Here is a 44416-nt window from a genome sequence, read left to right on the forward strand (position 1 = left end):
CGCCCCCGTTATTCAGGGTGCGCGTGTTAAGCGTCAGTTCACCGGGACCGGTCTGGTTAATTTTTCCCCGTTCGTTAGAGATGTCAGGCGTCGTGAAGTGGATTTCCCGCGCCACTAACTGGCCGCCTTCGTTGTTAAACTGGCCCGGCGTTTTCGCCGTCAAACGGTCGGCGTTGATGATGGCGTGAGCGGTACTGATGCCCAATTGACTGGCGGTGAGTTGAATCTGGCTAGCGGCGGTCTGGCTGTCGCTCAGGTCAATCTGTTGGCTGTGGATAGCCAGCGTATCGGCGGCCAGATTTTTCCCCTTCGCCTGAACGTGCTGCGCGGTCAGAGTTAATGAGCCGGGTAACGTGGTACGGCCTTTATCATCCAGCCCGGCGGCCCACACACTGCCGTGACCACTGTGTATCGTGCCTGCTCTGGCGGTGATATTGCCCCGTGCCTCAACCCGGCCACTATTGTTTAGTTGTTCGCCTGATTGCAAGGTCACTGTCGATTGCGACAGGAGTTTGCCCTGATTGTCTATCCCGGCGGTCCCGGTTAATTGCAGCGCATCCCGGCTGCTGATGGTGCCCCGATTTTCAATCCTGCCCTCGGCGGTGATATGCACCTCGCCTGCCGGAACACCGAGGTTACCGGCGTTACGCACCCCCACACCCGCTTCGGTGCCTATCAACCTAATTTTATCGGCATAAATGCCACCGAGGGCAGCCACATCCAGCGCAAACAGCGGGTGCGTCTCATCCTCCCCGGCAGATTTCTTCTCACTCTGCTGATGTGCGGCATCCACGGTATTGCGTCCGGTGGTCACGTTCAGGTTTTGCGCGTGTAATTTGGCGTTAATCGCCACGGAGCGGGCGATAATATCGGTGTAACTTTGCTGTGTGCTGTCCATGCCGTGCCCGTCAATCCGCACTTCCCCCTGATTGACATCAAACCCTTTCAACCGGCCCTGTTCCATCAGGGCCTGTCCGGTGGTCAGGGTGGTGCGGTGGGCGTTAATAAAGCCGCAGCCGTTGCAGGTGATCCCGGACGGGTTGGCAATCACCACTTCAGCCTTGCGTCCGGCGACTTCAATCCAGCCGTTGAGGTGACTGGGGTTGCGGCTATTGACCTCATTGAGGATAATTTTCGCTTCCCCTTTCGCCAGCCAGGGGTTACCGGCCACTTTGCCGCCGAGCTGGGTGTCGGTGGTTTTGTGACTGTTATTGAGGATAACCCCGTGTTTATCCACATCAAACTGGCGATAGGTATTGTGGGAAACCCCGGCGGCACTGGGGGTCTGGATATTGACCTGCGGCGTGCCATTGGCACTGGACATCACCGTCGGTTGCTGATGACCGGGCGCGTGTCCATCGGCCACAATCGCTGCCTGAGCAGTGAAAACAATCCCCCCCAGGGCGAACAATAAACCCAATCGTAATGCCGTTAAACGGCAAAGACGTTGGACGGATGAGCGACCCCGGCGACGTGCCGTATGACCTGGCCCGGGGCTCGCAATCTCGGCTACCACCATCAGCATGTTGCGGGCGTGATTAAAAATAATGCGATACAGATGTTTATTCATAGTGTTGCTCCACTCCCTCGACGGATGTTGGCGATGCGTCGGTTGAATTAATACTGCCAGTACAGATTGAATCCAGCGGTGACCGGTGAGGTTTGAAAGCCTGCCGGTTTGGATAGCGGGATACCAACAAACAGGTCATAGCTCAGGCTTTTCAGGCTGCCTCGCCAGCCCAGAACACTCCCGGCCAGGTGTTTGCCCAACAACGCTTCACTGCCCAGTCCGCCCACTTCGCCATAGTCGATCCCCAGATACAGTGATTGCCCGTGCAGTGGGGTATGCCAGTCCAGTTCGTTCCGGCTGTACCAGCCCCGGTCAGCGGATAAGGTCAGTTCCCCATCGAAGCCACGCACGGTCCAGCGACCCCCCAACGAGAATCGATCTTGTGGCGTCAGCGGACTGGCACTTATCTGGCGCAAATACTGGGTTTGATAAGAAAAAGGTTGGGAAAACAGCGTCAGCGGCCCGGACAGCGTGGCCGAAAACTGGGTGATTTTTGGCAGCGCGGTGCCTTCGTTTAGTCCCTCTTCCGGCGCAGGTTGGGCACCAAACCAGCGCCGACCTCGCTGATAAGTGACGTTGGTATCTAACGTCGCGCTGCCGAGGTAGTGATGATGGGATAGCCCCAGTCTCCAGCCCGCAGTTTCCCGTCGCTGAACATCGATTTCGGTGTCATCGATAAAGTTTTTGGTGGTGCGACGATAAATTTCGCCGTTGAGCGTGGTTTTCTGCCCGGCATTATGGTGCAGGACCCGGCTGAGCTGGACCGCCAGATTTTGGCTTTTGCCTCGATATTGAATCGCCTGATTCAGCCCGGCTATCGTCTGGGTATAATCGTAATGACTGGCCGTCACACTCGTCAGCCAGTAGCCGAAGGGCAGGGAGTAATAGAGCGTGTTATTTTGGCTGCCTTTCCCGGCGGACGCATGAATATCGTGTCCACCGGAGAGGTAGAACAGGTCGCTTAACGCCAGCGGATTATCCAGAAAAAAGGTGAATCCGCCTTGATAACGCCCGGTGCTTTTGGAACCGGTATCATCCAGATAAGTCGCTAATCGCCAGTGCCGTGACTGACGCCAGTCCAGCACAATATCGCTCTCACCCGGCTGTTCAGCCGGGACAATATTCATATCGGCTTTAACGGTGGGAACACGTTGCAGATTTTCCAGTCCCTGCTCAATAGCCCGTAAATCCAGCAGGTTGCCTTCACGGGCAGGGAACGGGGTTATTCGCTGGATGTATTTGCCGCTGTCCGGGGTATAACGGATATGCCGGATTTTGCCCGGTATCATCACCAGGGTTAAGGTCTTGGAACGAAGATCTTGACGGGGTGCCAGCACCCGGCTGGTGACATAGCCATGATCGATTAACTGATTTTGTAACCGGGTCATCAGTCGGTTAATGCCCTGATCACCGAGGCAATGATGTTCGCCCTGTTGGGCTATCCGCCTGAACGGTAACCAATGGGGGAAATTTTCGGTCCCTGTCAATACGACGCGGGCGACAGGAAAACAGAGAGTTTCCGAAGGAAATCCCGCAGGCACGGCCTTTTCAGGCACGGACAGACGAATATCTGGCTGCGGTGGAGCCAATTGGGCTTCCAGCGCGTCCTGACGTGCCTGTTGATGGATCAGTTGTTGATCTGCCATGTCTGCGGCCTGACTGCCTGGCATCACGCTACAAAGAACCGCAAACACTAAAATACTGCTTTTCATTGTCTTTCTATCCCACAATTTCGAAGCGGTATTAACCCTGAATTTTACTTAGCGATCAATGTTTACGGTTGATAATCAACCAGGCAACTAAAATAGGGGGATTGGTTAAGATAGCAGCAAAAACAAGAAGTTATATTTTTAGATAAAAAATAGACTAATGTTATTATGTTGTTACAAATCATACAAAAAATAGATTAATATTAATCATTTAATAACTTAATGTAATAATTTGAAATTAATTTTATTTTTTTGCTTTATTTTGTGATCTATATCACATATTTAAGTTTGGTTGTGGAAAATGCAATCACCAATAGGATGATAATTTTGGTTATGGTACGGTAGCTTGGGTTGTTTTTTCATCAATATTTTGGATAAGGATAAATTGGACGGGCTAAATTATTGCGGGTTGAAAGGGGGCTCATGCAGCTTATTGAGGAGCAGACGAAGTTATTGGGGAAGTGGCTACCACGAACTTTTTTATTATTGAGCGATAATGACTTCACATATTCATTTTAAGGAAATAACGTATTTATTTGATAAAATGCGTTCATTAAACTAATAAAGCAATAAAATAAAGTATTTGAAAATACATCATTAATGACTTGGGATGGAAACCGTATAGATCATTTTATTTCATTAAAGTATAAATTAAGCAGTGATTACACTTAATAATCAATCTGTAAATATGCTAACGAAGTTCTGAACATGATAAACAGTTACAAGATAATTTATAATTTCACCAATGAGAATGATTTTATTTCCATTACCATCCCCAAGAAAACAATTAATACTAAATAACATAATAACTTGTGATTATTTTCAATGTATATTAAATCAATAATAAATAATTAATACGTTGAAAATTATCGATTATATATAGTGTTAAATATTTAACTTCTTCAACATATAATATAATCGTTAGTCGCGAAAAATAATAAAAAATCACCGTGAAGCCGAATTTAATTTGCAACGCATTGATATGGTTAAAAATTAATGAAAAAATTAAAGATCTTGATAATTTTGCTGATAACACTAAATAAATTTATAATTTCATTACCATCGCCATAATAATCAGATTGCGAATAGATAATACCTACAGCTCAATTATAATTAAATTCATCATTCCGCGCCGTAATTAAATATATATTTACATCCTATTTAAGAGTAATGATCGTAATTTTTCAATAACACCATTATATATAATCATTCAGTGATTTTTTATCTTATTTGTGATTATAGCCACCCAGATAATTTAAATACAAAAACGAATTCACATATAATGTTTTAAAATACATTTTCATATAAATTGACAGCACAATTTCAACATTGTTCAATAAAGTTTAGATATCAAATAATTGCAATTGCCATTAAGGAAAATACTATATTAATAGTAGACTAAAGTTTTTATTTACAATGTTTTTTAATAATTGGCGAACTCTACTAATAAGCTATCGTCTTGATTGTCAAGTTTTTATAGTATAATTTTCATCATATGATTGCTGCGTATTTAGTACTCTTTCGTCATCATTTTACGAAGCAAGGCCTACTCAGCTTCACCGCCCAGTCCAGATACAGTGCGCTGTTTTGTTTATCGGTATCAATAAATATCAAATCAAACGATATCTATAGTTCCGTGGTGAACCATACCCCGGGGTGTTGTGCGGTGGGTTTCGTTGTAATGTTAGTCGCAAGTATTTTAGGGCAGTTTGGTGAAGTGTAGATATCTATAGCCTTTGGGCAGGGGAACAGTCAGAATATTGGGTTTACAATAACATTAAACACACCCTAACAGTGACTGGTTGAAAATAATATGATTTCTAATGTTACAGCGGCGTTGGCTGATGTTACCCGTCGTTATGTTGATTTGTGGCAAAAGGAAACCGGAGCCTCACCTGCCAGCAGGGAGCTTTATGGTGTGCCATCACCTTGTATTACCCATACTGGTAATGACATGGTTTACTGGCTTCCGCAGCCTTTTCTTTCAGAAGATAAACTGAATAGAGTTGAAGTAGCACTGGATATCCAATTACAGCCAGCAATTCATGATTTTTATACATCGCAATTGGCCGGTGATATGACGGTAATGTTTGAAGGCCAGCAGTTTAGTTTGATTCAGGTCTGGAGTAAGGATGACTTTATCCGTTTGCAGGAGAACCTGATAGGGCATTTGGTGACGCAAAAGCGGCTGAAACTATCGCCAACGGCATTTATCGCTACTATGGATTCGGATATGAGTATTATTTCTCTATGTAATTTGACCGGTGAAGTGATTTTGGAGCAGTTTGGCAGTAACAAACGCACTCGTCTATTTACCGACTTAGTTGAGTTTCTTGGTGCAATCGAGCCTGTCTTCATTCGTTAGTCCCGGATTTTTAACTCTGAATTTGTGAGATATCTCTTACACTTTATGTAAGAGATGTCATTGTTTACTTTGGTGAGTTTAACATCAGTTTATTATTTTTATTTTATTTCAATAGCCTATAAATAATTACAGATTTAATTTCCTTTACTGACTTACTGGTTCCATTTGTATGGCTTGTTTCATACAGCGAATTAATTCATGCTGTCCCTCGCAGGAAAGGAATCATTGCGCATAACTTCTCAAGGACAAATAGGGTGATGATGGTCAGGATGACTGACACAATGCATAACAGGATTGTATGCAATATAAATAAAAATGATGGGTAAGGGATAACCAATTAAGGATAATTTGTCAGGGAATGAGCAGGGAGCAAACTATTAGCCGGACTACTATAAAAGCACAACTTAAAGGGAGCGCTGGTTCGCTCCCTTCTCTTTATTTCTTTTTATTTGATTGATGGAAAAAGCAAATTTTCAGCTTTGGGGTTATCAATGATATTCTTATAAACTTGGTAGCTTTGAATAAATATTTATCAGGCTGAAAATATGAGTACTGAAAAACAAATTCTGCAAAAATTACAACTAATTGAACAAGCTATGAGGGAAATTGACTTATGGCAAAGTCATCCTCCTAAAGCGGAAGCTTTCGAAAGTGTTGAACCGTTTTCAATTGATACGATGCTGGCTGAAGAGTGGTTGCAGTGGGTATTAATGCCGGGAATGTATGCGTTGCTGGAACAGGGCGCAAAGTTGCCTGTGGCATTCGCTATTGCTCCTTATTTTGAAGAATTTTATAAAGCAGAGGCTACCGGGCGTTGTCAGCAACTGCTTGAGCATCTTCGTGCATTGGATCGCTTATTTATTCAGGATAACTTCTGATATGTTGGAAGTGTTATATCAGGATGAGTATATTGTGGCGGTTAATAAACCGGCTGGTTGGTTAGTTCATCGTAGCTGGTTGGCGCGCCACGAAACACTCTTTGTTATGCAGACATTGCGTGATCAGATTGGTCAGCATGTTTTCCCTGTACATCGTCTGGACAGGCCGACATCAGGTGTATTGTTAATGGCGCTTTCCAGTGATGTTGCTCGTCAGCTTTCTCAGCAATTTGAATATCATCAGTTGCAAAAAACTTATCATGCGGTTGTGCGTGGCTATGTGCTGGAACCCGATATTATCGATTATGCTCTGGTTGAAGAGTTGGATAAAATTGCCGATAAATTTGCAGACAGTGATAAAGAGGCGCAACCCAGTGTGACTTATTACCGACCATTGGCGAAAGTAGAATGTTCGGTAGAGATTGGCCGTTATCCTACATCACGCTTTAGTCTGCTGGAACTGACGCCGAAAACAGGCCGGAAACATCAATTGAGACGGCATATGGCACATATTCGTCATCCAATTGTTGGTGATACGACACATGGTGATTTACGGCAGAATAGAGGGATTATCACCCATTATCAAACCAGCCGGTTGATGCTTCATGCTAGTCTGCTTCAATTGGATCACCCTGTTACCGGTGAGAAATTATCTCTTACGGCAAAATGGGATGCGTCGTGGCAACATTTGATGCAACAATTTGGTTGGCAAGGCATTATCCCTAATTTGGAATATGACAATAGTTAGTACGGAGAAAGAATACCTGTTTGCCTTGTCTCTTGATTTAGTTAATTAAGAGACAAAGGAAAAATAAATAAAATATTATAAATAGAAATTTTCAATATATAATATTATTGATTTTTACTGGTTAGTGTTATTGTTTTTTTTGGAATTAATCATTGAGCGAAAAATAGTTGAGGTGACTATTGAAAAGATTAATAATATTGTAAATCCAGCGACTATTTCTTCAATTCCGGCACCTAAGTAAATAGTATAAAAAAGAATAATCATAGTAATAAATACATAAACGCCTGATTGCATACCCAAGGTATAAAGAGAGTCTTTAGAATATAAACCCAGATAAGAGAAAAAAACAGGTTGCATCAGTGTATTCGCTAAAAATACCAGGATCGTAAATAACAAATAGAATATACCAGAGCCCATGATAATGCCAAGTAAACAGCATCCAAGAGCAAATAATTGAATGATATTACCGACTATGATTTTTTTTCTGCAAGGTACTGGTTTCATCACTTTAATGATCGCAATTGCACAAGGGAGCCATATAATCAACAAGATAGTATACATATGAACCATGTTAATATGTTCGAAATATTTTGTCCTGACTGCCGGCATAATCATTAGGGATAGAAAAAAGCAAATATTTATTATAACCAGACTAAGAAAAGCAAAGAAAACACCTAATTTATTTGTTATTGTCACAGAGTGATTAATATCGTTTTTTTGTTTTATTAATGTGTTATTTTTATAGCCAGTTAAATAGATAATCAAAGCAATAGAATAAATAAAAGCAGAGAAAAAATCTGCTGATGTACGAGAATTTAAATCAAGGAGAGAGAAAATAACAGGGATCAAAAAGGGTAAACTTAATAATGCGAGGCTTAAAATAGAGAAACCTGTATTCGTTTTCTTTTTATTTTCTTCGACTACCAGAATATTTCTTCCCATTATCACAATAAATCCACTTATTCCTCCCCACAATATTCTATGTAGAGTATCCAGCCAAACGGGAATGAATATTTCTTTTCCTGAAAATAGTATGCAATTTAGTGTTGCTAATAATAAGAATAATCCAAAGAGATTTTTTCTGGAAGCGGGAATATTCGATTTTTGAATGAAAAAGGATATTGTCATACATCCAAGGGAGAGCCCTAATAAATAGGAAAAAACCGGAAGGTAAGCATTTAATACCATGCTTCCATTTTTGAGCATAATATCTACCCAGATCATTAGGCCAGATGAACCGGCTATGTTTGCGGTGCTTAATAACACACTCAGCACGATAGCCCTATTATTAAACATGATGACCATTCTCCTTATGTATATTTACTTCTGCCATTCTACTAATTTCATTCGATTATTGTTTTCATTGAAATAGAGTATAAGTAATCTTTAATACTAATGAAAATATTATTAGCTGGAATTTTTCCAAAAAGTAACGTTAATATTAAATGATTATTGGCTAAATGACTTAGTTTAATACCACTTTATTCTGCTACTTCATGGCCATTTTTAGCGGAAATTTAAGTTATCCTTTTGAATTATATTTAATTTTTCAGGAGTTGTTAAAGATGCAATGTTGGTGATTACCTATTACCGCTTTATTGTAGAATAGCCACAGTCATTGATCAGTGCATCTGTCCGTAATTAGCCTGACAGATATATCATTAGTCATTAGTGCTGATGAGATTATTGTTTACATGACAGAGGGAGCTCAACAGTGGCAACATTTGATCGGTGCGACGACTTAGCTGGCAAAGTAATTATCCCTGATTTGGAAAGGGTTGAGTTTTCTGTGGTTGCCAGCGAGGATAATGAATAATTCCTTTAAAAAGAGATAATAGGCGATGGCGAAGATTGGTATTTTTGTTGGTACTGTTTACGGTAATGCCTTGGCAGTGGCAGAAGAAGCACAGCTAATTCTTGAACAACAAGGCCATGAGATAGAGGTATTTGAAGAGGGTGAGTTGGAACAGTGGCAATCCTATCTGAATCAGGTAATTTTAGTTATCACTTCAACGACTGGACAAGGGGATTTGCCTGATAATATTCAGCCGCTTTATTGTGCTTTGCGGGATGAATTAGGTTATCAGCCGGAATTACGCTATGGCGTTATCGCTTTGGGTGATGGCAGCTACGAGAATTTTTGTGGTGGTGGTCGTACTTTTGATGAGCTGTTGCACGAGCAGGGAGCAATAAGAATCGGCGAGGTTCTTCTGGTGGATGCGATGGAAGAAGCTGAACCGGAAGTTTTTGCTCAGTCTTGGATCAAGCAGTGGGGCGAATTAGTTGAATAATCTTAATACACCGTTTATACCGGATAGGATATAAGCGGTGTAGTCATGTATGAACGGTTTTATTTACGGGTTAATTTTTCCAGATCGGCTTCAATCTCGGCAATTTTATTGGCAACAACGTGTTCAAGATGGCGCAGGTCATCAAGGATTTTATGTTTCAAATCGACTTCTGCCTGATCACGTTTGCAAATTTGATCCAACTCTTCAATCACATAACGTAGGTTAGTATTGATTTCGTTGATCTCTTTGTATCCTTGTTCTGTATTGTCTGAAGCAACCGTTTTGCGTTGACGTGGGTATTTGAATTTCACGCTTTTGGCAAAGAATTCTCCTCTATCTTTGCGAAAATAGATTTTCAGGATGTCGTTGTTAGCTTCCTGACGCAGACTGTAGCGGTCAATCTCTTCGGGATATGTGATCCCCAGACTCTTTAAGTTATCGTACATGGCACCACCTTAAGGGTATTTTTCCCAGTAGGGTATTAATGCGTCATTTTGAATTTGGATCGTGCTTAAACCCCTTATGTACTCTGTGTACGTTCGGGGTTGTGCACATTGCCTACGTTCAAACTACCTATATTAATAACACTGACTGAGGTCGGTAATGATGATAAAAAGCAAAAAAATAGCGGACTGATTATCCGCTATTTTAAAGCTTAATCTATCGCTCTTAATAGTTCATTAATGCCTACTTTTGCCCGTGTTTTAGCATCCACTTTTTTCACAATGACAGCACAATACAAGCTGTAGCTGCCATCTTTCGATGGAAGGTTGCCAGAGACAACAACAGAGCCGGCAGGGACTCGGCCATAATGGATTTCGCCTGTTTCACGATCGTAGATTTTGGTGCTTTGACCGATATAGACGCCCATTGAAATCACAGAGCCTTCTTCGACAATGACACCTTCTACGATTTCAGAACGGGCACCGATAAAGCAGTTATCTTCAATAATGGTCGGGTTGGCCTGCAAGGGTTCCAGCACGCCACCGATACCAACGCCGCCGGATAAATGGACGTTTTTACCAATTTGGGCACAGGAGCCGACAGTTGCCCAGGTATCTACCATTGTCCCTTCATCAATATAGGCACCGATGTTGACATACGAAGGCATCAGTACACAGTTACGGGCGATAAAGGCTCCCTGGCGCGCTGCCGCAGGAGGAACCACGCGAAAACCCTCTTTTTCAAATCTCGCTTGATCGTAATCAGCGAATTTCATCGGGACTTTATCGAAATAACGGCTTTCGGCACCATCCATGACCTGATTTTCATTAATACGGAAAGAGAGCAGTACCGCCATTTTTAGCCATTGATGAGTGACCCACTGACCGTCAATTTTCTCTGCAACCCGCAGTTTTCCACTGTCCAGTAGATGGATGACCTGAGTAACGGCATCACGTGTTTCACTGTTGACTGTTGCTGGAGTAATAGTTGCGCGATTCTCAAAAGCACTTTCGATAATGGATTTTAATTGCTGCATTACATCTGTTTCCTTGGTTATTAGCCGGATCATGGGGGCTTGTATTCAGTTACATTTTATCCTTTGGATTTAGGGTTTCTGTCAACCTTTCTGACAATTCTTCTCTGACTTTTTTATCTAATGCTTTATGGTCCTTATCCGCCAGCACAAAAAAATCTTCGACACGTTCGCCGATCGTAGTGATGTGCGCACCATGCAGTGAAACCCCCATTTCGGTAAAAATATTGCCGACTCTGGCCAGTAATCCTGGTTGATCCAGCGCGAATAGCTCCATATAGGTTCGCCGTTCATTGTGGGTAGGCAGGAAGATCACTTTTGTTGGTACATTGAAATGACGCAGTTTGGTTGGCAATCTTCTTGCTTTGGGGGTTTTGGTATAAGGATCCAGAACGACTCGCAAAAGTGCGTTATGTATTATTTCGTGACGATCCGGCGCTAAAGCATGACCATTGGGTTCCAGTACCACAAAAGTGTCCATCGTCATATCATCACGATTGGTAAATATCTGAGCGTTATGAACGCTCAGATTGCGTCTGTCCAGTTCGCCGACTACTGCTGCAAAGAGGGAAGGGCGGTCCGGGCTCCAGATAAAAATCTCGGTACCGCCACGAGTTGGCTTGGTACTGATCAGTATCAGCGGCTCTTGAGAATCATGAGCCACCAGATGACGAGCGTGCCATGCCAGTTGCCTTGATGTATGGCGAAGGAAATAATCGGCATGACAACGGCTCCAAAGCTGATGCAGTCTCTGCTCGTTAATATTGTCCTGGCGCAGAAGTGCAAGAGCCTGAAAGCGGTTATGACGGATGCGCTCCCGCAAATCCGGTGTATTTCCCTGACGTAATTGGCTCTCTGTAGAAAAATAGAGTTCCCGTAATAAGCTCTGTTTCCAACTATTCCACAGGTTGGCATTGGTTGCGCAGATATCCGCGACTGTCAGGCAGATGAGATAATGTAACCGGGTTTCATTGAGTATTTCATGGGCAAATTGTTTAATGACTTCCGGATCCTGGATATCTCGTCGTTGAGCCGTGACTGACATTAAGAGATGATAACGAACCAGCCAAGTCACCAAGTCAGCTTCTCGTGAGTTAAGCCCATGTTGCAGTGAAAATGCCAGCGCATCTTCAGCGCCAAGTTCAGAATGATCACCATTACGCCCTTTGGCGATATCGTGAAACAGCGCAGCAAGGCGCAGGATCTCAAGCTGAGGTAAACGTGGGTATAGTTCAACGCAGAGTGGGTGGGCTGCCCGGTTGTTCTCATCAGCAAAACTTTCCAGTTTTCTCAGTACACGGATTGTATGTTCATCAACGGTGTAGGCGTGAAACAGATCAAATTGCATCTGGCCGACAATATTGCCCCAAAGTGGTGTATAAGCGCCAAGAACACTGTGACGGTGCATGGGGACAAATGCGCTTTCAATTGCCCTTGGGTGACGCAGGATATCCATAAAGATTTGGCGGGCTTCGGGTAATTCACACAATGGCTGATTTAAATTGCGGCGGGCATAACGGAGCTGGCGTAACGTAGTAGAATAGATGCCCTGAACTTCGGCATGTTCAGCCAGGCGATAAAACATCCGCATAATCGCTGTAGGATCTTTGATAAACAGCGTCTCATCGACCAGATCAATTAATTGTCCACGTAGCTGGAATTCACTATCCAGTGGGCGGGATTTTTCACTGGTTTCCAGCGCCAGAATAGCTTCATCAAACAGTTGCAGCAGCATATTGTTGAGTTCGCTGACGCGGCGTGTCATCCGGTAGAAATCTTTCATCATCCGCTCTATCGGCTGATTACGTTCTCCTTGATAGCCCAGTAACTGAGCAATGCTGAATTGGCGATCAAACAATAGGCGATTATCATAACGATTAACGACCAGATGAAGGGCAAAGCGGATACGCCAGAGGAAGCTTTGGCACTCATTCAATTCATTACGTTCTTCCGCTGTCAGGAAGCCAAAATCGACCATTTCATCTATTGAGGTTGCTCCAAAATGGCGGCGGGCAACCCACAGCAAGGTATGGATATCCCGTAACCCTCCGGGACTGCTTTTGATATCAGGTTCCAGATTGTAACTGGTGCTGTGATAGCGCTGGTGGCGTTCATGCTGTTCGACAATTTTGGCATTAAAGAATTCAGTGGAAGGCCAGAAACCATCACTGAAGGTATGTCGCTGTAATCGAAGAAAAAGTGATAGATCGCCGCAGATTAACCGTGATTCGATTAAATTTGTCGCAATAGTCAGGTCTGACAGCCCTTCCAACAAACATTCTTCGAATGTACGAACACTATGGCCTACTTCCAGCCGGATATCCCACAGCAGGGTGATAAATCGTCCAATATTCTGAGCTTGATGTTGTGTGAGAGGTTGCTCACTGAGTATCAATACGTCAATATCAGAGAGCGGGTGCAGTTCCCGTCGGCCATATCCGCCGACTGCAATCAATGAAAGTGATGAAATTTTATCAAACCCATAAACATTCCATAACTGTTTCAGTAACTGATCTATGTGATCACTGCGGGCAGAAATCAAGGCTTCTGCGGAAATTCCTGCTTTAAATGCATGTTCTAGCCAAAGTTGAAATTCTTCGAGGTGTCTTTTCAGCATCGGGTAGTGAAGATCATCACAGGAAAAATCCGCTGGAGAAAGTGGTGGGACAGGCGCCTGAATGGTGGCGATATCTGCTGGCATAAGTATGAACCCATGAGAAAGGCGAATCATAATGGCCAGATTACTGAGAAAATATCGTGTTGAACAGGAGATATTGCCGGAGAAAGAGATTGGAAGCCCTGTAGGGTTTCAGTAAGGCTTCACAATTTAGCGTCTAACTTATTCATTAACCAGGACGGCGGAAAGTACGGGTTCCTCTTCTTTACGCAACGTCATGATTTCACAGCCGTTATCAGTGACAACAATCGTGTGTTCATACTGAGCAGACAAACTGCGGTCTTTGGTTTTGACTGTCCAGCCATCTTTCATGGTACGGATGCGGTAATCGCCAATGTTAACCATAGGTTCAATCGTGAAAGCCATTCCTTTTTGCAGTACAACACCGCCATCATCTGCATCATAGTGCAATACTTGAGGTTCCTCGTGGAAAACTGCGCCGATGCCGTGACCACAATATTCACGGACCACAGAAAAATCGTTGGCTTCAACAAACTGTTGAATGGCTTTACCAAGAGTGCGCAGGCGAATACCTGGTTTTACCATTTTCAATGCCAGATAGAGGCTTTCTTGAGTGATACGGCACAGACGTTCACTCTGAATAGTTGGCTTGCCGACAATAAACATTTTGGAAGTATCGCCGTGAAAGCCCTCTTTTATGACAGTCACATCAATATTAACGATATCGCCATTTTTCAGTGCCTTATCATCGTTTGGGATGCCGTGACAAACGACTTCATTAACAGAAATACAGACAGATTTTGGGAAACCGTGATAACCAAGACAAGCTGAAACAGCCTGTTGTTTATTGGTAATGTGATCGTGACAGATACGGTCCAATTCACCTGTTGTTACACCCGGTTTGACGTAAGGTTCAATCATTTCCAGTACTTCCGCCGCCAGGCGGCCAGCGACGCGCATTTTTTCAATATCTTCAGAGGTTTTAATTGAGATTGCCATGAAACTTGTCCATTCAAAGCCAGCAAATCTGCTGGTTGTATGATTATCAATAGGGAAAAAATTATTGAACCAATGGTATCAGCCTACAGAATATCTGCCAATAACCGTTGGTAGCCATATTTCCCCCGTTATTTGTATTTTTTAGGAATATCCATTACAACTGTGTTTTTCTTTCCATATTGTGCTGTCAGAAAATGACAACTAAAGTTGGTGTCTTAAGCTGGTTTATGATATAAAGCGCGCCGGCGTTCTGTGTGTTTGTTTCTAAGGCAAAACACCAGAGGCGTTAAATATACTCACTGTGTAAATAACACACACGGGTCGGCACATACACCGGGGTGCTCTCATGCAGAACATGCAGCTAAAGAGTCGGTGTTATGGGGCTCGTGGAGGCATAACCCCAACTTAATATTTTACAGAGGTTTACAATGGCAACTGTTTCCATGCGCGATATGCTGCAAGCGGGCGTTCACTTCGGTCACCAGACTCGTTACTGGAACCCAAAAATGAAACCCTTCATCTTTGGTGCTCGTAACAAAGTGCATATCATCAACCTGGAAAAAACTGTTCCAATGTTCAACGACGCGTTAGCTGAACTGAACAAAATTGCTTCACGCAAAGGCAAAATCCTGTTTGTTGGTACTAAGCGTGCTGCAAGCGAAGCGATTAAAGAATCAGCTCTGAGCTGTGATCAATTCTTCGTTAATCACCGTTGGTTAGGCGGTATGCTGACAAACTGGAAAACTGTTCGCCAGTCCATCAAGCGTTTGAAAGATTTAGAAGCACAGTCTCAGGACGGTACTTTTGACAAACTGACCAAGAAAGAAGCGTTAATTCGTTCTCGTGAACTTGGTAAGTTAGAAAACAGCCTGGGCGGTATCAAAGATATGGGCGGCTTACCTGACGCTCTGTTTGTTATCGATGCTGAACATGAACACATTGCTATCAAAGAAGCGAACAATCTGGGTATCCCAGTATTCGCTGTTGTTGATACTAACTCTGATCCAGATGGTGTTGATTTCATCATCCCTGGTAACGATGACGCAATCCGTGCAGTAAAACTGTATTTGGGTGCTGTTGCTACCGCTGTTCGTGAAGGTCGTTCTCAAGATCTGGCTGTTCAGGCAGAAGAAAGCTTTGTAGAAGCTGAATAATAAGGCAAGCTCATTGGTTGAGCCCTTATTAACCAGGTATTGAAATATATTGGTTAGGGGGCCTGTTATGGCCCCCTTTTACGTATCTGATATAAGAACTATCCATGCGGAATATTATCTTCCTGCGGGATACATCGAGGAATAAAACAAATGTCTGGAATTACCGCTGCTTTGGTAAAAGAACTGCGTGAGCGTACTGGCGCAGGTATGATGGAATGTAAAAAAGCGCTGGTTGAAGCTAATGGTGACATCGAGTTAGCCATTGATAACATGCGTAAATCAGGTCAGGCAAAAGCGGCTAAGAAAGCTGGCCGTGTTGCAGCTGAAGGTATCATCCTGGCGGAAGTGGCTGCTGACGGCAAATTCGGTGCTTTGGTTGAGTTGAACTGTGAAACTGACTTTGTTGCTAAAGATGCAGGTTTCATCGCTTTCGGTAAAGAAGTTATGGCCGCAGTATTGGCTGATAAAGTCTCTGACATTGAAATTCTGAAAGCTAAGTTCGAAGAACAGCGTACGACACTGGTTGCTAAAATCGGTGAAAACATCAACATTCGTCGCGTTTCTGTATTAGAAAGCGAACAACTGGGTACTTACCTGCATGGCGCGCGTATCGGCGTTCTGGTTGCGGCTGAAGGCGCTAGTGAAGAGCTAATTAAGCATGTGGCTATGCACATTGCTGCAAGCAAGCCAGAATATGTTAACCCAAGTGATGTTCCTGCTGAGGTTGTTGAGCGTGAGCACCAAATCCAGCTGGATATCGCAATGCAGTCTGGTAAACCACGCGAAATCGCAGAGAAAATGGTTTCTGGCCGTATGAACAAATTCACCGGCGAGATCTCTCTGACTGGTCAGCATTTCGTGATGGACCCAAGCAAAACAGTTGGCGATCTGCTGAAAGAGAACAGTGCTAAAGTGATTAACTTCATCCGCTATGAAGTTGGTGAAGGTATTGAGAAAGTTGAGGCTGACTTCGCAGCAGAAGTTGCTGCAATGAGTAAACAGTCTTAATTTCTATAAACAGAGCCGCCAAATGGCGGTTCTGTTTTATCTAATCTAAACCGTCTATTCCAGTAGGCGTTGAGTTTTGGCATCTGGTCAGAGTGGCCCAGATGTATGTAAATCCCCAATATACTTTTCTGCTTTAGGACAGAACATCATGGCAACTAATGCAAAACCCGTATATCAGCGTATCCTGCTTAAACTCAGCGGCGAAGCCCTGCAAGGTGCAGAAGGTTTTGGTATCGATGCCAGCGTCTTAGACCGCATGGCTCAAGAGGTCAAAGAACTGGTTGAGTTAGGCGTACAGGTTGGTGTCGTCATTGGCGGAGGCAACTTGTTTCGTGGCGCTGGTTTGGCCGAAGCAGGAATGAACCGTGTAGTAGGCGATCACATGGGCATGTTGGCAACAGTGATGAATGGTCTGGCAATGCGAGATGCATTACACCGCGCCTATGTGAACGCCCGTCTAATGTCTGCCATTCCTTTAAATGGCGTTTGCGATAACTATAGTTGGGCAGAAGCGATTAGTTTGTTACGTCATGGTCGGGTTGTTATTTTCTCTGCGGGTACTGGTAATCCGTTCTTTACTACAGATTCGGCGGCATGTTTGCGTGGTATTGAGATTGAAGCAGATGTTGTGCTAAAAGCAACAAAAGTAGATGGTGTTTACTCTGCTGATCCGGCTAAAGATGCGGAAGCGGTATTGTTTGATAAGCTGTCTTATCAGCAGGTATTAGAACGTGAATTAAAAGTCATGGATTTGGCGGCATTTACTCTGGCTCGTGATCATAGCTTACCAATTCGTGTATTTAATATGAATAAACCGGGTGCGTTGCGTCGTGTGGTAATGGGTGAAAATGAAGGTACTTTGATTTCCCACGAATAATGTTCAGAGACACCAGAGATGTTTGGCGGTATGATTAGCCGCCTGATACGCCAAATTTAATAAACATGGTCATAATGACTTATGGCTTGAAAAACAACCAGTTCCCAAGGGTTTGTAACGTGATTAATGAAATCAAAAAAGACGCACAAGACCGTATGGAAAAAAGCGTCGAAGCACTTAAAAACCAAATCAGTAAGGTTCGCACTGGCCGTGCTTCACCAAGTCTGTTGGACGGTATCACTGTTGAGTATTATGGTGCGCCTACACCTCTGCGTCAGATTGCTAACGTCATCGCTGAGGATGCACGTACGCTGGCTATCACGGTATTTGATCGTACTATGACTCCGGCGATTGAAAAGGCAATCATGGCTTCTGATTTAGGTCTGAACCCCTCTTCTGCGGGTACAACAATCCGTGTTCCTTTGCCCCCATTGACAGAAGAACGCCGTAAAGATCTGATTAAAGTGGTGCGTAGCGAAGCTGAACAAGGGCGTGTTTCTGTGCGTAATATTCGTCGTGATGCTAACGATAAAATCAAAGCCTTACTGAAAGATAAAGAGATCAGTGAAGATGATGAGCGTCGTGCACAGGATGATATTCAGAAATTGACTGATAATTTCATCAAAAAAGTTGATGAAGCTTTAGCTAAGAAAGAAGAAGAACTGATGGAGTTCTAATCTCTTTCGTGAAATATATCAAGCGTCGCTATCGTGCGGCGCTATTTTTTATCCGGCATTTCTCTGAGGTCATGGGCATTCATCGCCAGGCAAATCAGACAAGTATCAATACACATCAAACAGAGCAATTCAGAGCATCAGTATGAAAAGGTTGACCATCCTTGGTTCCACAGGTTCCATAGGCAAAAGTACACTTACTGTAGTTCGCAATCATCCTGATAAATTTGAAGTAACGGCACTTACCGCCGGGAAGAATGTCCAGGTTATGGTTGAGCAATGTCTGGAATTTCAGCCTCAATATGCTGCGATGGCGGATGAAGTTTCCGCAAAAGAGCTTAAACCGTTGCTTATTGAACAAGGTTGTCAGACCGAAGTACTTTTCGGCGAACAGGCTGCGTGTGATCTGGCTGCTTTGAATGATGTTGATCAGGTAATGTCTGCGATTGTCGGTGTTGCGGGTTTACTGCCAACACTGGCCGCTATCCGAGCGGGTAAACAGATTTTACTTGCGAATAAAGAATCCCTGATCACTAGCGGTCGGTTTTTTATGGATGCTGTAGTGAAGCATAATGCTCAATTGTTACCCATTGACAGTGAGCATAACGCGATTTTTCAGAGTTTACCCGAGGTAATACAACAAAATCTTGGGGGCGGGGATCTAAAGCAACACGGGGTTGCTAATATCATTCTGACAGGATCAGGTGGGCCTTTTCGCCATACTCCTTTGGAACAGTTGGCTTTTGTGACACCGGACCAGGCTTGCGCTCACCCGAATTGGTCGATGGGGCGCAAGATTTCTGTAGATTCTGCGACAATGATGAATAAAGGTCTGGAATATATTGAGGCATGTTGTTTGTTCAATGCGTCTGCTGCGGAAATGGAAGTGGTGATCCATCCTCAATCGGTTGTTCACTCGATGGTCCGTTATCAGGATGGTAGTGTTATTGCTCAACTAGGAACACCGGACATGTGTACGCCGATTGCCTATGCAATGGCCTACCCAAATCGTATTGCTTCCGGTGTTGAACCCCTTGATTTTTGTTCTTTAGGCACACTGACTTTTTCGAAGCCAGATTATGAACGGTATCCCTGTTTGAAGCTGGCTATTGAAGCTTGTCACGAAGGACAGGCTGCAACTACAGCGCTAAATGCAGCGAATGAAGAAATCGTTAAAGTTTTTTTACAAAATGGAATCTCTTTCACAGATATTGCTATTATAAACCGGCAGGTTGTAGAAAAATTAAATTTACCGGAACCTCAGAGCATTGAAGAAGTCTTACAGATTGATAAGCTCGCAAGAGATTTAGCGATAAAGACTATCAGTTCATTTATCAGATAGTATTGCTGATTGGCAAACGGGTATTTGTTCGCATTTTTACCTGATGGTATAGTTTTCGTATAACTGTAGGTTGGTATAATTAACAGTTTAGATTTTGGAGGGTTTTCTCTCAGATAATTAGGCCCCTACCCAAGTCGTGATACAAGACACGGCTTTTTTCTGTTTGGATGCCTGAGTTTGTAAGAGAATGACTCCGACCAGTAAAGGATTAATTGAGTGATATTATCCAGCGATCATCATCAGAACGATTTATCGTCATTATTACCTAAACACGTTGCCATTATTATGGATGGTAACGGTCGTTGGGCAAAGAAACGTGGAAAATTAAGAGTCTTTGGTCATCGTGCGGGTATTAAGGCGGTACGGAGTGCGGTGAGTTTCTCGGCTAAACACAAAATTGAGTCGTTGACTTTGTACGCTTTTAGTAGTGAAAACTGGAACCGGCCGGAGCAGGAAGTCAGCTCTTTAATGGAGTTGTTTATTTTTGCACTAGATAGCGAAATCAAAAGCTTACATAAACATAATATTAGATTATCTGTTATTGGTGATATCAGCCGGTTCAGTGAGCGTTTACAAGAGCGTATCCGTCGTTCGGTTAAGTTGACTGCTAATAATACTGGCCTGCAACTTAATATTGCTGCAAATTATGGTGGTCGTTGGGATATCGTTCAAAGTGTTCAGAAAATTGCTCAACAGATTAAGGATAATTCCCTTGAACCACAGGATATTACTGAGGAATTAGTCGATAATTACATTAATCTGAGCCAGCAGCCTCAGGTTGATTTGGTCATCAGAACCGGCGGTGAACATCGTATTAGTAATTTTCTGTTATGGCAGATAGCTTATGCAGAATTCTATTTTACCGATATACTCTGGCCTGATTTTAATGAAACCGTTTTTGAAGGTGCAATTAATGCCTTTGCCAAAAGAGAACGCCGGTTTGGCGGAACAATACCAGACGATGCCGATGTGGGATCATAGGAGGAACTCTTGCTGAAGTACCGCCTTATAACGGCTGTGATATTAATCCCTCTTGTGATTGCCGCTCTGTTTTTGCTGCCACCAGCCGCTTTTGGGCTGGTTATTATCGCTGTCTCAGTCCTTGCTGCATGGGAATGGGGGCAATTCGCCAGCTTATTTAGCCAAAAGAAACGGGTTATTCTGGCTGTTTTATTTGCTATCGGTTTATTGGCTTTACAATATACCCTGCCAGATTTCACTGATTTGATTGAACAACAGCAAATCACTTTTATCCTATGGATGGGGATGATTTGGTGGATCATTGCGACTCTTCTGGTGATTACCTATCCTTCTTCTGCTTTAATCTGGAAGAAATCCATACTATTGCGCCTCTTGTTTGGTGCCCTGACATTAGTGCCGTTTTACTGTGGAATGATGGTTTTACGGACTCAGGGATATGATGATAATTCATATCATGGTGCATGGTGGTTATTGTATGTCATGTTACTGGTATGGGGCGCTGACTCAGGTGCTTATCTATTCGGACGTACTTTAGGTAAACACAAAATGGCACCAAAAGTTTCTCCAGGAAAAACGCTGGAAGGATTAATTGGCGGTTTAATGACTGCGGCTATTATTTCATGGGTATTTGGTCAATACGCTCCAGTACCCGTAATGCCTGAAAAACTCATGTTGTGTTCTGCCATTGTTGTTATCGCTTCTGTATTTGGTGATTTGACTGAGAGTATGTTCAAACGTGAATCTGGTATTAAAGACAGTAGTCAGCTAATTCCGGGGCATGGTGGTGTGATGGATCGTATCGATAGCCTGACTGCGGCGATCCCTGTCTTTGCCGGCCTGATATTGCTGGTATTTTGATTTCTCTGTTTGACGGCGTTTAAAGGAATATGATGGGAATTCTCTGGAATCTGGCGGCTTTTATTATTGCGCTGGGTATATTGATCACTGTGCATGAGTTCGGTCATTTTTGGGTGGCCAGAAAGTGTGGTATTCATGTTGAACGTTTCTCCATTGGTTTTGGTAAAGCGCTATGGCGGCGTACGGATCGTCAGGGAACTGAATATGTCATAGCCCTTATTCCATTAGGGGGCTATGTGAAAATGCTTGATGAGCGTGTTTCACCTGTTGCTCCTGAACACCGCCATATGGCATTCAATAATAAAACGATTGGTCAGCGTGCTGCGGTTGTCAGTGCGGGGCCAATTGCTAACTTTTTACTGGCGGTTGTGGTTTATTGGTTGGTGTTTATTATTGGTGTGCCAGCAATACGCCCTGTCGTTGCAGATATCAAACCAGATTCTATTGCGGCACAAGCAAATATTTCATCAGGAATGGAACTAAAATCTGTAGATGGTACCGAAACGCCTGACTGGAATTCAGTTCGTTTTGCTCTGATAGGTAAGATAGGTGATGAGAACATGACTGTTCAGGTCATACCTCCAGGTTCATCGCATCCGGTAGAGAAAATTCTGGATTTGCGGCAATGGCGCTTTGATCCTGATAAACAGGATCCCGTGTTGTCATTAGGGATTATGCCTGTCAGACCTCGTTTGGATTCTCTGCTGGAGAATGTGACTCCTGGTACCGCAGCGGAAAAGGCCGGTTTACAAAAGGGGGATAGGATAGTTAAAGTCAATGGTCAGGAAATAGACGCATGGCATACTTTTACATCCTTTGTCAGTAATAATCCGAATGTCCTGCTGGAACTTTCAGTGGATAGGGCTGGTCATATTATTTCTCTTTCTATGACACCGGAAGTAAAACAGCAAGCAAGGGGTAAGGAAGTTGGCTTTGCCGGTGTGGAACTGCGGGTTATTCCATTAGCAGACGAATATAAAATGGTTCAGCAATACGGGCCTTTCTCTGCCATTTATCAGGCAGGAGACAAGACCTGGCAGCTGATGCGGCTAACTGTCAATATGATGGGTAAGCTAATCGTTGGTGATGTGAAAGTTAACAACTTGAGTGGGCCTATCTCTATTGCCAAAGGGGCTGGGGTGTCGGCTGATTCAGGCTTGGTGTATTATTTGATGTTTTTGGCGCTAATAAGTGTCAATCTTGGGATCATTAACTTGGTTCCATTACCTGTGTTAGATGGTGGACACTTGCTCTTCCTGATTATCGAAAAGATAAAAGGTGGGCCAGTTTCCGAGCGTGTACAAGACTTCAGCTATCGCATCGGTGCTATGGTACTGGTGTTATTAATGGGGCTTGCACTTTTCAATGATTTCTCCCGCTTCTAAAGCGGAAGACTGGTTAGGAAGACGCATTACAACGATGGCGATGAAAAAGTTACTCATAGCGTCGCTGCTGTTTGGCAGCGCCACTGCGTACGGTGCAGACGGGTTCGTAGTTCGGGATATTCACTTTGAAGGTCTTCAACGCGTTGCCGTAGGTGCAGCATTACTGAACATGCCAGTTCGCGTAGGTGATACGGTCAGCGATGAAGATATCGGTCGTACCATTCATGCACTATTTGCTACTGGTAACTTTGAAGACGTTCGTGTCCTGCGTGATGGCAATACACTTATTGTTCAGGTAAAAGAACGGCCGACTATTGCCAGCATTACTTTCTCTGGAAATAAATCGGTGAAAGATGACATGCTGAAACAGAACCTTGAGGCATCTCGTGTTCGGGTCGGTGAAGCTCTTGACCGCACTACGCTGTCTAATACTGAAAAAGGGCTGGAGGATTTCTACTACAGTGTGGGTAAATACAACGCCAGCGTAAAAGCGGTTGTTACGCCACTTCCACGCAATCGTGTCGATTTAAAACTGGTTTTCGCTGAAGGTGTTTCGGCAAAAATTCAGCAGATTAACATCGTAGGTAACAAATCATTTTCTTCTGATGAGTTATTGAATCGTTTCCAACTCAGAGATGATGTGCCGTGGTGGAATCTGACTGCTGATCAGAAATATCAGAAACAAAAACTGGCGGGTGACCTTGAAGTGTTGCGCAGTTTTTATCTTGATCGTGGTTATGCCCGTTTTAATATTGATTCGACTCAGGTCAGTTTGACGCCGGATAAAAAAGGTATTTATGTCACGTTGAATATTACTGAGGGGGATCAATATAAAATATCTGGTATTGATCTGAACGGTAATATGGTGGGTTATCAGTCAGAAATCACTAAACTGGCTACCATTGAGCCTGGTTCCCTGTATAACGGAACTCAGGTGACTAAAATGGAAAGTGAAATCAAAAATTTGCTTGGCCGTTATGGTTATGCTTACCCACGGGTGATGACTCAACCTGAAATCAATGATCAGGACAAAACAGTAAAACTGCATGTCAACATTGATGCAGGTAACCGTTTCTATGTTCGTAAAATCCGTTTCTCTGGTAATGACACCAGTAAAGACTCCGTTTTGCGTCGTGAAATGCGCCAGATGGAAGGCGCATGGCTGGGGAGTGATCTGGTTGAATTGGGTAAAGAACGCCTTAACCGCTTGGGTTATTTCGAAACTGTCGATGTTGAAACTCAGCGTATACCCGGCAGCTCTGATCAGGTAGATATTGTTTATAGAGTTAAAGAACGTAATACCGGTTCTCTTAACTTTGGCGTTGGTTTCGGTACTGAAAGTGGCGTTAGTTTCCAGATTGGTGCTCAGCAGGATAACTGGTTGGGAACAGGTAACTCTGTTGGGGTTAATGCCAGTAAGAATGATTACTCAACCTATGCAGAAGTCTCTTTCACTGATCCTTATTTTACGGTTAATGGGGTGAGTCTTGGTGGTCGGGTATTCTACAACGATTTCAGAGCTGATGATGCTGATTTGTCTGGTTATACCAACCAAAGCTATGGTACAGAGGGTTTCCTTGGTTTCCCGATTAATGAAAATAACTCCTTGCGTTTTGGGTTGGGTTATATTCATAACTCTCTGTCCGAGATGCTCCCCCAGGCAGCAATGTGGCGCTATCTGAGGTCTATGGGTGAGAATCCAAGTCTTGAAAGTAAAGCGGATTTCAAAGCAGATGACTTTTCTCTGACTGCGGGCTGGACATACAATAATCTTGACCGTGGTTTCTTCCCAACATCGGGTGTGAAATCGACTCTGAATGGTAAAGTGACCATCCCTGGTTCGGATAACGAATTCTATAAAGTGACTTTTGATACGTCTGCGTACTATCCAATTAATGATGCGCGTACTTGGGTGATTTTGGGGCGCGGTCGTTTAGGCTATGGTGATGGGATAGGTGGTAAAGAGTTACCATTCTATGAGAACTTCTATGCCGGTGGTGCCAGTACCGTTCGTGGTTTCCGTTCCAACAATATCGGTCCTAAGGCTATTTACCTAAATAAGGACGGGAGTCCTAAGGAAAATAGCCCATCCCGTGATGCTGTGGGGGGGAACGCAATGGCAGTTGCCAGCCTTGAGTTGATCACACCAACGCCATTCCTTGATGGTAAATACTCGAATTCTGTCCGAACTTCATTCTTTATTGATTCAGGCACGGTTTGGGATACTGACTGGAATAATTCTGTTGTAATGAAAGACAAAGGTATACCTGATTACAGTAAACCAGGTAATATCCGCGTTTCGGCGGGTATTGCATTGCAATGGATATCGCCTTTGGGGCCGCTGGTATTCTCTTATGCTAAACCGATCAAAGACTACGAAGGTGATAGATCAGAACAATTCCAATTTAATATTGGCAAAACCTGGTGATAATGCGTTTTTATCTTATTATTGATAAGACAGATTATTGATAAAGCAAGCTTTGAAATCATTGGTTTCAGGGCATTAACGAAGTTTTCCAACATGTTACAGATAGCGTGGTTTAAGGAGTTTATAGTGAAGAAATTGTTGTGTGCAGCAAGCCTCGGTATTGCATTAGCTTTCTCTGCTGGTGCTCAGGCAGCAGACAAAATTGCCGTTGTAAATGTCGGTGAGATTTTCCAGCAGTTGCCTGCCCGTGAAGCTGTTGCGAAACAGTTGGAAAATGAGTTCAAAAGCCGCGCATCTGAACTGCAAAGAATGGAAGCTGATTTGCAGACCAAAATTCAGAAATTACAGCGTGATGGCTCTACTATGAAATCCAGCGAGCGCGCTAATCTGGAAAAAGACGTTATGGCTAAACGTGAAGAGTTCGGCAAAAAAGCCCAGGCTTTTGAGCAAGATAATCGTCGTCGCCAAATGGAAGAACGTAACAAAATTCTGAGCCGTATTCAGGATGCAATCAAAGTAGTTGCAGGTAAAGAAGGTTATGACGTTGTGGTTGATGCGAATGCTGTTGCTTATTCAGTCTCTGGCAAAGACATTACTGCAAGTGTATTGAAACAGGTTAAATAATAGATGTCTTCAATTCGATTGGCTGATTTAGCTCAACAGTTGAATGCGCAATTACATGGTGATGGCGATGTAGTCATCACCAGTATTGCACCAATGCATTCGGCCAATAACGAACAGATCACTTTTTTGTCTGACGGCCGTTACCGTGAACGTTTAGGTGAATGTCAGGCTGCCGCTGTTGTTCTCCGCGAGTCAGATCTTCCTTATTGTAATGTTCCGGCATTGGTTGTTGACAATCCTTATCTGGCTTATGCCTATATGGCTCAGATTATGGACACAACACCGGTTCCGGCACAGGATATTCACCCTTCTGCGGTGATTGCACCTCAGGCAACACTGGGTAAAAATGTTTCCGTTGGCGCTAATGCTGTTATCGAGTCCGGCGTTGCTCTTGGTGACAATGTTGTGATCGGTGCTGGTTGCTTTATTGGCAAAAACACACATATTGGTGCGGGAAGTCGCTTTTGGGCAAATGTTTCTGTTTATCATAATGTTGAAATCGGTGAGCAGTGTTTGATTCAGTCAGGGGCTGTTATCGGATCTGATGGCTTTGGCTATGCGAATGATCGCGGTAATTGGGTTAAAATTCCGCAATTAGGTTCAGTCATTATTGGTGACCGGGTTGAGATTGGTGCCTGTACAACTATCGATCGGGGTGCTCTGGACAATACCATTATCGGTAATGGCGTCATTATCGATAACCAGTGTCAGATTGCTCATAATGTTATCATTGGTGATAACACAGCAGTTGCTGGTGGTGTGATCATGGCCGGTAGTCTGAAAATTGGTCGTTATTGTATGATTGGTGGTGCCAGTGTCATTAATGGACATATGGAAATCTGTGATAAGGTAACAGTCACGGGGATGAGTATGGTGATGCGCCCAATCACCGAACCTGGTGTATACTCCTCTGGCATTCCGTCACAACCAAATAAAGTTTGGCGTAAGACAGCAGCTTTAGTCATGAATATCAATGAAATGAATAAACGTCTTAAGTCACTGGAGAGTAAGCTGGAAGGCAAAAACGAGTAATTGCACTATATTTTTGGTTGTGTCTTATTTTTTCGGCCTGCCTGGGGACTCTGGATTTGGGGTTTAAGCGGGCCGTGTCGTTAATACAATTAGTCCTTTTTAGACAGGAAGAGTATTTAGATGAGTGATAATCATACTCTGCACATTGAAGAAATTTTAGATCTGCTTCCGCATCGTTATCCGTTTTTATTGGTGGATCGCGTTCTTGATTTTGAGGAAGGTAAATTCCTACGTGCAGTTAAAAATGTATCTTTTAACGAACCCTTCTTTCAGGGGCATTTTCCAGGCAAACCTATCTTCCCTGGTGTTCTGATCCTTGAAGCTATGGCTCAGGCCACTGGAATTCTGGCATTTAAGAGTATGGGTAAACTGGAGCCAAATGAACTCTATTATTTTGCCGCTATCGATGGTGCCCGTTTTAAACGTCCGGTAGTGCCTGGGGACCAAATGATTTTAGAAGTTGAATTTATTAAAGAGCGTCGAGGGGTTGCTCGTTGTAGAGGCGTAGCAAAAGTCGATGGAGAAGTGGTTTGCGAAGCAGAAATGATGTGCGCTCGCCGTCGTGAGGTCTAGTTTATGATTGATGAAACCGCTTATATACATCCTAGCGCTATTGTAGAAGATGGCGCGGTTATTGGTGCTAATGTTCGTATTGGCCCATTTTGTTGCATTGGTTCTCAGGTTGAAATTGGCGAAGGTACAGAGCTGAAATCTCATGTTGTTGTCAATGGAATAACTAAAATTGGCCGTGATAATCAGATTTTTCAGTTTGCCTCGATTGGGGAAATGAATCAGGACCTGAAATATCATGGTGAACCAACCAGAGTTGAAATTGGTGATCGTAACCGTATCCGCGAAAGTGTGACCATTCATCGTGGAACTGAGCAAGGTGGTGGTTTAACGAAAATCGGCAATGATAATTTGTTGATGATTAATGCTCATATCGCTCATGACTGTATTATCGGTGATCGTTGTGTCATTGCTAATAATGGTACTTTGGGGGGGCATGTTACTCTGGGGGATTATGTCATCATCGGTGGTATGAGCGCGATTCATCAGTTTTGTCAGATTGGCTCTCATGCTATGGTCGGTGGTTGTTCTGGTGTGGTACAGGATATCCCTCCATATATTATTGCGCAGGGTAATCATGCAACACCTTTTGGCATTAATGTTGAAGGTTTGAAACGTCGTGGCTTTGATAAGGATTCATTACATTTAATCAGAAATGCATACAAACTATTGTATCGTAATGGAAAAACTTTAGAAGAAGCACAGCAGGAAATCGCTAAGTTGGCTGAAGACAATCAGCATGTAAAAATCTTTAGCGATTTTCTGGCAAATTCTACCCGTGGCATTATCCGTTAAGTAGATGAAGGATATTCCTTTGGCTACCATTTCTTCTATTGATAGTCTGCGCCCACTGACGATTGGATTAGTCGCCGGAGAAACCTCCGGTGATATCCTTGGCGCAGGTTTAATTCGTGCATTAAAAGCCAAAATACCCAATGCCCGTTTTGTTGGTGTTGCGGGTCCTCTTATGCAGGCTGAAGGTTGTGAAGCTTGGTATGAGATGGAAGAGCTGGCTGTAATGGGGGTTGTCGAAGTTCTTGAGCGTCTTCCTCGTTTGCTGAAAATTCGTAAGGATCTGACAACCCGTTTCACAGAACTGAAACCTGATGTGTTTGTGGGCATTGATGCACCGGATTTCAATATCACATTGGAAGGCCGGTTAAAACAGCAGGGCATCCGTACTATTCATTATGTCAGTCCGTCGGTATGGGCCTGGCGTCAAAAACGTGTTTTCAAAATTGGTAAAGCCACAGATATGGTTCTGGCCTTCTTACCTTTTGAAAAAGCGTTTTACGATAAGTTTAATGTCTCTTGCCGGTTTATTGGGCATACAATGGCGGACGCCATGCCGTTACAGCCGGATAAAGCAATAGCTCGTGAGTTATTAGGTATCCCGCAAGAGGCCGTTTGCCTGGCTTTGTTACCCGGGAGTCGCCATGCTGAAGTTGAGATGCTGGGTGCTGATTTTCTTAAAACTGCTCAGTTATTGCGGCAACAGATGCCGGATTTACATGTGTTGGTGCCATTAGTGAATGCTAAACGGCGTGAACAATTTGAACGAATCAAACAGGAAACGACGCCAGATCTGAATGTCCACCTTCTGGATGGTAAAGCGCGTGAAATTATGATCGCAAGTGATGCCGCACTTTTGGCATCTGGCACGGCTGCTCTGGAATGTATGCTGGCAAAATGCCCGATGGTAGTGGGTTACCGCATGAAACCCTTTACTTTCTGGTTGGCAAAACGTCTTGTCAAAACACCTTATGTTTCATTGCCGAACTTGCTCTCCGGTCAAGAACTGGTGAAAGAATTATTGCAGGAAAAGTGCCAGCCGCAGAAACTTGCAGATGAATTGTTGTCATTACTGCAAGGTAGTGAAAAAGTTGAAGCATTGAAACAGACATTTTTACATCTGCACGAAAGCATCCGCTGTAATGCTGATGAACAAGCTGCACAGGCTGTACTGGAATTGGCAGGAAAATGATGGAATTTATATATCCTCAGGCAAATCTGATTGCCGGAGTTGATGAAGTTGGCCGAGGCCCATTAGTAGGCGCAGTGGTAACCGCAGCGGTTATTTTAGATCCATCGAGGCCGATCGCCGGGCTGGCTGATTCTAAAAAACTCAGTGAGAAACGCCGTGAAGCATTGTATCTGGAGATTACTGAAAAAGCGTTGTGTTGGAGCCTGGGGCGTGCGGAACCAGAAGAAATTGATCAACTGAATATCTTGCACGCAACTATGCTTGCAATGCAAAGGGCTGTGGCTGGCTTGTCTATTTCACCTGAATATGTGCTGATTGATGGTAATCGTTGCCCTAAATTGTCAATGCCTGCACAGGCGGTGATAAAAGGCGATGGGCTGGTTGCTGAAATCAGTGCGGCTTCTATCGTGGCGAAAGTCACTAGAGATCGGGAAATGGCTGAACTTGACCAATTATTTCCTGAATATGGATTTGCTAAACATAAAGGCTACCCAACGGCATTTCATTTAGAAAAGCTGGCTCTGTTGGGAACGACAAAATATCACCGTAAAAGTTTTGCGCCGGTTAAAAGAGCAATTGACCTTAAGTAAACTTGTTGACTGAATACAGCTATTCTTCAAATCAATATCATCTGGACAAACACATGGCCGAACCCCGTTTTGTACACTTACGTGTCCACAGCGACTATTCAATGATTGATGGCTTAGCCAAAACCAGCCCTTTAGTGAAAAAGGTTGCTCAATTAGGTATGCCAGCTTTTGCGATCACTGATTTTACTAACCTGTGTGGGCTGGTGAGATTTTACGGCAGTGCTCATGGGGCGGGAATAAAACCGATTATTGGTGCTGATTTCTATATGGAAAGCGAGTTGCTCGGTGATGAGTACGCTAACCTGACCATTCTTGCACGCAATAATACTGGCTATCATAACCTGACGTTACTGATATCAGAGGCTTATCAGAAGGGGTATGGTGCTGTTGGCCCGACAATTAAGCAGGAATGGCTGATAAACCATAAAGAAGGGTTGATCCTGCTCTCCGGTGGGCGTATGGGAGATGTTGGCAAATTCCTGTTACGTGGTAATCAGGTCATGGTGGACCAATGCCTTGAGTTTTATCAGGAGCATTTCCCCGATGGTTATTATCTCGAGTTAATTCGTACTGGCCGAGCAGATGAAGAAAGTTATCTTCATGCAGCGGTTACCCTGGCGACAGAAAAGAACTTGCCGGTTGTTGCGACTAATGATGTGTGTTTCATCGACAGTGAAGATTTCGATGCTCATGAGATCCGCGTGGCGATTCATGATGGTTATACATTAGCTGATCCAAAACGCCCGAAAAATTACAGTCCTCAGCAATATCTGCGTAGTGAACAGGAGATGTGTGAACTATTCGCTGATATTCCCGAAGCGCTGGAAAACAGTGTAGAAATTGCTAAACGTTGTAATGTCACTATCCGCCTTGGTGAGTATTTCCTGCCGCAATTCCCGACGGGAGAAATGAGTACCGAAGATTATCTGGTCGATAAATCTAAACAAGGGCTAGAAGAGCGTTTGGTATTTCTTTACCCAGATCCTGAAGTACGGGCAGAAAAGCGTCCTGAATATGATGAGCGACTTGATGTTGAACTTCGGGTTATCAACCAGATGGGATTTCCCGGCTACTTCCTGATCGTGATGGAATTTATTCAGTGGTCGAAAGACAATGGTGTTCCTGTTGGTCCAGGGCGTGGATCTGGTGCCGGTTCTTTGGTGGCTTATGCTCTGAAAATAACTGATCTCGATCCTTTGGCGTTCGACCTGCTGTTTGAACGGTTCCTTAACCCTGAACGTGTTTCCATGCCCGATTTTGACGTCGATTTCTGTATGGAAAAACGTGATCTGGTGATTGATCATGTGGCTGATATATATGGTCGTGATGCCGTATCTCAGATCATCACATTCGGTACGATGGCAGCGAAAGCTGTCATCCGGGATGTTGGCCGCGTGCTGGGGCATCCATACGGGTTTGTTGACAGAATTTCCAAATTAATACCGCTTGATCCCGGAATGACACTGGAAAAGGCATTTATCGCAGAGCCGCAACTTCCTGAAATCTATGAGGCGGATGAAGAAGTTAAAGCGCTGATAGACATGGCGCGTAAACTGGAAGGGGTTACCCGTAACGCAGGGAAACACGCTGGGGGGGTCGTTATTGCCCCAACTAAGATCACGGATTTCGCGCCTCTCTACTGTGACCCGGAAGGTTTGAACCCGGTTACTCAGTTTGATAAAAACGATGTGGAATATGCTGGGTTGGTGAAATTCGACTTCCTCGGACTGAGGACGTTGACTATCATCAATTGGGCGTTGGAAATGATCAACGCACGCAGAGCGAAGAAAGATCTGGACCCTATTGATATCGCAGCGATTCCGCTGAGCGACTCCAAGAGCTTCGATGTGCTGCAACGCGCTGAAACAACAGCGGTATTCCAGCTCGAATCCCGTGGTATGAAGGATCTTATCAAACGCCTGCGTCCCGACTGTTTCGAAGATATGATTGCGCTTGTGGCACTATTTCGCCCAGGCCCTTTGCAATCAGGCATGGTGGACAACTTCATTGACCGCAAGCATGGTCGGGAAGAGATCTCATATCCAGATGTACAATGGCAGCACGAATCTTTACAGCCTGTTTTGGAGCCAACCTACGGCATCATCCTTTATCAGGAACAAGTAATGCAGATTGCTCAGGTGCTGGCGGGATATACTCTCGGTGGTGCAGATATGCTCCGACGGGCAATGGGCAAGAAAAAGCTGGAAGAGATGGCGGAGCAGCGTTCCGTATTTGAGGATGGGGCCAAAAAACTCGGCATTGATGGCGAGCTATCAATGAAAATCTTTGACCTGGTAGAGAAATTTGCGGGTTATGGATTTAACAAATCTCACTCTGCCGCGTATGCATTGGTCTCTTATCAGACTTTATGGTTGAAAGTACATTATCCGGCTGAATTTATGGCTGCGGTAATGACTGCTGATATGGATAATACAGAAAAAGTCGTTGGGTTGATTGATGAATGTTGGCGCATGGGGCTGAAAATCTTACCACCTGATATTAATAGCGGCCTGTACCATTTCCATGTTAATGATGACGGGGAGATCGTATATGGTATTGGAGCAATTAAAGGGGTAGGTGAGGGGCCGATTGAAGCGATCATCGAAGCTCGTCAGAAAGGCGGTTATTTTAGAGAACTGTTTGATTTATGTGCCCGTGTTGACACTAAGAAATTAAATCGTCGAGTGATGGAAAAGCTGATCATGTCAGGGGCTTTTGACCGTCTGGGGCCGCACCGTGCGGCACTGATGTCCTCTCTGGAAGATGCCCTGAAAGCAGCAGATCAACATGCTAAAGCAGAAGCCATTGGTCAGACTGATATGTTTGGTGTATTAGCTGACGCGCCGGAAGAAGTTGAGCGTTCTTATGCCAATATTTCTCAATGGCCGGAACAAGTTGTTCTTGATGGTGAACGGGAAACTTTGGGGCTCTATTTAACTGGGCATCCTATCACTCGGTATTTAAAAGAAATTGAGCGCTATACTAATGGATTACGGTTAAAAGATGTGAATCCAACACCGCGTGGTCAAGTAACGACTGTAGTAGGTTTAGTGCTGGCGTCCAAAGTGATTATAACCAAACGGGGTAACCGGATTGGTATTTGTACATTGGACGACCGTTCAGGACGTCTAGAAGTCATGCTATTTTCCGATGCCCTGGAGAAATACCGGCATTTGTTGGAACAGGACCGGATATTGATAGCTACCGGGCAGGTCAGCTTTGATGACTTCAACGGTGGTCTTAAAATGACAGCCCGTGAATTAATGGATATTAGTGAAGCGCGTGAAAAATATGTGCGTGGGCTTGCTATCTCGCTGTTAGACAGGCAAATTGATGATCAATTGTTGAACCGTCTTCGTGGTGCCTTGGAACCACATCGTTCTGGAACGATACCGGTTCATCTTTATTACCAGAGGGAAGACGCCCGCGCCCGTTTAAGGTTTGGCGCGACGTGGAGGGTAACGCCAACGGATAACCTTCTGACAGATTTGCGAACTCTGCTGGGTAATGAGCAGGTAGAATTAGAATTTGACTAAAATAGGAATGTTATGAGTCTGAATTTTCTTGAATTTGAACAGCCGATTGCCGAGCTGGAAGCGAAAATTGATTCGCTAACCGCAGTTAGCCGTCAAGATGAAAAATTAGATATAAATCTGGATGAAGAAGTACAACGTTTGCGGGAAAAAAGTCTGGAATTGACGCGCAAAATCTTCTCAGATTTAGGTGCTTGGCAAATTGCTCAACTTGCCCGTCATCCACGCCGTCCTTATACATTGGACTATATTCAGCATATTTTTACTGATTTTGAAGAGCTGGCGGGTGATCGCGCTTACGCTAATGACAAAGCAATGGTTGGTGGTCTGGCTCGTATTGATGGGCGTCCAGTGATGATTATTGGTCATCAAAAAGGCCGTGAAACCAAAGAAAAAATCCGCCGTAATTTCGGTATGCCAGCGCCGGAAGGCTATCGTAAGGCTCTGCGTCTGATGGAAATGGCGGAGCGTTTTAAACTGCCAATTATCACTTTCATTGATACTCCTGGCGCATATCCTGGCGTTGGTGCAGAAGAGCGTGGTCAATCTGAGGCTATTGCCCGCAATTTGCGTGAAATGTCCCGTTTGTCTGTGCCTGTTATTTGTACCGTGATTGGTGAAGGTGGTTCCGGTGGTGCGCTGGCAATTGGTGTTGGTGATAAAGTGAATATGCTGCAATACAGTACTTATTCTGTTATCTCTCCGGAAGGCTGTGCCTCAATTTTATGGAAAAGTGCGGAAAAAGCGCCTTTGGCGGCAGAAGCAATGGGGATCACCGCACCTCGTTTGAAAGAGCTGGAATTAATCGACACTGTGATCTCAGAGCCATTAGGTGGTGCGCATCGTAATTATGAAGCAATATCAGCATCACTAAAAGCTCAGTTATTGGCTGATCTGGCAGCTCTTGATCATTTTTCACCTGAGGAATTGGTGAGCCGTCGTTATCAGCGTCTGATGCAATATGGTTATTGTTGAGATCTGAACGAACTGTTTGAATAAGGGATGGGGAGTGGCTGGAATTGATAAATTTAAGCCACTCCCGTCCTTTACTGTTTCTGTTTTTTTTGCCATTTCATATTCTTAATAAAAGTAGCGGAGAATATTATCTGAGGGGCAGTGGTTCTTGGCCTAATAATGCAGATGATAATAAATTCATATTGTTACAAATTAAGGAGTTCTTAAGTCTGTAATGACAAAAATTGATGAACGATTATTTTTCACTTTAGCTAAACAGCTTGGTGAACATAAGAAAATTCTGGTTGGATTCAGTGGTGGACTGGATTCTTCAGTTTTGCTGCATTTGTTGGTCAATTGGCGTAATCAGCGCAATCAGAGAGTTCAACTGAGAGCAATGCATATTCACCACGGTTTAAATCCAAAAGCAGATCAGTGGGTTGAACATTGCCAACAGATTTGTGATGACTGGCAAGTGGAATTTTGTTTTGAAAGAGTAACGATAGATGCCCGTGAAAAGGGCATTGAAGCTGCTGCCCGTGATGCCCGATATCAGATGTTCAGGCATGAATTACAAAAAGACGAAATTCTGGTAACCGCTCAACATCTTGATGATCAGGCGGAAACTTTTTTACTGGCATTAAAGCGTGGTAGCGGTCCGGCTGGCCTTGCTGCTATGCCTCCAGTCGCCGTATTTGCGGATACATTATTGTTTCGCCCACTGCTTGGTCATAGCCGGTGTGAATTGGAGATATATGCTAGCGAACATCGTCTGAATTGGATTGAAGACGACAGCAATCAGGATGATCGTTATGACAGGAATTTTCTGCGCTTACATGTTATGCCGTTACTGAATCAACGCTGGCCACATTTCCCACAATCTGTTGCTCGTAGTGCAAGTTTATGTGGTGAGCAGGAGCAGCTTCTGGATGAGTTGTTGAATGAATCTCTGAAAGGGCTAATAACTCAGGATGGCGCTTTAGGTATTTCACCTTTGGAAGTGTGTTCAGAGGCTAAACGAAATGCATTGTTACGCCGTTGGTTTGGTTACCATGACATGAAAATGCCCTCACGGGAGCAGCTTCACAGGCTTTGGTATGAGGTGGCTCTTGCTCGCACTGATGCTGAACCCCAGCTACAATTTGGTCAGTATAATGTACGGCGTTATAAGCAAAAACTTTGGTTGGTTCCTCAATTGCAATCTTTGAGAGACACTATTCTTGAGTGGGATATTTGCAATACGTTGGTATTACCGGATAGCCTGGGAGAACTGAATATTTCTGATTGCGGTATTCAAGTAAGGGCACCCGCTGATAATGAGCGGGTGACTATCCGCTTTGGTGTTCAGGGAATGATGAGTATTGTGGGTCGACAACACTCCCGGCACAGTAAAAAATTGTGGCAGGAGCTTGGGGTTGCACCGTGGCTTAGAGAGCGAATTCCATTGCTTTATTACAACGAACAACTTATAGCTGCATTAGGTATTTTTATCACCAAAGAAAGCGAAGCGGCAAAAGGGCAGAGGACATTAACAATTGATTGGAATAAAACGTTGTTAAAATAAAGAGTTAAGCCGCCAGAGGCGGCCGTTTTTTGTCAGGATTCGGAATGTTCAACAATAACAGTACCAATTTCAGGGTGACTGAAACTGGCGATATGATCCAACCTTAGTTCTTGAGGGTTATTTGCTGTTTCGATTATCAGGTATTCAACTTTCTTTCTCAAAATCAAATCACAGGCTTTCCCTTCAATAACGTCACCACCTCGTAATTTTATGTGTAGATAGAGCTGATGTTGGCAAGCCAACTCAAGGTTGTCATAGTCGTCACAGTTAATTGGTTGATATTCAGTATTTATAGACATATTTGCTCACCACTATGGTTAGTGGCGGTTATTGCCGCCTGTGGTTGTTAAAAATTGTAATTCAAAAGCACTATTAATGACTATAGCACAGGAAATCAATCGTGATTAATGAATAACTTTGGTTATTCATTCTGAACAATAAGTAAATAAAAGTCTTATTTCACAGCAAGTTCCTGACAAAAGTATTAAAATCGGCTCAGATTATTTTACTATTATTGGGTAACATCCTTAAAAAGGACGGTATTTACGCTATTAAGCTGTAATAATTGCTATGTTCTTTGTGTTACTGATTAAGGTGAGTCACAGGGCTTACTATACTGTTTGGAGATAAGTGTGAATAAAAAACTTTTAACCGCATTAGTTGCTGTGGGTATATCTGCTTTGGTGGGATGTAAAGGCAACTTGGCACAGCAAACGAATTCACAGCCAGTGGATCAGACTTTTCATGGTGTTCTCCCTTGTGCTGATTGTTCTGGTATTGATACCACACTGTTACTGGATGATGATGGTACTTATATTCTGGAACAAACTTATCTTGGTACTCGTGATGGTGATCAGTCATTCTTTGAATCCGGCCTGTGGGCGAAAGATGGAAAAAAAATCCGTCTGGCAAAATCAGATGACCAGAAATATTACTATCTGCCGAAAGATGGAAACTTGGTAATGCTGGATATGGAAGGCAACACAATTGAATCATCATTCAGCTATGAGCTGAAACGGGTAAAACCGAAAAAACTAATGGGTGAATACAGTTACATGGCTGATGCCGCTTCATTTACTGATTGTAGTACAGGTAAGCATTATGATGTGCCGGAAAGTTTGGATTTGGAGCGAGGCTACCACCAAGTTGGCGTAGAAGGTGGAACACCGGTTTATGTTGAAGTTGAAGGCTATTATAGCGTGAGTCCTTCAATGGAGGATGGGCAATTTAATTCTGCCTTGATTCAGACAGGTAAAATTCATTTCGATAAATCGAAATCTTGTAATTTGAAGAAATAATTCTATTTTCAATATGAATGGTGATAATGAGCCAGAAGAGTAAGATGAGTTTACTTCCGCGTCTTTACTATCTGACCATTATCACTATACTGCTCAATAAGTTATTGCGATAACCTTAATTAACAACCAAGTTGTTGCTTTAGATAATCAGCAACATCGTTTAGTTTTAGTATCTGTTTTTCATCACTGCGACGATATTTATATTCCACTTCTCCATTATCGAGATTACGGTCACCGATAACGATAGTGTGTGGTACGCCAATAAGCTCCATATCAGCAAACATCACGCCTGGGCGTTCTTTACGATCATCGAAAATAACATCAATGCCGTTGGTGCGCAGATCGGTATACAGTTTCTCTGTAACTTCTTTAACACGATATGACTTGTGCATATTCATTGGCAGAATAGCGACCTGGAATGGTGCAATTGCATCAGGCCAGATGATACCGCGGTCATCGTGATTTTGTTCAATCGCTGCGGCGACAATACGGGTAACACCAATACCATAACAACCCATAGTGACGATCTGATTGTGGCCGTCTTCGCCTTGAACGGTTGCTTTCATTGCATCAGAATACTTGGTGCCAAGTTGGAAGATATGACCAACTTCAATGCCACGTTTGATGAGTAATGTCCCTTTACCATCCGGGCTGGCATCACCTTCAACAACATTACGGATATCAGCAACTGTTGGTATTGGTAAATCCCGCTCCCAGTTGATTCCGAAATAGTGTTTGTCATCAATATTGGCACCTGCGCCAAAGTCATTCATCACTGCCACACTGCGGTCAATAATAACCGGTATTGGCAGATTGACGGGTCCCAGTGAGCCTGGACCGGCACCGACAATTGCACGAATCTCTTCTTCGGTAGCAAAAGTGAGAGGGCTGGCGACTAAAGATAATTTTTCTGCTTTGATTTCATTAAGTTCATGGTCGCCCCGGACCAGTAAGGCGATCAATTTATGGCCCGTATCTTCTGCTGCATGAACCATCAGAGTCTTAACCGTTTTTTCAATTGGCAGATTGAATTGTTCAACCAGTTCAGCGATTGTTTTTGCATTTGGGGTATCTACCAGATGCATCTCTTCTGTTGGTGTTGCTCGATCATAAGCAGGAGCGATAGCTTCGGCCAATTCAATATTAGCTGCGTAATTGGATTCAGTTGAGAAAACGATATCATCTTCTCCACTGGCAGCCAAAACCTGAAATTCATGGGAAGCACTACCGCCGATAGAACCGGTGTCTGCCAGAACAGCACGGAAATCCAAGCCAATACGGGTAAAGATTTTGCTGTAGGCTTTGTACATGTTGTCGTAAGTTTCTTGTAGTGACTCTTGGGTAGCATGGAAAGAGTAAGCATCTTTCATTAAGAATTCCCGGGAGCGCATTACACCAAAGCGAGGGCGAACTTCGTCCCGGAATTTAGTCTGGATCTGGAATAAAGTCAGCGGTAACTGTTTGTATGAGCTGACGTCATTGCGGATCAGATCAGTAACGACTTCCTCATGAGTTGGACCCAGCACAAAAGGGCGATCCCCCCGGTCAGCAAAACGCAGTAATTCTGGGCCGTACTGTTCCCAGCGACCACTTTCCTGCCATAAATCTGCCGGCTGTACGACGGGCATAGATATTTCAATTGCTCCGGCGTTGTTCATCTCTTCACGAACAATTTTCTCAACTTTTTTTAGTACTCGGACACCTGTAGGCATCCAATTATACAGACCTGAAGCGAGCTTACGGATCATGCCCGCACGAAGCATCAGTTTATGACTGACAACCTCTGCATCGGCAGGAGTCTCTTTTAATGTGGAGAGCAGATATTGGCTAGTGCGCATTGTTAGGGTTCCATTAGAGCAGCAAATTGCTTCTGACTGGCAGAAATTTACCAGCTAATAAAAAAACGAAAATAAGCCTTTAGTCTACCAGCGAGTTTAAGATGTCAAAAGGGCATATACTGATTTTTAAAGGCGTTCAATGGAAAACACTTTAGTCAGTGTGCCACAGATTCTCCATCGCACGTTAAAATTCAGTAAATGAACGGCATATTCTCGATTTTCCTGTTCTCCTCTCCGGTAAGCAGGACGAGGATCTTGAGCCAAGACCTGACTGATAAAACGGCGTAAATCAGGATAAGTGTCTTGAACTGAGATAAGCTGTTGTTCAGCAGCAGGTAAAAATATCACTTCCATATCGGCAGAAGGTGCTTCTTGAGCAAAACCTGCCACAGCATGTGGCTGACATTCAGCGAAAGGCAGATAAGGTTTGATGTCAATAACAGGTGTACCATCAACTAAATCCAGGCTCCCCAATTCTAGCGTAACGCTACCTTTTCTGTATTCAATTCCTTTAAGTTCAATCAGAGACATACCAATGGGATTCGGTCGGAAAGTTGAACGGGTTGCGAATACGCCCATTTTTGCATTGCCACCTAAACGAGGAGGACGCACCATTGGCTTCCAGCCGCCTTCTATTGTTTGGTGAAAAATAAAAATAATCCACAGATGACTAAATTGTTCCAGACCACGAACTGCATCGGGTTGATTATAGGGTGGAAGCAATACCAATTGTCCCCCACCATCTTCAATAAGGCCAGGCTGGCGTGGAACGGCAAATTTTTCTTTATAAGGGGAGTGGATAACCCCTATTTGTGTGAAATGAAAATTGGTCATTGAGTAATAAGCAGGGCTGAACCTTCACATATTGCTACTTGGTAGCATCCTTGACCTGATAACATTTCGCACCGATGTAATAAAACTGCGTTAGCATTCAAATGAGCAGCCTTCGTTATCATTTGGTTACGTGCTATGGTGATATTAGCGGGTGGATCCTGTAAAGAACCACGACATGATTGACCAGAAACAATCCCTAAATCTTTAAATGAAGCACTTAATAGATCCTCACTTTTGGTATACAACTTTACGAATGAAGAAAGATTCTTTTTCTCTTCGGTTGATGCTTGTTTGAGTCTTATATCCGATGACTGGGAAGAGTCAGTCAATGTTGTCTGTTGCATTGAACATCCTGTTATGAATAGAGCTAACAAAGAGATAAACAGCTTACGCATTAATAGATCCTCGAATTTTTACTGTCAGAGTTAAGAGAATAGAATCAGGTTAACAAAAAAATATTGAAAACATGGTGCCATAACAAATCAGGCGGACAATTTGTCCGCCTGATTATTCTAATATCGATGAGTGTAATATGAAAGATTACCAGCCTTTCACCGCACCACCGTTAAAAATTTTATTGGCAGCTTCATCAACTTCATCGGATTGATATGCTTTAACGAATTTCTTAACGTTTTCAGCATCCTTGTTATCTTCACGGCTAACCAGCAGGTTTACATATGGAGAGTCTTTATTTTCGACAAATAAACCGTCTTTCGCTGGAGTCAGGCCAATCTGGCTGGCATATGTCGTATTAATGATTGCCAGAGCAATTTTTTGATCGTCCAATGAACGTGGTAATTGTGGCGCTTCTAGCTCAACCAATTTTAGATTTTTAGGATTTTCAGCAATGTCCAGAGTTGTTGGTAATAAGCCTATGTTATCTTTCAGTTTGATTAAGCCTTGTTTCTGTAACAGTAATAAGGAACGGCCTAAGTTCGTAGGATCATTTGGTAGCGCAATTTGAGAACCATCCTGTAATTCATCCAGGGATTTAATTTTCTTGGAATAACCCGCAATTGGATAAATAAAAGAGTTGCCAACAGTGACCAATTTATAACCACGATCTTTGATTTGTTGATCCATATAAGGTTTGTGTTGGTATGCATTCAGATCAATATCACCTTTACTCAGAGCCTCGTTTGGCAATACAAAATCATTAAAAGTGACCAGCTCTACATCAAGACCATATTTATCTTTAGCTACTTTTTTCGCAATTTCAGCAACTTCTTGTTCTGCACCAACGATAACGCCTACTTTAATGTGGTTTGGATCTTGTTTTTCCTGCCCACAACCAGCCAGAATTAGTGAACCTAAAAGAGCGCTGATAGTTGCGATGGCTCTTAATTTAATAGACATACTTTACCCCTATTGAATTCTGATTTATTAGCACCGATACCGGTGCTGTTTCAAAATAATTTTATTATTTGCGTGTTGTGGCTTTAACTAAACGGTCACCACTTAATTGAATTAAGTACACTAAAATAACCAGTAACACGAGTACAGTGTTCATTACTGTTGCATTATAGCCGATATAACCATATTGGTAGCCAATCTGGCCTAATCCGCCCGCACCTACAGCACCTCCCATTGCGGAATAACCTACTAATGTAATCAGGGTAATTGTAGCCGCATTGAGCAAACCTGGTAACGCTTCAGGTAACAGAATTTTCTTCACAATCTGGAACGGAGTTGCTCCCATTGCGCGAGCTGCTTCAATTAATCCTGATGGAATTTCCAGTAAAGCATTTTCCACCATCCGGGCAATAAATGGTGCAGCGCCTATGGTTAATGGAACAATGGCGGCCTGTAAACCGATAGATGTTCCAACAATCAATCTGGTAAAAGGAATCATCCATACCAATAAAATAATAAATGGGATAGAACGGAAAATATTCACTATCGCTGAAAGAAAACGATAGAGTTTACTGTTTTCCATAATCTGACCAGGGCGGGTGACATATAACAGTACACCTATTGGCAGCCCAATAATAAAGCCAAAGAAACCGGAAACAAAAGTCATTACCAGAGTTTCCCAGACGCCTTTAGCCAGCAATAAAATCATTCCTTCAGACATAACCGAGAACCTCTACTTTCACATGATGGTCTTGTAAAAATTTAATTGTTGATTCAACGCCGCCATTTTCACCGTGTAATTCCGCTAACATCACACCAAATTTTACTCCACCGGCATAGTCGATTTGGGAACTTAATATATTCATATCAATATCAAAACGACGTACTGCCATCGAAATCAGAGGTGCGTCTACAGACTGACCGGTAAACTCCAGTTTCAATAATGGGCTGAGATCTGGGGCTGGGTTGCTTTGCATTTTTTGCACATAATCTTCAGGGATATCCAGATGCAAAGTTGATTGAATAAATGCCTGAGCAATAGGTGTCTTGGGGTGAGAGAACACTTCACTGACAATGTCCTGTTCAATCAATTGCCCACCGCTGATAACTGCAACCTGATCACATATACGTTTGACGACATCCATTTCATGTGTAATTAACAGAATAGTCAAACCCAGACGGCGATTAATATCTTTCAATAATTCCAGAATAGACCGGGTTGTTGCTGGATCCAGAGCGCTGGTTGCTTCATCACATAAAAGGACTTTAGGTGAATTAGCTAAAGCACGGGCAATAGCAACACGTTGTTTCTGTCCGCCAGAGAGATTTGCCGGATAAGCATCGTGTTTATCTGCAAGGCCAACAAGTTCTAATAACTCATCTACCCGTTTTTTTATTTCTGCCTTTGGAACATTATCTAATTCTAAAGGTAAGGCTATGTTGTCAAAAACTGTTCTCGAAGACAGCAAATTAAAGTGTTGGAAAATCATGCCAATGCGGCGACGCGCATGGGTCAGATCACTAGCAGATAGGATAGTCAGATCCTGACCATCAACCAATATTTGCCCGGAAGTTGGACGCTCAAGCATATTCACACAGCGAATTAACGTACTTTTACCTGCACCAGATGAACCGATGACACCGTAAATTTGCCCTTGCGGAACATGCAGACTGATATCTGAAAGTGCATTGATAGAGCGGGCACCCTGATGGAATATTTTATTGATATGAGACAGTTTTATCATTTTTATTCTTATAAAAGTTCGAAAATTGATAGTTTGAACATTTTTGAGAAAACAAACCACTAGTTAAATTGGATGTTAAGGTGTCTAGACGTCTAAGTCAACTGGGAATAAATTAATTGCTGCATTCTCATTCATCGCTAAATCATGCCATACTGGTAACTTCTTACATTGCTTGGAGCAATCAGGTGACACAAGGTATTCCTGCCGTATTTTTAGATCGTGATGGAACAATAAATATCGATCATGGTTATGTACACGAAATAGATGATTTTCAATTTATCGATGGTGTCATTGAAACCATGATTGAATTGAGAAAAATGGGGTATGCACTGGTATTAGTCACAAACCAGTCAGGTATTGCCCGTGGCATTTTCAATGAAGAACAATTCTTGCAACTGACAGAATGGATGGATTGGTCACTGGCAGATCGCGGCGTAGATTTGGATGGCATTTATTATTGTCCCCATCATCCAGATGCGACTGAAGAACAATATAAGAAGAGTTGTGATTGTCGTAAACCACAACCAGGTATGCTGCTGGATGCACAAAAAGAGCTTGGCATTGATATGGCTGCTTCTTATATGGTTGGTGACAAACTGGAAGATATGCAAGCGGCGGTGACGGCGAAAGTTGGTACTAAGGTATTAGTTCGTACAGGTAAACCAATTACAAATGAAGCAGAACAAGCGGCTGATTTGATAATCAATAGCCTTGTAGACTTGCCTAAAGCGATTAAAAACATCAGGAAGTAGGCTTTTTCGTTCTTTATATCATCTTTTTGTTGAAGAAGTACGCTAACGGAAGTTTTTTTTAATTAAACGCTTGCCAGCGCCGAAGAACTCCCTATAATGCGCCACCACTGACCGACACAACGCTGACAAAGCGTGTGAGGCCAGGCAGAGCAAAGTGAATTAAGCGCTTGACTCTGCGGGCGAAAAGCGTAGTATACGCAGCCCGGCTGAACGAGAATATTAATTTTTGTTTCAGTCTGCTCTTTAACAATTAATCAGACAATCTGTGTGGGCACTCACAAGACCGTATCACAAAAAAATACACTAAAGTCTTGAAGAGTGAACAACAGTTAATTCATGACGAAATAACAGTCAGTTTCTTTG

At 43.4% G+C, this 44416-nt stretch carries 40 protein-coding genes; 26 read left to right on the plus strand and 14 right to left on the minus strand.

Annotated elements, in window-relative coordinates:
- On the minus strand, positions 1-1525 hold a 1525-nt coding region (locus C5471_RS16410), incomplete at its 3' end, for a filamentous hemagglutinin N-terminal domain-containing protein (RefSeq protein WP_242688746.1).
- On the opposite strand from C5471_RS16410, the gene C5471_RS24465 reads away from it, so the two are divergent.
- A complete protein-coding gene (locus C5471_RS24465; protein WP_242688748.1) occupies positions 1481-1621 on the plus strand; it encodes a hypothetical protein in 141 nt (46 codons plus the stop codon). The two genes, C5471_RS16410 and C5471_RS24465, sit on opposite strands and share 45 nt — an antisense overlap.
- Here C5471_RS24465 and C5471_RS16415 read toward each other — a convergent pair.
- Positions 1618-3282, minus strand: a complete 1665-nt coding sequence (locus tag C5471_RS16415) for a ShlB/FhaC/HecB family hemolysin secretion/activation protein (protein WP_133813337.1) — start codon at positions 3280-3282, stop codon at positions 1618-1620. The genes C5471_RS24465 and C5471_RS16415 overlap by 4 nt on opposite strands.
- Before the next feature lie 1810 nt (positions 3283-5092).
- On the opposite strand from C5471_RS16415, the gene syd reads away from it, so the two are divergent.
- The 3 genes from syd (at position 5093) to truC (ending at position 7270) form a co-directional block, all read left to right on the plus strand.
- On the plus strand, positions 5093-5644 hold the full coding sequence (gene syd, locus C5471_RS16420; protein WP_133813338.1) for a SecY-interacting protein: 552 nt from the start codon (positions 5093-5095) through the stop codon (positions 5642-5644).
- 545 nt (positions 5645-6189) lie between these two features.
- Positions 6190-6522 (plus strand): YqcC family protein, encoded by a 333-nt coding sequence (locus tag C5471_RS16425; RefSeq protein WP_133813339.1) that lies wholly within the window; start codon positions 6190-6192, stop codon positions 6520-6522.
- A gap of 1 nt (position 6523) precedes the next feature.
- Positions 6524-7270, plus strand: a complete 747-nt coding sequence (gene truC / locus C5471_RS16430) for a tRNA pseudouridine(65) synthase TruC (protein WP_133813340.1) — start codon at positions 6524-6526, stop codon at positions 7268-7270.
- Positions 7271-7384: 114 nt separating this feature from the next.
- Here the strand turns inward: truC and C5471_RS16435 are convergent, their stop codons facing one another.
- On the minus strand, positions 7385-8566 hold the full coding sequence (locus C5471_RS16435; protein ID WP_133813341.1) for a hypothetical protein: 1182 nt from the start codon (positions 8564-8566) through the stop codon (positions 7385-7387).
- Between the two features lie 545 nt (positions 8567-9111).
- On the opposite strand from C5471_RS16435, the gene C5471_RS16440 reads away from it, so the two are divergent.
- Positions 9112-9561 (plus strand): flavodoxin, encoded by a 450-nt coding sequence (locus C5471_RS16440; RefSeq protein WP_133813342.1) that lies wholly within the window; start codon positions 9112-9114, stop codon positions 9559-9561.
- 59 nt (positions 9562-9620) lie between these two features.
- On the opposite strand, the gene C5471_RS16445 is transcribed toward C5471_RS16440, so the two are convergent.
- The 4 genes from C5471_RS16445 to map form a co-directional block, all read right to left on the minus strand.
- The gene (locus C5471_RS16445) at positions 9621-10007 is read right to left on the minus strand and encodes a DUF3461 family protein (RefSeq protein WP_133813343.1); all 387 of its coding nucleotides are present in this window, start codon (positions 10005-10007) and stop codon (positions 9621-9623) included.
- A 209-nt stretch (positions 10008-10216) separates the two neighbouring features.
- Positions 10217-11041: a 2,3,4,5-tetrahydropyridine-2,6-dicarboxylate N-succinyltransferase gene (gene dapD, locus C5471_RS16450; RefSeq protein WP_133813344.1), complete on the minus strand. Its 825-nt coding sequence runs from the start codon at positions 11039-11041 to the stop codon at positions 10217-10219.
- 49 nt (positions 11042-11090) lie between these two features.
- Entirely contained in the window at positions 11091-13739 is a 2649-nt protein-coding gene (glnD, locus tag C5471_RS16455) for a bifunctional uridylyltransferase/uridylyl-removing protein GlnD (protein WP_133813345.1), read from the minus strand.
- A 138-nt stretch (positions 13740-13877) separates the two neighbouring features.
- Positions 13878-14675: a type I methionyl aminopeptidase gene (map, locus tag C5471_RS16460; RefSeq protein WP_133813346.1), complete on the minus strand. Its 798-nt coding sequence runs from the start codon at positions 14673-14675 to the stop codon at positions 13878-13880.
- A 428-nt stretch (positions 14676-15103) separates the two neighbouring features.
- On the opposite strand from map, the gene rpsB reads away from it, so the two are divergent.
- The 19 genes from rpsB (at position 15104) to tilS (ending at position 36233) form a co-directional block, all read left to right on the plus strand.
- Positions 15104-15829: a 30S ribosomal protein S2 gene (rpsB, locus tag C5471_RS16465; protein WP_046974080.1), complete on the plus strand. Its 726-nt coding sequence runs from the start codon at positions 15104-15106 to the stop codon at positions 15827-15829.
- 150 nt (positions 15830-15979) lie between these two features.
- Positions 15980-16837, plus strand: a complete 858-nt coding sequence (tsf, locus tag C5471_RS16470) for a translation elongation factor Ts (protein ID WP_133813347.1) — start codon at positions 15980-15982, stop codon at positions 16835-16837.
- Between the two features lie 148 nt (positions 16838-16985).
- A complete protein-coding gene (gene pyrH / locus C5471_RS16475) occupies positions 16986-17714 on the plus strand; it encodes a UMP kinase (protein ID WP_133813348.1) in 729 nt (242 codons plus the stop codon).
- A 119-nt stretch (positions 17715-17833) separates the two neighbouring features.
- Entirely contained in the window at positions 17834-18391 is a 558-nt protein-coding gene (frr, locus tag C5471_RS16480; RefSeq protein ID WP_036843730.1) for a ribosome recycling factor, read from the plus strand.
- 8 nt (positions 18392-18399) lie between these two features.
- Positions 18400-18537 carry a hypothetical protein gene (locus C5471_RS16485; protein WP_166296158.1) on the plus strand — a complete coding sequence of 46 codons (138 nt, stop codon included), beginning with the start codon at positions 18400-18402 and terminating at the stop codon, positions 18535-18537.
- Complete coding sequence (gene ispC / locus C5471_RS16490) at positions 18534-19730, plus strand: 1-deoxy-D-xylulose-5-phosphate reductoisomerase (RefSeq protein ID WP_133813349.1); 1197 nt, start codon at positions 18534-18536, stop codon at positions 19728-19730. Before C5471_RS16485 ends, ispC begins: the two co-directional genes overlap by 4 nt.
- Before the next feature lie 285 nt (positions 19731-20015).
- Positions 20016-20711 carry a (2E,6E)-farnesyl-diphosphate-specific ditrans,polycis-undecaprenyl-diphosphate synthase gene (ispU, locus tag C5471_RS16495; RefSeq protein WP_242688747.1) on the plus strand — a complete coding sequence of 232 codons (696 nt, stop codon included), beginning with the start codon at positions 20016-20018 and terminating at the stop codon, positions 20709-20711.
- Positions 20712-20720: 9 nt separating this feature from the next.
- Positions 20721-21569 carry a phosphatidate cytidylyltransferase gene (gene cdsA, locus C5471_RS16500; RefSeq protein WP_133813351.1) on the plus strand — a complete coding sequence of 283 codons (849 nt, stop codon included), beginning with the start codon at positions 20721-20723 and terminating at the stop codon, positions 21567-21569.
- A 29-nt stretch (positions 21570-21598) separates the two neighbouring features.
- The gene (gene rseP / locus C5471_RS16505; RefSeq protein WP_133813352.1) at positions 21599-22954 is read left to right on the plus strand and encodes a sigma E protease regulator RseP; all 1356 of its coding nucleotides are present in this window, start codon (positions 21599-21601) and stop codon (positions 22952-22954) included.
- 34 nt (positions 22955-22988) lie between these two features.
- Positions 22989-25382: an outer membrane protein assembly factor BamA gene (bamA, locus tag C5471_RS16510; RefSeq protein WP_133814225.1), complete on the plus strand. Its 2394-nt coding sequence runs from the start codon at positions 22989-22991 to the stop codon at positions 25380-25382.
- A 126-nt stretch (positions 25383-25508) separates the two neighbouring features.
- Complete coding sequence (skp, locus tag C5471_RS16515) at positions 25509-26006, plus strand: molecular chaperone Skp (RefSeq protein WP_021324817.1); 498 nt, start codon at positions 25509-25511, stop codon at positions 26004-26006.
- A gap of 3 nt (positions 26007-26009) precedes the next feature.
- On the plus strand, positions 26010-27038 hold the full coding sequence (lpxD, locus tag C5471_RS16520; RefSeq protein WP_133813353.1) for a UDP-3-O-(3-hydroxymyristoyl)glucosamine N-acyltransferase: 1029 nt from the start codon (positions 26010-26012) through the stop codon (positions 27036-27038).
- Between the two features lie 120 nt (positions 27039-27158).
- Positions 27159-27611 carry a 3-hydroxyacyl-ACP dehydratase FabZ gene (fabZ, locus tag C5471_RS16525; RefSeq protein WP_133813354.1) on the plus strand — a complete coding sequence of 151 codons (453 nt, stop codon included), beginning with the start codon at positions 27159-27161 and terminating at the stop codon, positions 27609-27611.
- Positions 27612-27614: 3 nt separating this feature from the next.
- Entirely contained in the window at positions 27615-28403 is a 789-nt protein-coding gene (gene lpxA, locus C5471_RS16530; RefSeq protein ID WP_133813355.1) for an acyl-ACP--UDP-N-acetylglucosamine O-acyltransferase, read from the plus strand.
- A gap of 4 nt (positions 28404-28407) precedes the next feature.
- Positions 28408-29592: a lipid-A-disaccharide synthase gene (lpxB, locus tag C5471_RS16535; RefSeq protein ID WP_133813356.1), complete on the plus strand. Its 1185-nt coding sequence runs from the start codon at positions 28408-28410 to the stop codon at positions 29590-29592.
- Positions 29592-30182: a ribonuclease HII gene (gene rnhB / locus C5471_RS16540; protein WP_166296170.1), complete on the plus strand. Its 591-nt coding sequence runs from the start codon at positions 29592-29594 to the stop codon at positions 30180-30182. Before lpxB ends, rnhB begins: the two co-directional genes overlap by 1 nt.
- 53 nt (positions 30183-30235) lie before the next feature.
- On the plus strand, positions 30236-33718 hold the full coding sequence (dnaE, locus tag C5471_RS16545; protein ID WP_133813358.1) for a DNA polymerase III subunit alpha: 3483 nt from the start codon (positions 30236-30238) through the stop codon (positions 33716-33718).
- A gap of 12 nt (positions 33719-33730) precedes the next feature.
- Entirely contained in the window at positions 33731-34690 is a 960-nt protein-coding gene (gene accA, locus C5471_RS16550) for an acetyl-CoA carboxylase carboxyl transferase subunit alpha (RefSeq protein WP_133813359.1), read from the plus strand.
- Positions 34691-34904: 214 nt separating this feature from the next.
- Positions 34905-36233: a tRNA lysidine(34) synthetase TilS gene (tilS, locus tag C5471_RS16555; RefSeq protein WP_133813360.1), complete on the plus strand. Its 1329-nt coding sequence runs from the start codon at positions 34905-34907 to the stop codon at positions 36231-36233.
- A gap of 32 nt (positions 36234-36265) precedes the next feature.
- On the opposite strand, the gene rof is transcribed toward tilS, so the two are convergent.
- On the minus strand, positions 36266-36532 hold the full coding sequence (gene rof, locus C5471_RS16560) for a Rho-binding antiterminator (RefSeq protein WP_166296161.1): 267 nt from the start codon (positions 36530-36532) through the stop codon (positions 36266-36268).
- A 333-nt stretch (positions 36533-36865) separates the two neighbouring features.
- Between rof and nlpE the strand changes: the two genes are divergently transcribed.
- Positions 36866-37531 carry an envelope stress response activation lipoprotein NlpE gene (nlpE, locus tag C5471_RS16565; protein ID WP_133813361.1) on the plus strand — a complete coding sequence of 222 codons (666 nt, stop codon included), beginning with the start codon at positions 36866-36868 and terminating at the stop codon, positions 37529-37531.
- A gap of 119 nt (positions 37532-37650) precedes the next feature.
- Here nlpE and proS read toward each other — a convergent pair whose 3' ends face one another.
- From proS to metN, 6 genes are all read right to left on the minus strand, one after another.
- A complete protein-coding gene (proS, locus tag C5471_RS16570) occupies positions 37651-39369 on the minus strand; it encodes a proline--tRNA ligase (protein ID WP_133813362.1) in 1719 nt (572 codons plus the stop codon).
- Between the two features lie 126 nt (positions 39370-39495).
- Complete coding sequence (gene tsaA / locus C5471_RS16575; RefSeq protein WP_133813363.1) at positions 39496-40203, minus strand: tRNA (N6-threonylcarbamoyladenosine(37)-N6)-methyltransferase TrmO; 708 nt, start codon at positions 40201-40203, stop codon at positions 39496-39498.
- Entirely contained in the window at positions 40200-40547 is a 348-nt protein-coding gene (gene rcsF / locus C5471_RS16580; protein WP_278250170.1) for an Rcs stress response system protein RcsF, read from the minus strand. Before rcsF ends, tsaA begins: the two co-directional genes overlap by 4 nt.
- A 196-nt stretch (positions 40548-40743) precedes the next feature.
- Positions 40744-41559 (minus strand): MetQ/NlpA family lipoprotein, encoded by an 816-nt coding sequence (locus C5471_RS16585; protein WP_133813365.1) that lies wholly within the window; start codon positions 41557-41559, stop codon positions 40744-40746.
- Between the two features lie 64 nt (positions 41560-41623).
- The gene (locus C5471_RS16590) at positions 41624-42277 is read right to left on the minus strand and encodes a methionine ABC transporter permease MetI (protein WP_133813366.1); all 654 of its coding nucleotides are present in this window, start codon (positions 42275-42277) and stop codon (positions 41624-41626) included.
- Positions 42270-43301, minus strand: a complete 1032-nt coding sequence (metN, locus tag C5471_RS16595) for a methionine ABC transporter ATP-binding protein MetN (RefSeq protein WP_133813367.1) — start codon at positions 43299-43301, stop codon at positions 42270-42272. Before metN ends, C5471_RS16590 begins: the two co-directional genes overlap by 8 nt.
- Before the next feature lie 185 nt (positions 43302-43486).
- Between metN and gmhB the strand changes: the two genes are divergently transcribed.
- Positions 43487-44053, plus strand: coding sequence for a D-glycero-beta-D-manno-heptose 1,7-bisphosphate 7-phosphatase (gene gmhB / locus C5471_RS16600; RefSeq protein WP_133813368.1), 567 nt, complete (start codon positions 43487-43489; stop codon positions 44051-44053).
- Positions 44054-44416: the final 363 nt, after the last annotated feature.

The organism is Photorhabdus tasmaniensis, assembly GCF_011189505.1.
GTDB lineage: Bacteria > Pseudomonadota > Gammaproteobacteria > Enterobacterales > Enterobacteriaceae > Photorhabdus > Photorhabdus tasmaniensis.

Coding starts and splice junctions, on each gene's coding strand:
- C5471_RS24465 (WP_242688748.1), top strand. CDS start 1,481: ATGACCTGGCCCGGGGCTCGCAATCTCGGCTACCACCATCAGCATGTT.
- C5471_RS16415 (WP_133813337.1), bottom strand. CDS start 3,282: ATGAAAAGCAGTATTTTAGTGTTTGCGGTTCTTTGTAGCGTGATGCCA.
- syd (WP_133813338.1), top strand. CDS start 5,093: ATGATTTCTAATGTTACAGCGGCGTTGGCTGATGTTACCCGTCGTTAT.
- C5471_RS16425 (WP_133813339.1), top strand. CDS start 6,190: ATGAGTACTGAAAAACAAATTCTGCAAAAATTACAACTAATTGAACAA.
- truC (WP_133813340.1), top strand. CDS start 6,524: ATGTTGGAAGTGTTATATCAGGATGAGTATATTGTGGCGGTTAATAAA.
- C5471_RS16435 (WP_133813341.1), bottom strand. CDS start 8,566: ATGTTTAATAATAGGGCTATCGTGCTGAGTGTGTTATTAAGCACCGCA.
- C5471_RS16440 (WP_133813342.1), top strand. CDS start 9,112: ATGGCGAAGATTGGTATTTTTGTTGGTACTGTTTACGGTAATGCCTTG.
- C5471_RS16445 (WP_133813343.1), bottom strand. CDS start 10,007: ATGTACGATAACTTAAAGAGTCTGGGGATCACATATCCCGAAGAGATT.
- dapD (WP_133813344.1), bottom strand. CDS start 11,041: ATGCAGCAATTAAAATCCATTATCGAAAGTGCTTTTGAGAATCGCGCA.
- glnD (WP_133813345.1), bottom strand. CDS start 13,739: ATGCCAGCAGATATCGCCACCATTCAGGCGCCTGTCCCACCACTTTCT.
- map (WP_133813346.1), bottom strand. CDS start 14,675: ATGGCAATCTCAATTAAAACCTCTGAAGATATTGAAAAAATGCGCGTC.
- rpsB (WP_046974080.1), top strand. CDS start 15,104: ATGGCAACTGTTTCCATGCGCGATATGCTGCAAGCGGGCGTTCACTTC.
- tsf (WP_133813347.1), top strand. CDS start 15,980: ATGTCTGGAATTACCGCTGCTTTGGTAAAAGAACTGCGTGAGCGTACT.
- pyrH (WP_133813348.1), top strand. CDS start 16,986: ATGGCAACTAATGCAAAACCCGTATATCAGCGTATCCTGCTTAAACTC.
- ispC (WP_133813349.1), top strand. CDS start 18,534: ATGAAAAGGTTGACCATCCTTGGTTCCACAGGTTCCATAGGCAAAAGT.
- ispU (WP_242688747.1), top strand. CDS start 20,016: ATGGATGGTAACGGTCGTTGGGCAAAGAAACGTGGAAAATTAAGAGTC.
- rseP (WP_133813352.1), top strand. CDS start 21,599: ATGATGGGAATTCTCTGGAATCTGGCGGCTTTTATTATTGCGCTGGGT.
- bamA (WP_133814225.1), top strand. CDS start 22,989: ATGGCGATGAAAAAGTTACTCATAGCGTCGCTGCTGTTTGGCAGCGCC.
- lpxD (WP_133813353.1), top strand. CDS start 26,010: ATGTCTTCAATTCGATTGGCTGATTTAGCTCAACAGTTGAATGCGCAA.
- fabZ (WP_133813354.1), top strand. CDS start 27,159: ATGAGTGATAATCATACTCTGCACATTGAAGAAATTTTAGATCTGCTT.
- lpxA (WP_133813355.1), top strand. CDS start 27,615: ATGATTGATGAAACCGCTTATATACATCCTAGCGCTATTGTAGAAGAT.
- lpxB (WP_133813356.1), top strand. CDS start 28,408: ATGAAGGATATTCCTTTGGCTACCATTTCTTCTATTGATAGTCTGCGC.
- rnhB (WP_166296170.1), top strand. CDS start 29,592: ATGGAATTTATATATCCTCAGGCAAATCTGATTGCCGGAGTTGATGAA.
- dnaE (WP_133813358.1), top strand. CDS start 30,236: ATGGCCGAACCCCGTTTTGTACACTTACGTGTCCACAGCGACTATTCA.
- accA (WP_133813359.1), top strand. CDS start 33,731: ATGAGTCTGAATTTTCTTGAATTTGAACAGCCGATTGCCGAGCTGGAA.
- tilS (WP_133813360.1), top strand. CDS start 34,905: ATGACAAAAATTGATGAACGATTATTTTTCACTTTAGCTAAACAGCTT.
- rof (WP_166296161.1), bottom strand. CDS start 36,532: ATGTCTATAAATACTGAATATCAACCAATTAACTGTGACGACTATGAC.
- proS (WP_133813362.1), bottom strand. CDS start 39,369: ATGCGCACTAGCCAATATCTGCTCTCCACATTAAAAGAGACTCCTGCC.
- tsaA (WP_133813363.1), bottom strand. CDS start 40,203: ATGACCAATTTTCATTTCACACAAATAGGGGTTATCCACTCCCCTTAT.
- rcsF (WP_278250170.1), bottom strand. CDS start 40,547: ATGCAACAGACAACATTGACTGACTCTTCCCAGTCATCGGATATAAGA.
- C5471_RS16585 (WP_133813365.1), bottom strand. CDS start 41,559: ATGTCTATTAAATTAAGAGCCATCGCAACTATCAGCGCTCTTTTAGGT.
- C5471_RS16590 (WP_133813366.1), bottom strand. CDS start 42,277: ATGTCTGAAGGAATGATTTTATTGCTGGCTAAAGGCGTCTGGGAAACT.
- metN (WP_133813367.1), bottom strand. CDS start 43,301: ATGATAAAACTGTCTCATATCAATAAAATATTCCATCAGGGTGCCCGC.